Here is a 57,671-nt window from a genome sequence, read left to right as displayed (position 1 = left end):
CATCATGAAAGCTAAAATAGTTGTTTTAGGTGCAATGTTATTCCATAAGAAAATTTGTAATGGAAGTTTTGTTAAATTCACTATAAAAAAGAACCAAGATGCTGTTCCCATATAATTATTTTTCTTTAACCCTATTGTGAGTAAATAAATACTGAATACCGGCCCTGCTGCATTCCCAATCATTGAAGTAAATCCACTGGCTATACCTATTAAAATATTAAACCAAGCTCCTTTTGGCACTTTAAGTTTGTCACCTTTTCTTTCAGTATAAATAAGTATAATTACACAAATTAAAATAGAACTAGCTATAAAAGATTTGAATTGTTTATCATTTATATAATTCCCAACTACAGCACCAAGTAATATTCCAACTAATGCCCATGGAAGTAGTTTTTTTATTTTACCCCAATCCGCATGGCGTTTATAATAATATACCGCAAAAACATCTCCCATTAAGAGCATTGGCAGTATAATCCCAGTAGACTCCTTACCGCCAAAAACACCTGCTATAATCGGTATAATTAACATAGTGAGTCCACTGATGCCTGTTTTTGAAAAGCCTACTAAAAAAGCTGCGAGTACTACCCAAAACCACTGTAATGTGGTTAGATCAAATAAGTTCAATATCTCCATTTTAATCCCCCTACTGCATATTATTCTAATGTGATTTCTACGATTTCAGGTGTTGCAAAAAATCTTATAGGTAACATTCCATTGCCTATGCCACTAGTTAAAACTATATCTCTATTTTCCTCATGAACTATCTTCTTCAAATACCTTTGCCCATATTTAGATGACGTGTACGGAGCACATAATCCAAAAAAAGTTACTTGCCCTCCATGCGTATGCCCTGAAAGACCTAGGTCATACTCAATAACATTTTTATAATCACTGAAGAAATCTGGATTATGTGATATTGCGATAGTAAAGTTGTTACTATTTTTTTTAAGCACATTAACTTCTGGATTTCCTTCAATCAAGTCATCTAATCCGGTGATCTGTATACTATATCCCTCAATACTTATAAGTTCCTTTGTATTTTTAAGTATCTTAAATGAACTTGAATTAATTTTATTTAATAGGTTCTCCTTTCCTATAAAATAATCATGATTTCCTAGCACTGTAAAAATCCCAAGCTCTGCTCTCAATTTTTTTAATACTTCAAACTCTTTATCTAAATACTTGGTTACATCCTTTTTACTTTTTACTGAAATATCTAAATAATCTCCACCCATTATTATAATATCAGGTTCTAACTTATTGATTTTTTTTACTATATTTATTAATCTATTGTTTCTAAAATATTTTCCATAATGAATATCTGATATAAAAATAATTTTAAAATTGCTAAATTTTTTTGGTATCTTTTTATTTTTAATTTTGATTCTTCTTATTTTAAATACTTGAGCTTCAATTAACATCCATAATATAAAAAAAACAAATAGGTATATTAAATTATGAAATATATTAGTCATACACTTTCTCCTTTGCCATTAAATTATATCTTAAACTTTCCATTATCTTTATTTCCAAACTTCGACATATACAAAAGGGTGATGTTGAAATAGGTAAGGAAATTATAGAAGAAAGCAAAAAAGTTGATGTCCCTGTAAAACGTGAAGAGGTTGTAATTGAAAGGCGAAGCTAAACGCGAAATAGAAAATACTGAGCATATAGATGAAACACTTAAAAGAGAAGAAGCTCTAATTAATAAAACAGGCGATGCAAATGTAATTGATAATATAAGCAATCGCTAATTACAAATTAAAAAACACCTCAAAAATTGTATTACCCTTTTTGAGGTATTTTTTATTTTTTATTATAAATACCTTAGTTATTCGCTAAAAACCAGATTAGATATGCAATCCTACCTTGCCTATTTAATCTTTCATTTTATTAATTTCATCTAACATTAATATATTAAATTCATTTATTTCTTTTCTTTTTTCCATTCTTTCTTTTATTACTTTATTTCTATAATCTAACTGGGTTGATTCAACTTTTAATTCCATTGAACTACATATTTCATATATCTTTCTAAACTGTATTATTGTTTGCTTTAACTCTTCATCAAAATCTACTAAATCTTTGTTCTCATAAATCATCTTTAATGACTCTAATTGATATCTTATTATTGTAGAAAATTGTATAAGAAGTTCATCAGTTTTTACTTTGTAAAGATATAACAATAATTCTGTATAAATTCTATAGAGTGTATTATCATCAAAAATATCTAAATTTACTTTACCATAACCTAATTGTGTTTTCATATCTAGCTTAAATAATTTTCTGAATATATTATAATAACTTTTTGAAACTTTAAATTCGTAAATCGTATAGCTATTTTCTACTTTCTTAAATGATTTATTTATTTCTTCATAATTTACAAATAGTTTTATTTCTTTATCCATTCTAATTAATCTTATTTCTTCAATTACTTTAGAAACATCCCCATAACTTAAAAACATCTTACCTTCTGTAGCACCTCTTATATCACCTACGCACATCCAAATGTCTGACAATAAAGAATCAACTTCCTCCCTTAATACTTATAAAAATATCATTTCACCTTAGAATTACTTTGCTTTTCCTTTTGCCTATTTACCATAGCCATATTATACCACAGCATAGAAAAAACACCATAGGAATAAAAACCAGTGGTGTTTTTATAAATATATTAAATCGTGCTAACACTAATACATTATATAATTCATTAAAAACATATCTTAAAAACAGTATAGTTATTTTCAAAAGATAGCTCAACATCACTGCCATTTTTTCTAGCTATTTCTTTTATATTGTAAAGTCCATATCCCCTATTATTACCTTCTTTAGTAGAAAATCCTCTTTCAAATATATTTTCTATATTATCTGGTTTTATTGTTATTCCGCTGTTTTTGACCTCAACCATATTAGCATTTTCTTCTTCCAATATATTTAATATAACAACCTTATCTTTATTTTGTATTATAACAGCTTGAAATGCATTGTCCAAAAGGTTATTTAGTAAATCTGAAATTTCATAATCATTTAAGCTCTTCTCCAATGAATTATTTGTTACGTTAAATATAAATTTTATATTTGTTCTATCCGCTTCACACAATTTGTTATATATAATAGCTTTAATTATGATATTATCTATATACATAATATCCTCAATAATATTGTTTGAACATTTTAGTGAACTAATATACTTCTTAAGTTCTTTTTTAACTTGCGACTCACTTGTTATTTCCACTATTGCATTTATGGTATTTAAATAATTTTTAAAATCATGTTGTTTCCTCCTCGTCTCTTCCACTATATCTAAAAGTATGGGCTTATACATGTTTTGAACTTCTAAAACCTTTTTATCTTCACAAATTTTAACTATATAATAGTATAAAAATACATTTAATAATAACATCAACAAGATAATAGAAATGTATAATACCAGGTTATTTAATATTATGCTTTTGTTATATTCCCATATAAATTTAGAAAATAAAATATATAACACTAAGTTGATTGCAAAATAATATAACATAGTAGATTCTAATTTTAAGATTCTCCTTGTCTTCTCACTAAAATTATATCTTAATACTATAATGATTAAAATCAATTCAATTAATAAAAGAGTGATACTCCACATGTATTTATCTGAGTATGGAAATCCAACTAAAATTGCACCACCAATTATAATTATTTGCAAAAACATATTTATAGAAGCAAACATAACAAATTCGAAAATTGTTGTGACAAATGGTCTCTTATACATAAATTTCATAATCAAAATCAAACTCATATATTCAATAAATACATTCATATAAACATCTAAATCACTTATTATTATCATTATTATCGATTCCATTATTATAATAAATAAGTTCTTAAACCAATTGTTTTGATCCTTCAATGAAAACTTTGACCATAATAACATAAATATGATCAATTCAATAAAACTTGTTGAAGCTTCTTGTAGAATGGCAATCATTCCACACCCCCCCCCCTTAATAACAAATCTATTTTTATATTGTTACTGAAATCGTTCAATTATTGTATTTTTGAATTTATAACCTAATAGAGCATTTTTATTACAATTTTCAAAGTAAATTTCACTGAGTTTATTATTTATATTCTCTATTCGTTTTATATAATTAATATTAACAGCAAACGATTTATGGCACTGAACTATATTTTTACAATTTATAACACTAAGAATTTTACTTAGTGCCAAATTATTAACTTTGTAAACACCGTTTACTGTATGTATCATACATACCCGAAGCTTTACTTCAATAAAAATCGTTTGATCAATATATATTTTTATATTAACACCCTTCCTTAATTCAATTATTACATACCTTTTTTCTTTGGGTTTGTTATTAATATTTTCAATATGTAATCTAAATCGTTTTGTCATTTTCACTACATCTGCCATATCATACGGCTTTAGGATATAATCATAACAATGCACCTCTTTAAATGCTTTACTTATATATTCAACATGCGTTGTTAAAAAAACAATAAAACTAAACTCGTATTTTGATATTTGTCGTAACTCAATAGCAAAATCTACTCCCGAAGAATTATTCAAACAAATATCTACATAAAAAACATCAATATTACTCCTACTTGTAATTTCTAACGCATCATCTTTATTAATCGCTTCATATATATTTATATTCTTATCTATTTTATGTATCATCTTCTTTAAACTTTCACTTTGTAATTTATCATCCTCTACTATTAACACATTCATTGGTATCCCCTCTAATCATGACGCCAGCCTCGCGGGCAATGGCAAGTTAATACTCATACTGATCTTAACTTTACTCTAAATTTCTACATTTCTACATTTTATAATTTAAAACGCCATTATACTCATTATATCACAGAAACTTTACTAAATTAGAGATATTTTGTCACTTTTGAGATAATATATTTAGGATCATCTAATTTTTAATCCTCATTTTTAATTTAGAAAAATCAATATATTTCTTTCCCTTAATTTCAGGATGCCTTACCAGAAATATAATAAACCAGCTTGCTAATATTACTCCTTTTAGGATACTACTGATGCTAATACTCCACCATACCCCACTAAGACCAATAAACGTTGACAATAAAAGTGCTCCTGGAATTCTAAGTGCATTTAGTACTATGCCTACTACTGAAGGAGGAACAGTCTTACCAAGACCATTAAAGGCTCCTGCAGTTGTCATTTCTATACACATGAAAAGCTGTGAAACTCCAAGTATTCTTAAATATACTATACCATCTTTTATTACTGCTTTCTCTGAAATAAAAATAGAGAAAATAGGTCCCGGCAAAAATATTAAAAGGCAGGATGTTAATGTTCCAAAAACAGCAATAATACCTAATGATATAAAATATCCCGTGTAAATTCTGTCCCACTTTTTCGCACCAAAATTTTGACCTACAAATGCGCTTAGCGCAGTTTGAAAACCGCCAGCTGTCATCCATGTAATTGATTCAATTTGAGACCCAACGCTTTGAACTGCAATTGGCGTTGATCCCCACCTGGAAAGTATCCTAGCTAATATCATTGCTATAAATGTAAACACTCCACTTTGTACTGCAACTGGCAATCCAAAATTCACAATTTTCCTCATATGCTTCCAATCAGGTTTTTGCAAGAAATTTATGTTAGAAAAATAATCAGTTTTCTTTGTTATTACGAAAATAAATGTTATTGTCACAACAAACTGTGCAAATATTGTTGCAACAGCTGCTCCTTGAACCCCCATTTTGGGGAATGATCCAACTCCTAATATCAAAAGAGGATCAAGTATTATGTTAACAATAAGTCCGATTACGTTTATTCTAAAAGGTGTTCGACTGTCTCCATGTCCATTAAATATTGCTGTAAGCACAGGGGGCATGAAGAAAAATATCATTCCAGCTGAAACTATAACAAGATAACCCATAGCATTGCTCACGATATCCTGACCCTTAATGTTAAAAAAACCTATAAGCTGTTTTCTAAAAATTATAAGTGTAGCTCCATATATCACAGCAAAAAATAAATTCATTTGAAGCGAATGCCGTACATAGCTTTTGGTCTCATTCACATCTTTTCTTCCTACGGATTGTGCAACTCCAACCGCTGCCCCTATTTGAGGAATCGTAATAAATGCGAAAGCAAACCAAGTAAAAAATCCAGCTGCACCTACTGCAGTAACCGATCTAGATCCTAATGTACCAACCCATATCATATCTGTCATACTATACACTGATTGTATTAGTGATGTTCCCATTATTGGTATTGCTAAAATTAAAATCTTTTTAAAAATATTTCCTTTTGTTAAATCAATTTTCATTAAGTAATCCCCCAGCCATAATAAATTGTCTAATAAACATATTTTAATTGTAAATATAATTTTATAAATTTGCAACAAATATTATCTTTAAAATTAGTAATTGTAGATTGGCAATCAGTTTTCAAAATAAAATCCCCCCATCATAGTTTATTATTCTATGGTAGAGGGTATTTAATCGAGTTGTTTATGATGTTTTAAATATTAATTTTATTTTTCATACTTTTGAATAAAAGCGTAATTAGCCTTTTCGTATTTATTTAACACTGATTCACCACCGTCATAGCTAAAATCTGGTGAATACCAGCTCTTACCATAGAAATAATCAGAATATATCAAAGTTTTAAACACAAAACCATGTCTAGCAAAAATTTCATTTCTCGCAATTGCAAGCTGGGGTATGGATAGTGTGCTTACCTGTTCAACTGTTAAATAAGTTTTATCGCTATCTTCAAATATAAACTCATTGCTTACGGTAGCCTCTGCAGTTAGGGATTTCGTACTATCTGAAGCATTAGTTGAAGAATCAAACATTTCCCCACCTTTAATCTTTTCTTCTTTTACCATAAGAGGTGCGCTAGCACCGTCATCTTTAAACTTATAATAACCTTGGCTTACTCTCAAATTGAAAGATTTCACCCTCAATACTTGTATTGTTTTCGTTTATAAGCTGGGATGCACTTGTTTCAAAAGCGTCACACGTTATACAAAACTTCTGATTATCATCGAGCTTAGCTCCACAATTAGTACAAAAAATCATTTTTCTCCCCCTTTAGTCCTTCACAATTAAAATCATACTTTTAATTATATGCAAGCTAGGGAGAAAAGTGACCTCATAAATGTTGTTAAAATATTTCATCTAAATCTGTTATAATTTTATCTGCAAGCCCTAATGAAATAATTTCGTCAGACATTAGCCACCAATCTTTTCGATAATTCTTGGTGTATAGTTTATCTGTAATATTAGTATTTGCTACAATAAAATCTTTAACTCTTTTTTCTTGTCTTTGGGTAAACTCAAAATTATCTAAAACTTTATCTGTATTACCAGTAGCACCTGTACTACCTGCATGAATTAGGGCTGTTGTATCTTTAAACACATATCTATGTCCTTTTGAACCTGCGAGTAGCATTAGTCCACCAGAACTATATGTTTTACCTAGACCAATTGTATACACCGGAGTTTTGGAAAGTTGGATCACATTTATAAAATTTAGTACTGCTGTTAATTCTCCACCATCAGAGTTTATTAAAATTTTAATAGGAATTCTTTCCTGCGAAGATTTACCTTTGTCTTGCTTATTCCATTTTATAATCATAAGTGAAAAATCAACCAAACTATCATCGATATCAAAATTCCAAAATATTTCTCTGTTTTTAATTCTCTCATAATAATCCAAGGTCTCTGGGTCTGGTAAATTTAATTTTGTTAATTCCTTAACATCTTCATCAAAGAATATATCCCAGTTTTTTAGTAAAGTCATAATTCACCTTGCTTTCTTTATATTATTAATAAATTGTATATTATATTATATGTATGCAAATAATATTTTCCACATTCCTAGAAATGATTTTTTCTATAATCTAAATCTACTTAAGATTGTTAAAAAAGATTATTAATGCACAAAAATATAGCTTAGCACTTCCGCTAAGCTATTAAGTCATCTATAAATAATTTAAGCTTTCCTTTATAATAATCGATTAACAAGATCATTAATAATCGCATCTTCATTTTTCTTATTTTTTATAATATCACTAACTGATTTAAACCCCGAACGGCTTTTTAGAGCACTACCACCAGAAGTTACAACTAAATGTACCTTAGTTAATGTAGTGGTTTTAAAAAAAGTATTAATACTAGGTGCTACTGTACCTGCCCACATTGGGGAAACTACAATAAGTTCATCAGTATTAGTTAAATCACCATTGACCTTTATATCAACAACCTTATTTCTTGAGGCATAATATCCACCTTTTATAAAACCTAAGATTCCCTTCCAATTCATGTTATCTGTTATTTCTATAAGCTCACATGAAAGTTTAATTGCAATTTTTTCTGCTACTCTTTTACTATTACCACTTCTTGTAAAATATACTACTTTATACTTCATTACATCCTCTCCTTAAGATAAATTCTTTCATTCTCTTTTAGTCTTCATATTATTACATTTATTTATTTTCCACCAGCACAAACATTACAAGGGTCATTATGAGAAGACGTCAATGCTTCTCCTAACGTTCCACTTAAGATAGTCTTACTTCTTGCAAGTGTACTACAACCTTTATCATAGTGATATGATTTTCCTGAAGGAGTATAATATACAACTTTACTACTATTTGATGAAGTGGGCTCCGTAGGTTGCGATAAACCTCCATTGGTAGCACTAATGTCTTCACTAGTAGGTGCACTAGTGGATGCATTACTATTACTCAAAACCTCATCGCCTTCTTTTGCAAAATCATAACTACCAGCTTTGGTATTAAATGTTATATTTTCTCCATCTGATGTTGCAATGATTGTACCATTCTCATCTGTCCTATACACTGTAATATTTTTGTCTTCTAGTTTTTCCATTACGGATTTATTAGGATGTCCATAACTATTCCCTTTTCCCACTGAGATAACAGCATATTTCGGATTTACTTTTTTCAAAAAAGAATCCGTTGTTGAAGAGCTAGAACCATGATGTCCTATCTTAATCACATCAGCGCTTGCATCTATGCCTTTTGATAACATTTCATTCTCAGATACATCCTCTGCATCCCCGTCAAACATAAAACTATTATCCCCAAAAGTTAACCTAATTACAATTGAAGTGTTATTTAAATCCTCATATACACTAGAATTAGGTGCCAAAATTGTAGCGGTTGCATCCCCTACTTTAAAAGTTTCCAAAACTTTAGGTACCGTTACTTTCATTCCCTTAGCTTTAATAGCATTAACTACGTCTTCAAAGGTCTTAGTGTTTGCTGTAGCCTTTGGCATGTAAATCTTTCCAACCTCAAAACTATTTATCACATAGTCAAGCCCACCTATGTGATCTTCATGAGGATGAGTTCCTACAACATAATCAAGTTTTGTAATACCTTGATCAGTTATATAATTCTTAACAATCTCTGAATCATTATTATTTCCTGCATCTATTAACATAGAGCTTAATCCCTGCTGTACTAGAATACTATCTGCTTGTCCTACATTTATATAATGTATTTTCAGATTATCATTTATGATATCATTCTCATTTGCAACTAAGACTGTGTTTTCCGTAGTTTCAGTTTCTTCCTTAGTTATGCTCTCCTTTAATTCTACTTTATTAGATAAAACTGTTGTTGTATTTTTAGAAATACTTGAGCAACCAGTTAAACTTAAAATAAGCATTAAAGCCAAAACAGAGCTTAGATACTTTCTCATATCTTTCAATTCATCCCCTTTTACTATAATATGAATACTGTAAACAATAACTTTCTTAATGCAAATCATTTTATTCCTATTATATACATTATGTGATTCCAACATATTAATTTATTAAAAACGTTCTATAGACACTATTCAACATACCACTACATTTATCCTTCAATTCTTAGCAAAATAATAAAATTCTATGATATCTCTTCCCGAGTATATTATCTTATTTTTAATTTTACTCTTTTATACTTTCATTACACTATATAATATACTCCTTAGATATGAAAGCCCCTATAGCACTTCATAATATGCGATAGGGGCTTTCTCATGTCGTTAAACAAATACTATGTTTTAGTTCCTAGCTGTTAATAATAACTTCTTTTCCCTCTTTTCTACGCTTAGCAAATTCAGCAGTTGCTGTAAAAAGTGCGTCTGTAGATGAGTTAAGTGCCGTTTCACAAGAGTCTTGTAATACTCCTACTATAAATCCTACACCAACTACCTGCATTGCAATCTCATTTGAAATTCCAAATAAGCTAGCTGCTAGAGGAACTAGAAGTATTGAACCACCCGCTACGCCTGAAGTACCACATGCGCTTACTGCCGCTAGTATACTAAGGATAAATGCAGTAGGGATGTCCACTTCAATTCCAAGTGTGTGCACTGCTGCAAGTGTTAAAACTGTAATAGTAATAGCAGCGCCTGCCATATTTATCGTAGCCCCTAGTGGTATGGATACCGAATATGTATCTTTATCTAAAGCTAGCTCTTCACATAGGCTCATATTTACAGGAATATTTGCAGCAGAACTACGTGTAAAGAATGCAGTAATACCACTTTCCCTTAAACACTTAAGTACAAGTGGATATGGATTTTTGCGAATATTTATGAACACAATAATCGGATTGACAACAAGTGCCATAAAACTCATACATCCAATTAGAACTGCAAGTAATTGTCCATAACTTAGTAATGCCTCTACTCCATTTGTAGCAATAGCGTCAAAAACGAGACCCATAATGCCCAGTGGCGCAAAGTTTATTACCCATCTAACCATTTGAGTTACTGCTTCTGAAACATTATCAATCATCGTTTTTGTAGAATCAGGAGCATTTTTTAGTGCAACGCCCAGAAGTAACGCCCAAGACAATATACCAATATAATTAGCATTATAAAGTGCTTTTACTGGGTTATCAACAACATTAAGTAATAATGCCCTAAGCACCTCCACAACGCCTCCAGGTGGGGTCGCGTTCTTAACTCCCTCTGCAAGTGTTAAAGTTACAGGAAACATAAAGCTTGCAACAACTGCAACAAGTCCAGCCATAAATGTCCCTAAAAGATAAAGTCCGATAACTGATTTTAAATTGGTTTGATGACCACTCTTGTGTTGAGAGATGGCAGACATGACCAAGAAGAATACTAACATTGGCGCAATCGCTTTCAAAGCACCCACAAATAAAGAACCGAAAATGACGATTGGTTTTGCTTGTCCAGGAATTGTTACGGCCAATATAATACCAATAATTAGTCCTATAATTATTTGTTTTACAAGGCTCATCTGATTCCATTTTTTTATAAATTTTTTCATAAGTTCTTTTTCCTCCTAAAGTTTAGATAAAGACGATACAACCATAGTCATTTTACCACGGATTATAGAATATGTAAAAGTAAGAATGAATTAAACTTTTTTAATTTATTTTTTATAGTTTCTTTCCTATTCTTTACTTAATCCTCTTCATATTTTCTTGCTTCAAGTGAGTTTATTAAATTTTGAATTATCCATATTACTCCTATAACTATAGGTACTGCAATCTTCCCCCTCTAAATAAAATAACTCTTCAACACTAATTTTTAATACTTTTGCTATTTTTAAAACCAGCACTATAGATGGAGAATAATCTCCTCTTTCTATTAGGCTTATAGTTTGTCTTGAAGCATCTGCAAGTTTTCCTAGTTCTCCTTGACTAAGGTTATATCTCGCCCTTAACTCTTTTACCCTGTTTTTTAATTCCATGAAATATCCTCCTTCCTTATAATGTTACTATAGTACATTTTTGTGATTTTGTCAATTATAATTGTCATTATAATAATAATAGTTGTCATTATTAATATTATCATTGTCAAATAATATCAGGTGCTTTGCACTAACTTCTAATAAAAAAACTGTAGCTGAAATTCTCAGCTACAGTTTTTTTATTTTGGATCTATTGTTAAACCTAATAACTAAATTTACATTTTTTTAATAATAATTTTTGAAAACTCGCTAATATCACCTAGATGTTTTTCTATAATTTCTTGCACAATTTTCAAATTAATGGCCTGGTAGTTATGTACTGCTATGTTTCTAAACCCAACCATAGCTTTTAGCTTGTTCATTAATATATCGTTAATCATACCATTACTACATAAAACCTCGAAAGCATCTCTGCTATTCTGTGGTATACCTAGCTTTTTTTCGGAAACTATATGCATTGCTAAATCTATACTTGCTTCACAGATTCTTTGAATATTTAATATTATAGAATCTTGTTTTGTATAATCATTTAGATTTTCAGTATTGTTATCATATACTTCATTAATTCTTTTAAAACATCTCTCAATAATTTCAACCTTATTATAGATTACATCATTCCCCATACACATTTCCTCTCTTCTTTATGTTTTCTAAAATAACTGCTCTTTCTTCATTTAATAAAGCATATTCTTTAAATGTTCGCATCTCAAAATACATTCTCCTAGTTTCATCTTTGCATAAAATTGTTGTACCCGTCCCTACTACCTGAGCACTAAATACTGTAGATGACTTTTTTAAATCTACTAAATCAATTTCCCTATTAAGTAAGCTTGCAAGTTCTTGTGCAAACATAAATATTTCGTATTCACTAAAATTTTCATCACATAAAAATGCTATATCGATATCACTAGTGGAGCGAGAAGTTCCTTTAGCGTACGATCCAAATATATATATAAGAAATGGTTTTATTTTTTTCATTAAAAATTCTTTTATAATTTCAATATCTTTATCCTTTAGTGCCAAAACTTTCACATCCTTTATATATATATTGTAATTGTTATACTTCTTACAAAATAGTATATCAAATTTTTATTGAATATGATACATCACATTTTTCTTATAAAAACCAATAACCTATTTACTTTACACGGACAAGTTGTATAATTTAGTAAATAAGCTTAATTGTGTAAGTCATATAATAACAATACTACTAAACAGTTATCTTAATATTTCCCTCTAAAGAAGAACTCAGTGCAAAGTCATTTTATAGTGAGGATGGCTTACGTACACGGTTAACCTAATAATATGATAAGGAGATTTTTGTAAATATGTTAATTCAAAATAATAGTAAACTAGTTATAATAGGTGATTCAATTTCAGATTTTGAACGTGCTAGGCCAGTTGGTGAAGGATTGTTTGGAGCAATTGGTAAAAGTTATATATCATTAATTGATGCATTTTTAAAAACTACATATCCCCAGGCTAGAATTCGTGTGGTTAATATGGGCACCGGTGGAGATAATGTCAAAGCTATTAAAGACAGATGGAATACAGATGTTGTAGATTTAAAACCAGATTGGCTTGCCATCCAAATTGGAATAAATGACGTTTGGCGTCAATTTGACTCACCACTAATCACAGAATCCCATGTTTATATTGATGAATATGAAAAAACATTAAGTAATCTTGTTGAAAATACAATTTCCAAAGTTAAAGGTTTGATACTTATGACACCTTTTTTTATGGAACCTAATAAAAAAGATCCCATGCGCGCCAAGATGGATGAGTATGGCGACATAGTTAAAAAAATAGCTAAAAAATATAATGTAATCTGCGTAGATCTACAAGCCGCATTTGACTCCTATCTACAATATTACCACCCAGTATCTATTACTTGGGATAGAATTCATCCGGATACAGTTGGGCATATGCTTATCGCAAAGGCATTTTTAAATTCAGTAGAATTTGACTTTAATAAAATGTAACAAACTGAAAAGCTTAAGAACTATAAAACTAAGTATGCCCATTATAACGTAATTGTTATAATGGGCATACTTTTTACATAACTCCATAATATTACTATTTCATAATTATTCTACGCTTTAAATTTGATAGGTTGTTGCAGTCTCAATTACTAAGATCTAAATATTACGCTTTCCTTATTAAACATATGTCTTGCTAAAATAATAGCAAGTATTGTGTAAACTATAGACCATCCTATTGTTATTCCAATGTGTCCATAATTATAAACTCCACTTGTAAGTTCTTTAACCACCGAGCTTACGTTAATTAGTGGTATACTAAAATTAAGAAAAGGTATGTTTTTTGCCTCCGTAAACATAGTACCATAAGCTGCAAACATAGGGACAATTGAAAATGGCACCATATAAGTTTGAGCTTCCTTAAAGGAACGAGCATATATGCTAACCGCTAGTTCAATAGCGCCAAAAAACATTGTCGTTATTATTGTTATTACTCCAATTAAGGCTATTGCTTTATAACTTAGACCAATTGAAGAACTTCCACTTGCAAACATTCCACCAGGGATTTTCATTGAAATTATAAGACCAATCATTGAACACACCGATACCATAAATCCCATTATTGTTATTGCGAAAAGTTTTCCTGTTAATATATAATGTCTTCCAGCTTTTGTTGTCAGTAGAGGTTCAAGTGTGCCTCTCTCTTTTTCACCCGCCCCTAGATCTGTAGCCGCGGCTAAGGTTCCTGTTGCACTATAAAGAAGAACAAATATAGGAATTAACATGCCCAGCAGCATTTGGCTGCCTGCGCTTTCTTCCTTTTGAAAGCTTGATTTTTCAATTATTATGGGAGTTAATATATTTACATCGATATTTTTTTTCGTTAGTCTACTTGTGACTACTTGTTTACTTAAAACATCTATTGTGTCAGTTATCTTACTTAGGGCCATAGATGACTTTTGACTTGCATTGTCATAAAAAATCTTTATCCCTGAACTATCGCCATTTGAAATATCAGCATCAAAATCCTCCGGTATTTCTAAAAACAATAGCGCCTTTCCATCCTTTACCTTAGCCTGCCCATGTTCACTAGTTTCAATTTTAATAGTTTTATCTTTTTTTAAAATTGTTCCAAGACTACTATTACCCTTATCCACCATAACAATCTTTGTATTTTCATTAACATCACTCTCTACGTTGTTTATAGTTTTCCCCATGAGATAGCTAAGTGCAGGCATTAATAAAAGTGGAATAAGCAAACTCACTATTAACGTCTTTTTATCGCGCAGCATGTCCTTAAGTTCTTTAAATAATATTACACTAACTAATTTATTCATGGCTACCTCCAATAAGTTTAACAAAAATATCTTCCATATCTTCATTATCATATTTAGTTTTTAGTGAACTTATTGTTCCGTACTCCACTACTTTTCCCTTGTGTATTATTACAACCCTATCACAAAGTTTCTCAACCTCGCGCATACTGTGGCTTGAAAAAACTATAGCCTTATCCTCTGCCTTACACTTATTTATAAAATCTTGGATAAGCCTTGTGGCAGAAACATCAAGACCAGTGCTTGGCTCATCAAATAACATAACCGAAGGATTATGAACAATGCTTCTTGCAATTGCAACTTTTTGCTTCATACCTCTTGAAAATTTTCCTACCCTCTTATCAATAAATTCATCCATTTCAAGTTCTCGCGTTAGTTCTTCAATACTTTTCTTTGCCTCACTTGTGCTCATCCCATTTAACTGAGCAAAATACATTATATTCTCTCTTGCAGTAAGCCGGTCATATAGACCAACCTCGCCACCAAATAAAATCCCAATTTCTCCTCTAATACTCTCGGGCTCCTTTAATAAATCGTGACCTGCAATTTTCCCTCCACCGTCTGTTACCTTAAGCATAGTCGCAAGCATTCTCATTATAGTTGTTTTCCCAGCTCCATTTTCTCCGATTAAACCTAATATTTGACCCTTACTGACTTCAAAAGAAACTCTATCCACCGCTGTGAAACTCTTAAACTTTTTAGTAAGGTTTTTTACCTGTAGCAATTTAATTCCCCCCTAGCGTAAAATTATTAATATATATAATTTAAAATGAAATTAGTAAACCGTTAAGCAATTATTACCTTTATATTCATTATATACTATATTATTCATACTTACATAAAAACTAATAATTTAAAGTTTCATCTCTGTTATATTTGTTCCTTATAAATAATTAAACACTTATAAACTCTTTTTTTAAAGTTTTTGCTGGTGATAATATTATAATCATTCGTAACTGACCTAAAAAAACAATATCATAATATTCCCTTAAGTACCTTTTTAAATACTATAGGTTACATAAGTGCGTACTTGTATTAATAATACCTATGCCTTAAAATGGTATCGTACATTAGAAATGATCGGCAGAATTATGTTAGTTCTTTTTACATATTAAATTATAATAAATATAAAATAAAAGTGAGGTATTCAAATGAAAGTATTACTTATTAATGGAAGTCCAAATGCTCACGGCTGCACTTATACTGCCTTATGTGAGGTAGCAAAGGAACTAGAGAAAGAAAACATTGAAACAGAAATTTTCCATGTTGGAACTAAATCTATTCGTGGTTGCATGGCCTGTGGTGGTTGTTCTAGAGATGACTCTCACAAATGTGTATTTAATGACGACACTGTAAATATTGCTTTAGAAAAAGCTAAAGAAGTTGATGGATTTATTTTTGGTTCTCCTGTACACTATGCAAGTGCATCTGGTCAAATAACTTCTTTCTTAGATAGATTCTTTTTTGCTGGAGATGGTTTTCAATATAAACCAGGTGCTGCAATTGTAAGCTGCCGTCGTGGTGGTGCAACCGCCGCATTCGAGCAATTAAATAAATATTTTACTATATCAAAAATGCCTGTCGTATCCTCTCAATATTGGAACACGGTTCATGGGAATACTCCTGATGAAGTAAAACAAGATTTAGAAGGAATGCAAACTATGAGAACCTTAGGCAAGAACATGGCTTGGCTCTTAAAATGCATAAATGCAGGTAAAAAGTCTGGTGTTACATTACCTGAGGAAGAACCTAGAGTTGGTACAAATTTTATACGTTAATTTTAAAAGTACCTGTATCAAAATTGAAATTACTTCTATTTTGATACAGGTACTTTTTGTTACATTTTTATATTATTAGTCATTATTTATTCTTTAACATTTAATGTATACCCATATCTTTGGCAAAAGACTTTACCACTAGACTTAATCCGTCGTAATCCTTTCCTTTAGAATCAACATAAATAGCTACAACTTTTACTGCTGTCACTAGTTTAACTTTTCTATGTTCAAAAGTATGAATTAGTATTCTAAACCTAATACTTCTCCTTTTACTTCAAAAGTACATTTTTTCAAAGTAGTACCCGTTAGTTTAATACTTCGCTCATCTGGCTGACTTCCTCCCACAAAGACCTCAAATATACCTGGTTCTAGAATGCAATTTCCATCGTTATCTATAAGTGCCATTTGCCTTGACGATATTTCAAACTCTACTTGTTTTTCTTGTCCAGGTTTTAGAGTTACCTTTTTAATTCCCTTTAATTCATATTTTGGAACAATTACACTAGCATCAACATCTTTTAAATATAATTGCACTGTTTCTTCAGATTCATATTTTCCAATGTTTTTTACAGTTATTTTATATTCAGCGGTTTCACCACATTTAATTTCACGCTTACTTGGTATAAGACTTGTGTACTCAAACTTGTTATAACTAAGCCCATATCCAAAAGGATAAAGTGCTTCATTCTTCATATATCTATATGTTCTATTTTCCATAGAATAATCATTAAAATCAGGAAGTTCCTCTGTTGTTTTATAAAAGGTTACAGGTAATTTTCCAGAAGGACTATAATCACCAAATAACAATGAAGCTACTGCTTTTCCACCTTCGGCACCTGCATACCAAGCTTGAATAATTGCAGGTATATGTTGCTCTGCAAAGTTAACCGCAAGAGCACTTCCCGATTGAAGAACTAAAATAACAGGCTTTCCTGTTTTATATACTTCTTCTAATAATTGCTGTTGTAGTCCTGGCAGATTCAAATTATGCTTATCACCAGCTGCGTATATATTGGAATCATCACCTTCTTCTCCTTCAATAGTTGCGTCAAGCCCAAGACACATAATTACCAAATCAGACATCTCTGCCACTGAAATTGCTTCTGATATTCTGTCATTTTTCAATGCAAGGCCCTCCACCTTATCTTTGTATAAATGACAACCCTCTGAATAATAAACTCTAGTATTCGGATTTACAGCCTCTTGAATACCCTCTAGTACTGTTACATATTTTGATGCACTGCCAAAATAATTTCCAATCAATGCCTCTCTACTATTTGCATTTGGTCCAATTACCGCTATAGAATTAATTTTGTCTTTATTAAGTGGTAATATATTATTTTCATTCTTTAAAAGAACTAATGTTTTTTCTGATACTTTTAATGCAAATTCTCTATGCTCTTTCGAATCATTTTCTTCATAAGGAATGCTTGTGTAGGGAACGTTTACTGGATTATCAAACATACCAAGCTTCATTCTAGTAGTTATTAGTCTTATAACTGATTTATCAATTGTTTCTTCTGATACAAGCCCTTCTTTGTTTGCAAGTAAAACATTCAAATACATATTACCACAATTTAAATCACAACCATTATTCACAGCCAATGCAACCGATTCCACAGCATTGCTAGTAATTCTATGATGTTCGTGAAAGTCTTTTATAGCCCAGCAATCTGAAGTTACATGTCCTTTAAAATCCCATTCCTCGCGAAGAATATCATTTAACAGTGTTTTACTTCCACAACAAGGCTCATCGTTTGTTCTGTTATAAGCCCCCATTACTGATTCTACTTTAGCTTCCTTAACAGCCTCCTTAAATGCTGGTAAGTAAGTTTCACGAAGATCTTTTTTAGAAACTACTGCGTTAAAGCTATGACGATCTGCTTCTGGTCCACTATGAACCGCAAAATGTTTTGCGCAAGCAGCTGTCTTCATATATTTTTTATCATTTCCTTGCAATCCTTTTATAAAGGCTACCCCGAGTCTTCCTGTTAAATAAGGATCTTCTCCATAGGTTTCATGACCACGACCCCATCTCGGATCTCTAAATATATTAATATTCGGAGACCAGAAAGTTAACCCCTTATATATATCATGGTCACCTTTTCTCTGAGATTCATGGTATTTAGCTCTTCCCTCGGTTGAAATAACCTGGGCAACTTTATCTAGTAAGTTTTCATCAAATGTTGCAGCCATTCCAATAGCCTGTGGGAATATTGTAGCAACACCAGCTCTAGCAACACCATGTAATGCTTCATTCCACCAATTATAAGATGGTATATCAAGCCTTTTTATTGCAGCAGAATTATAAGTCATTTGGCTAACTTTTTCTAATATTGTCATTTTTGACACCAAATCCTTAGCACGTTCATCAAAACTTAAATTTTCATTTTTATACAATTGTGAATCTGTCATATAAATCATCATCCCCTTTTTTTAAATTTATCCTCTATATAAATTATATCCTTTCATACAAACTTTTTAAACTATTTTTAAAATGTTTTTTTATTAATGCGTTTTAGATGCTGATGTATTTATTTACTCACTTTCATCAATTAATATTATTGTAAAATATAACGAAGGTAAAACTTTTATTTATTGTATTGTTAATTTTAGAATACTACCTTATAAAAGCAAATACAAGAAGCATGTTCATTTCTACCTTTCAATAATCTACTATAATAGCTAAAAGCGTAATATTGCAATATTAGAACCATTGGTCTATATAAAATCTATATTCTACGATTATTATATTCAAATTTTACATGAACTTTGAAAAAAACAACACACTATATAAGATTTCTTATACAGTGTGTTATTTTTATTATTGCTAACTAAATATATCAGCTTCCTTACTTTTTGAACGATTAATTCTTGAAAAATCAACCTTCGAGAAAACATAAGTTGATAATAACAAAAATACAAGTCCAAAAATAATTACAATTGTCATGCTGATAACAGGCGTAATCACAAAGTTTCCTATTTTAAAAGCAAGCTGTTCTGCAACCATTTGAGCGGTTGTTAAAGAGGTCTTTTCCAGTATGATAGTTCTAAAAAACGCTGTTGTATATGTCATGGGATTGAAATAAGCAATATATTGCAATGTTTTTGGTAACATTGAAAGCGGAATATATGCGCCACAAAGGAATGTCATCGGCATTGTTATTGCAGTTACCACTATTTGAAATGTTTGTGAATTCTTTACTAAAGTTGCTAGAAAAAGTCCTAACCCCGAAAACACAAGTCCTACAACAATCATCACTCCTATTACAGCAAATGGTGTTATCCATGATGTGAATTTAAGACCTATAAAATAACCAATTATTAAAATAATAATGCCTTGCAATGTTGCTATTGTTGCTGCTGATAATAACTGACCAGCGGCAATCTGAATTCGTTTAACGGGACTTACTAACACTTCCTTCATAAATCCTGAAACAATATCTTCAATTGTACTGGTCGCAATAGTAAGGGAGGTTTGAAATACTGTAGTTATAACAACACCTGCAAGCATATAGTTTACTGGATTTTGAATACTATCATTTTTAAATATCGAACTAAACACATATAAAAAGAAAAATGGCATGATAATCGTGAAAACAAGCTGAACACGATTTCGAGCGAAAATCTTAATGTTCCTAGACCATAAAGCTAATATAATATCCATAAATCTATCACTTCCTTATATCTTTTCCGGTAATTGCTAAAAATACATCATTCAATGTACCTTTTTTAATTTCCAAATCTGTTATCGAATCTTTTTGCTCACTTAATATCTCCATCAATTTTGGTATACTATCAACTTCAATAGAATAATAACCAGTTTTTTTCTTGTAAATAAACCCTTCAGCATCTAGCAGTGACTCCAGCCCTTGCTCGTCGACAGTTGTGATATTCGCTTTATCTTTTGTATATTGTTGTTTTAAACGATATGGTGTGTCCATTGCAACAATCTTGCCTCCGTCCATAATTGCAACTTTGCTGCAAATCTCTGCCTCATCCATATAATGAGTAGTTAAAAAAATAGTGATATTCTTCTCCTTTTGTAGCTTTACAATATAATCCCACATGTGAGCCCTCGTCTGAGGGTCAAGACCTGTTGTTGGCTCATCTAAGAACAATACTTTTGGGTAATGTAGTAGCGATCTGGCTATTTCCACACGTCGTTTCATGCCGCCGGATAAACTGCTTACCATTGCTTTTTCCCAATCTAGTAGCTCCACTAAATTTAAGACAAATTGGATACGCTCTGCGACTTCACTTTTGGGTATAGCATAAAAATGACAATGCATAATCAAATTTTCAAGAACGGTCATTTTATTATCCAATGTCGGCTCCTGAAAAACAACACCAATAACACCTCTAACAGCATCCTTATCATGCGAAACGTCTTTTCCGTCAATAGTCAGGGTTCCTGATGTCTTATCAAATATGGTACATAGTGTATTGATGGTTGTGCTTTTACCTGCTCCATTTGGTCCTAAAAACGCAAAAATGCTTCCTTCTTCTACATCAAAAGAAACATTGTCTACTGCTGTAAATTTATCATATTTCTTTACAAAATTCTTAACTTCTATTATGTTTCTCATAGATTCAACTCGCCCCTTCCAACTGTTCTCAAAATTTTCACGTCCACGTTATCATATGCTCAAATCAAAGTTTGTTTCCCTAACGTGACCGAATCATCTATATAAAATTATACCTATAATTTTCTAAAATACAATATATTTTATAAGAAGTCTTAGATGATATACTATGTCATCTACAGTCTCATTAATACTTAAAGTCTGCTCTATTTAGTAATTATTAAACATAAATTAATAGCAACTGAATTTTTCAGTTAAATGTTAAGTATTATTTATTAGTTAAATAGTGTATAATTAAATTTGTAATAATAGTCAAATTTTTCAAAATGAATATATTCGAAAGAAGGTAACAAATTTGTTAGATATTAATTTTTTATTGGATTTAGCGATTATTTTAATGAGCACAAAAGTATTAGGACTTTTGACTAAAAAAATTCAGATGCCACAGGTTATCGGCGCTTTAATTGCTGGCTTAATACTTGGCCCCACACTATTAAACATCGTACATGAAACAGCTTTTATTGATAAAATGGCCGAGCTAGGTGTAATCGGTTTGATGTTTATTGCAGGCTTGGAAACAGATGTAAAAGAAATGAAGAAATGCGGGAAAGCATCTCTTATTATTGCACTTTCAGGTGTTTTAGTACCTTTAACCTTTGGTTTTCTTGTGTCTATTGCTTTTTCAAATAAGCCGCTTACTGACATGTCTGAACTAGAATTATTAAAAAATATTTTCATTGGTGTCATTCTTACAGCAACGTCAGTGAGTATTACAGTCGAGACTTTAAGAGAAATGGGAAAACTAAAAACGCCAACAGGTACAGCTATTTTAGGAGCAGCAGTCATTGATGATATTCTTGGTATAATCATTTTCACTATTATTTTAGGTTTTGCAGATAAATCTGTTGGTATAATAACTGTATTAATCAGAATCCTCATCTTCTTTGTATTTGCAATTATTATAGCGATTGTATTTAATTTTGTATTTAAGCGCCTCAGTAATAAACATGGACAAAAGAGAAGAGTACCTATTTACGGATTAGTTTTTTGCTTACTTTTATCCTATGTAGCTGAAAGATTCTTTGGTATAACGGATATAACAGGGGCCTATTTGGCAGGTATTATTATATCAAATGTTAAACAAGCGGATTACATCACAAGTAAGTTCGAAGTACTATCCTATATGCTTCTGTCACCTGTATTTTTTGCAAGCATAGGGATAAAAACACATATTATTGGCATTTCAAATTCACTTTTATTTTTCACTGCTGTTTTGCTAGTGGTAGCTATATTATCTAAGGTTATTGGGTGTGGACTCGGCGCCAAACTGTCCGGTTTTAATAAAAAGGATTCTTTTAAAATTGGCATTGGTATGATTTCAAGAGGTGAGGTAGCTCTTATATTAGCTGACAAAGGAGCTGACGCTGGTTTGATGAGTGAAACAATTTTTGTTCCAATCGTTATTGTAGTCATAGCAACAACCCTTTTAACACCTCTATTTTTAAAATTTGTTTATAACGAGGCACCAGATACTGTAATTCAACAAAAATTATCTTAAATAAGTTCTATATATTGGGAATAACTTAGATGCTTACTATATTAAAGACCTTTAAGGGTACAGCAACCATTTTTAAATAAATAGTTGCTGTACCCTATAATATTCCCTCAAATGCCTCCATATATCTTATTGATGATGCTATCCACTAATTGAACTTTTCAATTTTATGAACAATTTCTTAAAATTTCAAATTAACTTTTCTTTTATTTTTGCAAGAAATTCTATTAATGTGGAATACTAAAATTAATATTATTTTTTAATAAAAATACAAGGAGTATTTTATGATATAGAAAGGAGGTGTATAATTTCATGAAAAAATATATTCACAAAATTGGAATTTCAATTATTACTTTGTGTTTTATCTTATCGGTATGTTCCTTTTGTTATAAATCTAATACTCTTAATATCAGTAAATATACAACTATTCCCATGATAGCTTCCTTAACTCCTGATAAAACTGAAATAACAAAAGTACTCCAGGGTATTTATAAAGATAGATGCTCCATGTTTATTACTAAAGATATTACTAATCTCTCTTGTTACTATGATACCTCCCAAAAGCTTGGAAAGTGGAGCTTGGAGCATGAAGTTAAAAGATTTAGTTATTTTAATGAGTGGTCAAATCAAAGGGGTATGAATTTTATAAAAGTTGAATCTACTCCTAAAGTTCGAAAAATCACTAGTACTCAAAGAGGTCTTAGATTGTTAGTGGATGAATATTATAAATTCGAATATTCTTATAAAAATGATATAAAGCCTACTATAAATAGTTTTGGAGTTGGATTGACACACTCTATGGAAATAATTAAAAAAGATGATAACTGGATAATTTTTTCTGATTGGTATTTAGATTGCTTTGAAGATGCATTAAAATCTTACTCTGGAGAAATAAAAGGGTTCAAATTACCTGATGATAATAATTCTATTTATAAACTTGGAAATAAGCCTAAAATAGCATCTGAAATTAAGATTGTTGCCAAAGGTCATTATGACAAAACAAATGCAGTTAAATATGCTGATAAATATTGTGGAATACCATGGGCAAGTGGAAATTCGACAAAATATAATAAAAGATATACCAACTATACTGGCATTGGTGGAGATTGTACTAATTACGTATCACAATCGATGGGAGATAAAGAAGGTGGAGGTCTAAAATTTGATAGTGCTTGGAACTGTACTTACAAAAAATATGATGGTGCAGACGGAAGTTCAGCATGGGTTAATGCTGATGCCTTTAAAAATTATTTAACTTATAGTGGTAGAGGAAAAATAATGGCAAAAGGCACATTTAAGGAATTAATTTCTCCCTTACCAGGGTATCCATATGGTGCCATACAAAAACTAGATATAGGAGATCTTATATGTTATGCCAAAGGTAATGATATAGATCATTTTGCTATTGTCACAGGGTTTGATTCTCATGGCTATCCTCTTGTTGATACACATACTATTGATAGATATCATGTTCCATGGGATTTAGGATGGGGAGATAAAAACATTAAATTCTACTTAATACATGTGAAATAGATTCATAATAATTCCTCATACAAATTTATAGTATGAGGAATTATTATTATCTTGTTAGTTCATCCCAATTTTCAATAATTTCATTTAATTCTATTATTGTGCTACTTTTATCTTCACTAACTATTGCACCTTTAAGTCTAGCAATATTTAAATTTATATTATACAATTCATCTCTTTCAACGCTAAATTGAATTCTAGGAATAATCTTTTTCCAGGCATTATCAATATTAAGGACATCCTGCTCAAGCATATCCCATTTTTCAACTTTTGCATGTTCTATAGATAACTTTGTATAAGCAACTACATCTTCTGAGGAATTCAGAGGTTTTTTAAAATAATTACCTCCTAACATTAATAATATAAAGGCTGTCAATGTAACAATTGGTATAACAAATGATATAAATTTTTTCATAAGTTTAAGTTACTCCTTTATTTTTTTCTATTTTTTTTGCTTTATGTGATCTTTATAAAGATCTATATGTAAACCACTCTCTGCATTATAAATTGCTAAAAAAACATCAGAAGTATCATTAATACCTCTCTTCTTTAAATTATTAATTATCCACCTTTCATTTCTATTAATGCTAGATAAGTTATCTTGCACAATAAATCCGTCGTAGATTATTTCAACATCAATACTTGCAGTTGATGTTTCGATATTTAAATCCTTTGGCGTAACCGGCTCACATTCAGGCTTCTTTAATATGGACAATTGACCATCTTTCTCAAGTACTGCATAAGATACATCTGACAAATCAAAAACATCCTTATCTCTTAATTGCGCTAGGAGATCACCTATTGTATAACGATATTTTTTCATAGATTTTTCAAGTATTTTTCCATTTGAAATAACGATTGTGGGTTCACCATCTAGAAATTTTTCAGCAGCCTTTGATTTAAGCGTAATTAATTGCAGAATATAGCATAAGGCAGTCCAGGTAATTAATCCTACCCAATGAGACCATGCTGTACTGGTTAAATCAGTAGTTAGAGTAGATGCAGTGGAGCCTATAGTTATACCAACTACATAATCAAAAAAAGTTAGCTGACTAATCTGCTGCTTTCCGAGAATACGAGTAAATATTAATAAAGTAAAAAATCCGATTATCCCTCTTACTAGCACTATTAGACCTTCATTCACTATTACCACTCCTATCAATTCTATTTTAACCAAATTTATTATTTATATGTTACAACTTCTAAATATTTTTGAATTCATATCCAATTTCACTTTCTATTATTGACATTATCTTCACATTTTGTGTATAATTCATAACAGGAATTGTTAATTAGAATTTAGTGAAATTTTTATGATATATTTATATTATTTAACATAAATATATCATAATATAAAAAGAAATGATAAAATTATTAAAAGAGGTGTGTTATTAATGAAACAGAAACGTTCTCTTATTATTATATTTTATATATTATTAATTATTTTACCCTTTGCCTTATATCTTAGAAATAATTCTACCGGCGGCATTGATATTCAATATGCTTTGCCAGCTTTCTTTGGCTTAACAGCATATACTCTTTTTAATTTCGAACTTTTGTTAGTTTCAAAAAATAAATTTCTGGATAAACATTTCGGCTTGGACAAATTATATAGATTCCATATGTTTATTGCAGTAATAGCTTTAATTTTATCTTATTTACACAAAATTTTAAAAGAAGAATTATTCTCAGAATCTTTTAAAACACAATTAGGAGATATATCACTTGTAATTTTTATATCAGTTGCCATATTCAGTATACTTATGATGATAAATAAGCTGTTTTTCAAAATTCATCTAGCAGAAAAGTTAAGAATATTTTTAAATAATACTCTTAAAATTAAATATGAACATAAGGTATTTTTGCATAACATAATGGTAATTGCCTTAATAATGCTTATAGCTCATATATTGCTTGTGGATTCAGTTAAATCAAATTTAGCATTAGAACTTACTTTAATAATTTATTTTGTAGTGCCTTTTATTTCTTATTTGTATAACAAAATAGGAAAGATATATTTTAGTAAAAAACATAAATATGAGGTTTCTGAAGTTATTAAGGAAGCAAACAATATAATAACTTTGAAATTCAAACCTAAATCCGGAAAAATATTCGATTATGTGCCTGGTCAATTTCTTTATGTAAGAGTAAGTAATCATGAGGTTCCTGGAGATGAACATCCTTTTACTATATCATCTTCTCCCTTGGAAGAATCTTGCGTTGCTATTACAATTAAACAGCTAGGTGATTTTTCAAATAAAGTACACAAAATTAAAATTGGCGATAGAGCTTATATTGATGGCAGTTATGGCAGCTTTTCTTATCTTAAGAAAAATAACATTAATAAGCTTTGTTTCTTAGCTGGCGGTATAGGAATTACTCCTTTTCTAGGGATGCTTCGTTATATTAATGTAAAAGATAAAGACATATCAGTTAAGCTATTATGGGGCGTGAGAGATGAATCCGAGATTATTTGTAATGAAGAATTTAGAGACTTAAGCAATACTATAAATGATTTTGAATTAATACCAGTGCTATCCAATACTCCAAATTATAGTGGCGAGACAGGCTTCATAGATATAGAAAAAATAAAAAAGTACGTTAAGAACATAGATGATTACGACTTCTTTATATGTGGTCCTCCTATAATGCTAGATGCTCAAATTAAAAACCTTAAGGCTCTAGACGTACCAAATAAAAAAATTCATTACGAGAATTTTTCAATTTAATAAACATAGGAAAAGGATATATCAAATTAGATATACCCTTTTCCTATGTTATATCTTCAAATAGAATAAGCCCAATCAGGTTAGACTTTCTTCTAAATAATGAACGAGCTATTTCATTAGAATGATAGTCAAGCCCTCTCATATCCTCTATTATTTAAAACTTTAAAGCAGTTGTAGCAGTTACTCTATCTACTTTAGCCACATCTTTTTATCAATTACTTGATTGACCCCTGCATTACGCCACTAATTATATGTTTCTGTGCAAATGAATACACTATGAGTAGTGGTAAGATTGTAAGTAACAGTGCTGGTATTAGAAGCTCCCAATTATTCATGTAAGTTCCGTTGAATACCTTCATTTTTATGGGCATAGTATAAAGATTATTTTTGTTTAGGATAAGTGAAGGCAATAGATAATCATTCCATATCCACATTACATTTAGTATTCCAATAGTCGTTGATGTTGGAGTAAGTATTGGAAACACGATTTTAAAAAATGTCTTAATGCGATTACACCCGTCAATTAATGCAGCTTCTTCTAGTTCAACGGGAATAGACTTAATGAAGCCATGATAAATAAAAACTGAAAGTGCGCTGCCGAATCCCGCATAAAAAACAATCAACAAAGGGAACGGCACCGTTTCAATTAAGTTTAATTTGGCCCCATATATATACATTAGGGGAATCATGACAGACTGAAAAGGAATTATCATTGAAGCCACTAGCAGTGAAAAAAATACCTTGCTTAAAGTGCTATTGTTTCTTACCAGATAGTAGGAACACATAGATGAAAATAACAATATTAATATTGTACTTGCAACTGTTATCAGAAGGCTGTTTGAAAAAGTAACTAAGAAATCCATTTGTTTTATTGCTTCTTTAAAATGGTCTAAATTTAATGTTTTAGGAAAGGAAAATGGGCTTTGCAGTATTTCTCCATTATTTTTAAAGGAATTTACAATAATTAAGAAAAATGGAAATACAAAAATTGCAAAAGCAAGAATTAAAAATACATAAGTTATAATTTTACTTATTAATTTTCTATTTGCCATTACGCTTCTACCTCCCCTTTCTTACCAATATACACCTGTATACCAGAAATTATAGCGACTATTAAAAATAACATGATTGCTTCCGCTTGCCCCACACCATAGTTATTTTCAACAAATGCTTTCTTAACGATATTCATTGAGACCATCACTGTGCTATTGTATGGACCACCCGCTGTTAGGGAATAATTTATATCGTAGACCATAAACCCACTCTTTAAGGTCATAAATAGAGTAATTACAAAGGCTGGCCTCATTAATGGCAATGTAACTTTTATAAGCCTCTGCCAAGCATTTGCACCATCAATAGTTGAGGCTTCAATTACGTCTTTTGGAACATTTACCAAGCCTGCAATAAAAATAAGCATCATGTATCCGGACAGCTGCCAGACGGTAACTATAACTATAGACCAGAAAGCCATTTTCTCATCGCCAAGCCAACCTAACCTAAGAGATTCAATTCCTAACTTTGCTCCTAAGGTTGGTAAGGTCTGAACAAATATAAACTGCCATATATAACCAAGAACTAATCCCCCGATTAGATTCGGTGTGAAGAAGGACGTTCTAAAAAAACTCTGTGCCCTGATTCCTGTAGTAACAAGATATGCTAGGAGAAATCCAATAGCATTAACACATATAACTGTAACTATAACGTACTTGACCGTTAACCACATTGAGGTCCAAAATTGGGGATCACTAAATGCAACCTTATAATTAGCCATTCCATTGAACTCTGGTGTACTCAAAACTGTTGGCATATTCATAAAAGTCAGATAAATTCCATATGCAAATGGAATCAATATAGCAACAGAAAAAACAAACATGGTTGGAAAAGTAAAAAGCATCTGCTCACCAAATTTTTTCAAAGGTTTTTTTTCGGATACCATTAGTTTTACCTCCACTTCTAAATATAATTTAATTATAAAATTTATGGGTGAGTTTAAAACTCACCCATATCATTAACTCACAATTATTATTTAATTGTATATTTTATTTCGTCTTGGTTTTATAATAGTCTACGAAGCCTTTTGCCAATTCTGCGCGGGTTTCCTTCTTACTAATATACTTCTGAACATGTGCTGCAATTACATCACTATATTCAGCTGCGCTTACGTAGTTTGTACTGAAAGGCATTGTCTTGTCATTTGCTATAGCATCAGATATAGCTATACCTAAAGGATTGGTTACCTTGTTAGGGTTACTCTTAAAAGCAGAAATTATTTGGGACTTGTTTACTATAAAATCCTGTCCTGTTTTATCATCTACCAACCAGTTTAGGAATTTCTTTGCTGCTTCTTGCTGAGCCGAAGTAGCCTTTTTATTGATCAATATTACTTGTGTTGGACCGGCCACGAGTTTATTGTTCATTGAATTGTCTTCGTTGTTATCTACAGGAACAGGCATTAATCCAAATTTATCACCTGCAACTGCCTTAAGTGAATCATATGCCCAGTTTCCGTTGAACAGTATAGCACTTTCGCCCTTACCTACTGCCAAATGAGCATCATCATAGTATTGTCCAAGAGGACGGTCTCCATATTTATTATATTGCTTAGATGCTAACAAATCCATGGTATCATAATACCCATTCCATGCTGCATTTCCAGTAAAATCAAACTTTCCATCAACCATCTGAGCTTCTACTTTGCTTGGATCACTGTCTTGATTGATAAATTGCGTGCTGTAGTGATTAGCTACAGACCAAGCTTCTGTTTGATAAGCTATTGGGTATTTAACACCTGAAGCTTGAATTTTATCAAGGAGTGTCTTAAACTTGTCTCGTGTATTTATAGTGGAAGGATCAAAAGTACCACCTACTGCTTTATCAAGTACTTTCTGATTGTAAACAAGTCCAAATCCTTCTATTGCAAATGGAAAACCTACAACCTGACCTTGAGGATTTTTAAAACTATATACTGTATCTTTATTCCATTTCTCATTTGTTAAATCAGCACCAAAATCCTTGTATTTATCTAAAACCGAATTTGGCTCCATCATAGCAAGTGTAACTACTTTACCAGATGCTGTAAGTTTATCAAAGATATTTACTGTATCTCCAACAGCCACCGAATAAGGTTCAACAATAATATCAGGATTTGCGGCCATAAAATCCTTTGTAGCCTGTTCAAACTGGTTAGCTATCTCACCTTTTCCATTGGTCATAATAATTGTAACTTTCTCTTTTGCTGTACTTTTGGAATCATTTGGTGCTGGTGTTGATGAACTACAAGCTACTAAAGACAAAGAAAGTGAACATGCCAAAATACTAGTTAAAATTTTTTTCATATTTTCCCCCTCAAATTTTATTGTTTTGTACATTTAATTATTGTAAACCATTTCTTACAATTTCATTATACTACACATATATCATTTATGTCAACCGTATGACATTGTTTATTTTACCATTTTTATAAACTAATTGTTCTATCTTAATATAAGGATTTTTGATATATATATATATGTCCTTACTATTTAATTATTCTGCATACGCAACAAAACAGAACCATCATTCCTGACGATTCTGTATTATATTATTTTATCTTTTATGTACTATTAAAAACCTATTCAGATTTAACTTCACTTCATCTTTTAATACAGAATCCTGTACAGGTCTATAATTTTTAAAATTCAAGAGTCACCGGTCAACGGAATACAAGGTATCAAATTTAATTTCTGATACTTCTTTTAATGTTGACTCTAATGAATCCATCTTTGCTTTCATCCATTTTTGTTTCGGGTCTAACTCTAGCTCAATCTTTTTTAACCTGTCAATTATATCCTTAATCTCTTCTACATTTTTTTTATTTGATGCTATATCACTTTTTATACTAGTGATATCTTTGTTAGCTCTATCTATTGTAGCTATAATACTTTTTCTATACTTTTCCATAAGTAACACCCCCTATAAATGTATATTCAATTATCATGAACAATATTACAATTAAAAAATGTTGTAATTTAAAAACTACTCTCATAATAAATTACTATTTTTCCCAAGCCACAGTTACCCAAACAAAGAATAAGCATGGGAAGGTTGTAACGTAACCGATCCTAGCGCCAGAATGTTATCGAATTATGGCGCCAGTGGTAAATAATAATTACAATTTTATTTATGAAACATTTTTACTAACTTGTTTAATTTTTCAAAATGATTTATACTTATTATGGAAGAATTAATGAGTATGAATCAATTTGAAACTAAAGGTTGGTGGTTGAATTGAAAAAAAATAAACGGCTTGGTAAAAAATTTTTCATCGTAGGTATAGTGTTTTCTTTATTCTTTATTACCCTTGTAGGAAGATTAGTTTATGTAATGGCTATTAATGCTACTAATTACAAAACACTAGCATTACTGCAGCAAAATAAAAGTATAGCAATTGCTCCCTTGAGAGGAAAAATTGTGGACAGAAATGGTTTTGACTTAGCATTAAGTGTTAATGTTTATAGGGTAGATGCTGATTTAATTGTATTAAATAGGTATTTAGTTGATAATAAAATACCTGAAGAACAAGCCTGTGAAAAATTGTCAAATATTCTTAATGTTAAAAACAGTGATGTTAAAAAAATATTAAATACCAAAAACAGTAATGGCCAATTGCTCCAATTTATATCATTGAAAAGAAATGTTGAGCAGGGAATTATAGATTCTATTAATAATTTGAAATATAAAGGAATAATAATTTCAAGTGATGTTACAAGGATATATCCAAATAATGATTTTTTATCTCAAGTTATAGGTCACACTAAGTTAGATGGTTCTGGAGTTAACGGAGTAGAACTAAGTTACAATAACGAATTAGCAGGTATCCCTGGTGTGAAATTAGTTGAACTAGATAGAGCTAGTAATTTATTGCCTTATACAGAGGCTGTAACGGTTAACCCTGTAAATGGAAATAATTTGACATTAACTATAGATGGACGTATTCAAGCGTTAGCTGAAAAAGTGGCCAAGGAAACATTAACAGAAAATAGTGCAAAGTCTGTAAGTATAACAATTATGGACCCAAATAATGGTGAGGTTTTAGCAATGGCAAATTCACCAGGTTATAATTTAAATGATCCTTATGTTGAAGGGAATACAAATAGTCAAACTGCAGAAACGTGGAAGAATAAAGCGGTAAGCGATATATTTGAGCCTGGATCAATCTTTAAGGTTATAATGGCGGCAGCGGCTCTTCAATATAATTCTGTAACTGATAATGACAGCTTTTTAAATAATGGTAGTATTAAGATAGGCAATCAAACACTGTATAACGATAATAAAGAAGAGTATGGTCCTGAAACAATTTCAGATATATTAAAAAACTCTGACAATGTTGGATTTATAAAGCTGGGCCAGATGATTGGAAAAGAGAATCTTTATAAGTTTGTAAGTGATGCTGGAATTGGTAAAAAAACTAATATAGACTTACCTGGGGAGGGTTCTGGATTAATAAAGGATTTAAAAAGTATTACACCACTTGCTCTTGCTACGATGTCATACGGACAAGGTGTTGCAGTTACACAAATACAATATATGGCCGCGTTTAATGCAGTTGCTAATGGAGGTACATGGATGACACCTCACGTTATGAAACAAATGTTTCATAACGTAGATGGTAAAAAGGTTGTGGACAAGCAATTTGTTAATCTTAACAAAAGAAGTATAATGAGCAGTGATAAAGCAGCAAAATTAAGAACTTATTTGGAAACAGTTGTTAAAGAAGGAACTGGAACTGCCACATATATAGATGGTTATCATATAGCTGGGAAGACTGGAACCGCTAATGAGGTTGATAGTGTCAGTGGAGGTTATAGCAAGGGTAAATATATATCATCTTTTGTAGGCATGGCACCTGCGAGTAATCCAAAAGTAAGCTTAATAGTTACTATAAAAGAACCGAGCTCTTCAAAATATTATGCAGCACAAACAGTTGTACCAGCAGCACGCAAGCTATTTTCAGAATTATTTACAATACTTAATATAGCTCCAGATAACAAATAAGAGGTAGATCACTACCTCTTATTTGAAAATTATTTAATTATTTGTTTTTAGTATTAGTATTGTTTGTATTATTTCAGTTTGCTACTAATAAGCTTTATTCTTCATAACAGATAATAGGAGTTCCTTCTTCTATATTATCAAAAATTATTTTAGCTAAATATATTGGAGCATTTATACATCCATGGCTTCCTCTCGTCTTATATATTTCTCCTCCAAACGAATATCTCCAACTTGCATCGTGTATTCCTATATTTCCAAAAAAAGGCATCCAATAAGTTACTGGAGCTTCATACCCAGGTCCAGTTAATGTTGCTCCCTTTTGTTTATAATTGAGCATATAAGTTCCAATGACAGTAGAATGTCCTCTATTGGGATTTCCCGTTACTACATAACCTTGTGTAATAAGCTTTCCTTTTTTATAAAACCATAAATACTGTCTTGTTATATTAACTTCTACATAAGTATTGCCTATTTCATTTTCTGCCCTATATAAAGCCTTCTGAGTATATATAGGTTCTTTTTCAAATACATTACCAAGTTTTATATTTTCTAATAATGCTTCTGTTTCAGCATCACCATTAATTTGCCATCCATAAAGTCCACCACTAACTTCTACTATTTTACCCATAGAGGTTTTAAAACTTCTTGCTATTCCAACGGTATCATATTTTCTACTCAATTCTCTAACATATTTCCTAACTGCTATTTCACTTATAATCGGTTCTAAATTTTTATCAATACTAAGCCACTCTTTTATTACATTTCCATCTAATATTTGCTTTTCACTTCCAAATTTATAAGTAATTTTTGCTTTCACATACTGATTTAGTGAATTTTTAGTTTCAAGAGTTTTATCAGAACTTAAAGTGAATATTGGATTTTCATAACAAAGGTTTTCATTTAAATCTAATTTTCTAACTCCTTTTAATATGCCTTCTTCTATATCTTCATATAATTCATCTTTAATTATCTTATTTCCACAAATTTCTTCAATAACTTTATATGACCCAAATGCATACTTAAAGTTTACATTTTGAGGTTCTATAATCTTTGTATTTAAACAATTTAATCCATTTATCTTATTTTGTAACTTCTTTTTATTGTATACAAATAAATTTGGAACATTATATTCTCGCTCCTTAAATATTGAATTTAACCATTTAAATGAACTTTTTCTAAGATAAACTTTATCAATGCTATTTTTTTCGTTGTACTCCATCCCTATATCTTTTCCTAATATTTCTTCTATTTCGCCATTTCTTTCTGCGAGCATCAGCTTATAACCTTTAACATAACTTCTAATTATATACTCTGTATCCTCATGTGATTTTAAGGATACATCTATTCCATTTATTACTGTATTAAAAAAGAAATGTTTAGAAAAATATAAGGAAACAAGTAAATATATTAGTAAGATTGAAGCTATTAAAATAATAACATTTCCTGTACCCTTACTATTAAAAAACTTTTTTATATCAACATTCTTCATACGGATTTATCCCTTTCGTCAAAAATTTAAATATATTAACTAATTTATAATATGTTTAAATTTTTGATTTTAAAACTAGATATTTCCAATAAATTAAAATATCCAATAATAAGGTTGTGACGCCATAGCAATAAAACCATATTTAGGGCTAAATAACATTGTAATGTTACAAAGCTATATTCCTACAGAATATAGAAATATAGCTTAATAATTATACATAACTTTATAATTTTACTTTCTATTTTTAATTTCATTATATTCTGTATAATAAGATAATAATCTTTCATAAGAAGCTAACACTTCCTGCGGAATATCTACATGAGCTATAAATCCTTTTCCTTTTGGACCATATCCATTTTCATCATCTCTTAATCTTGGAATTTCCCCCATAATTAAATCAATAAATCTAGCCTTATCCCATAATCCTTTTATTTTATCATTTGCATATTCATAATCGATGCCAGCTACTTTTACTGTAGGTATAAATGGAAAGTAGCTTATAATCAATGTTTTTTCTTGCTCCCAGAATTTTAAAAAAGAGGCATAACTTCTTAATTGCATTGTAGGATCTTGAATTAATATTACAGATTTCGGAATTCGATTTGAGATAAATCGTTTATATCACGTTTTGATAAAAATGTAATAATATTATTAATATCATTTACTATTTCAAGCTCAATTAGATAACTCATTTATAATTCTTTATATAAATGAGAAGCGTCACTACTATCACCAATATGAGTATTATTATTTACTGGCAAAACAACACAACATATTATATAAAATAATATACCCATACCAAAACATAATGTTAAAAGTACCCATGCTAATCTGACGAGTGTAGAATCTATATCAAAATACTCGGCAATTCCACCGCAAACTCCATCTATTTGTTTATCAGTAGTAGACTTATATAATTTTTTTTGCATAATTCTTCCTCCATTTTAAATTTATATTTTAACTCTTACATTATAATCAATCTTTATATTTTAAACAGAGCCTTATATATATATCTTATATTTATTCTTATCTTTTCGTTTAGCTTCATTATAATTTGCTTTTTATCACTTTATAATTATTATAGTATAAATTTGCATAACTATCTATTCTTTTAAGAGACATCTGACAAACTTAAAATACTGTAGTAAAATGAATATGAAAAAAAACTAAATATATCCGCCAATAAAATCAGAATTAGTGAAAGCATAAGAGAATACTTTTGGTTTGTCTTATATTTTTTAAAGTGTTTTATTTACTGTAAATTTTTCTTTTTAATTCTACTATTAGAAATGAATACATATAATATAAGAATATACATTATTAGGAGGATTAGCGATGATTGTAGATATAAGTAAGGAAGAAATGAGTATTATTACTAATGCGATGTCAAATAAAATCATTACCAATACTGAATTTTTGAAGTTTGCTTCATCACAAGAATATGTTGATTCATTAAATAGTGAAATAAGTGGACTACAAAGATTATATGATAAATATACTGTGATGGCAAATTTGATTTATGAATAGTTATACTCCATTTCATTTATATTTTATAATGTAGTGTATTACTACTCGTAATAATAATTCCTGTTTTGCATACCCTTACTACTTCATATTTCACCGTTTACTCACAAACACCAACTCCCTAAAACGTCATCCTTTATTTAGAATCAAAATTCAGTATTTTTTAAAGAAATATCTAATTTACTTTACTTGTATTTTTATAATTTTTTTGGATATGTTATGTTCTTTTTGTAAAATTAAAGGAATATATATCTTTATTGTATAATATAGTTAATAGGCTATTTCATATTGGTAATATATTTCAATTACTTTTTATAATAATAAAATAAAAACTTTATGGAGTTACAGGTATTACTTAGAGTATATGATTTTTTTAAAGGGGATGTATTTATGAGGAAACAATTTTCCGTAAACTTAGGTAATTTGCTATTATCTTTATCAGAAGTAACAAATTCAGCAAATCCTTTGGTTACACAGCATCAACATAGAACAGCATTTATTGCACTTGAGTTAGCGAAATTTTCCAATTTAAAACCGGAAATCACTGAAAACATTTTTACAGCTGCATTATTACACGATATTGGTGCAATAACAGTTGAAGAAAAAATAGCTATTCATAATTTTCAAAATATAGATGAAAATATTCATACCATAAGGGGAGAATTATTATTAGAACAAATACCATGGTTAAGAAAGATTTCCAAAATAGTAAGAAATCATCATAGAAACTGGAATGATTGGGAAGAAGGCATAGAAAATCCAGTAGTTTTTTCATCCCAAATCATCTTGTTATCTGATTATGTGGAGAGGCTAATAGATATAAATAAATATATTTTGCATCAAAGTAATGATATAGTAGAAGTAATAAAAAAAATAGAAGGAACAATTATCAATAAAAAGATAGTAGATTATTTCGTTGATTTATCTAAAAGAGAGGAATTTTGGTTAGATCTAACTTCTCCACGTCTATATTCATTACTATTAAACAATGGTCAATTTAACAATATACAAATAGAATTGAATGATGTATCATTAATATCTAATTTATATCGAGATTTAATAGATTTTAAGTCTCCATTTACTGCTACTCATACATCAGGCGTATCTGAATGTGCTGTAAATTTATCTGAATTATTTGGGCTAGCAGAATTTGACGTAAAGTCAATGAGGATAGCAGGAAATTTTCATGATGTAGGAAAATTGGTTATACCAAACAGTATCCTTGAGAAACCTGGCAAATTAACTGTGGATGAATTTGCAATTATGAGATGCCATACATATCACACCTTCAATACGTTAGATTCAATTGGTGGATTGCGTCGAATAGCTGAGTGGGCTGCCTATCACCATGAAAAATTAGATGGAAGTGGTTACCCCTTTCATCTTACTAAAGAAGAAATTGGGACCGGCTCTAGAATAATGACTGTTGCCGATATATTTACTGCAATATCCGAAGATAGGCCTTATAGAAAAGCAATGGATAAAGATGAAATTTATAAAATAATAAAAAAACAAACAGACGAAAAATTATTGGACAAGCGGATTGTTGAATTACTATTTGACAACTATGAAGCTATAAATACACAAGTAAAATCAAAACAATCAAAAGCATTAAATTTTTACCAAAAACGATTTCTGTCAATAGTTGATGAGATCAATCGTAAAAAAATCAAATAATTTTTTTATGTAAATAAAGATTGTATATTAATTATTTAGCACAAATCGCCATTCGAGGGGAGGGTATTATATAAAAAAAATAGAGGATTACACCCCCGATGAATTGGTTGCATTAACATCAACAATAGGAATTTTAATTAGTCATAAATTAAATATTATCCAAAGACTTGTTGTAGCCAGTCTCCTTTCTGGTATAGCTCAGGTCCTTGCTATAACTGCAACTCAAGAAAATCTCATAGCAAACCCAGATAATTTAGATATTGATTTAGACAGTACCAACAATGATTTACAATCGCAAATAAATGTACTTAAGAAACATATTAAGAAATTAGAGGACGATAAAAATATTTAATTAAGGGTTAATAATATTTAGTTACTAAAAGCTACAATAAAAACATAATTTTCTTGTAGCTTTTAGTTTTTTTAAACTCTTATATTTTTAGAATTTAAATATAGAAATTGTTAATTGATAGTGTCATTTTTATGGTGTTTTATGAAGACATAACCCCTTAACCGCTTCTTGAATTTCTATTAAATTTTTGCCAATGCTACTTTGCACAGCTACAACAATAGCTCCCTCTACTAAAGCTGAATCAAGAATTTTAACTTTTGTCTGCATTTGTTCAGAAAGAGTTTCAATAGCCATCTGTGCATTCATATATGCACTGCCAAGGTCAAATAATATAACTACACCATCTTCTGAATATACTTTATTAATTGCTAAAATGATTTTTTCTATATCCGTTCCAATTTCATTCTCTTTAGTCCCTCCCGCAGCTACAATATTAATATTGTCAACCATTTGAAGTGCTAACTCTTTTACTCCTTCAGCCACCTTGCTACTATGTGAGATTATTACGATTCCTACCATACTACACCAGTCCTTCCTTCATGCTTTTTACTTCTTCGTATATAGTATTTAATATTAAATAGCTAGAAGTTGCACCTGCATCTTGGTGACCAATACTTCTTTCCCCGAGATAACTAGCCCTACCCTTTGTAGCAATTATGGTTTTTGTATATTCTACGCCTTTTAAAGCTGCATCTTTCGAAGCCTTGAGCATATCCATTGAGGTTAAACCAGATTTTAGAGTTTCTTTTAATGCATCAATAGCTGGTGCAATGGCATCAATCATTGTTTTTTCTCCTATTTCAGCTTTACCGCGCATCATGACTCCACCTAAAGCAGCTTCCAATATTTTAATAAAATCTCCAATATCTATATTTTCTTTCCCATTAACTTCTCCTGCAGCTTTCATAAATGCTGTTCCATATAGTGGTCCTGATGCTCCCCCTACATTTGAAACTAAAGCCATTCCAGTTTTTTTAAGAATCTCTCCAATATCACATCCATTATTATCCTTTAGTTTATCTTTAACCGCAATGAACCCTTTATTCATGTTAATTCCATGATCTCCATCGCCTATAGCCGCATCTAATTCACATAAATAACCCTTATTTTCTTCAATTACACTTGCTATCTTATTTAATATTGAAATTACTTGTAATCCCGAAATGCTCATTTTCATCCTCCTCTATAACACTTTTAGTGCAGGTGTATCAGCCGGTGCATCTAAAAGAACCTTTAACTCATCATCAAGTTTTAATAATGTAATTGAAAATCCTGCCATTTCAAGAGCGGTCATATATTCACCAACAAAAGTTCTATAAACTTTAACTCCCTTTTCTTCTAAAATCTTATGAACCTTTCTATTAGCAATATATAGCTCCATTAAAGGTGTAGATGCAAGTCCATTAACCATAACTGCTACTTCATCACCTGCCTCTAATGGCATATCAGCTAATATTTTTATTAGAAGTTGATCAACTATCCCATCAACAGGTTTGAGAGTTTCTCTATGGGTTCCCGGCTCTCCATGTATACCTATACCAATTTCAACTTCATCTTGGCCTAAGCTAAAATTAGGTTTACCTGCTGCAGGAACTGTGCAGGGCGCCAACGCCATTCCCATACTTCGTACATTTGCTATTACCTTTTGTGCAACTGCCTTAACTTCCTTAAGACTTGCTCCTGTTTCTGCTTTTGCTCCAGCTATTTTATGTACAAGTACTGTTCCGGCTATTCCTCTTCTTCCAGCCGTAAAAAGACTATTTTCAACTGCTACATCATCATTAACCACAACAGTTTCAACTATTATTCCATCCATTTCAGCCATTTCACTAGCCATTTCAAAATTCATTATATCTCCCGTATAGTTTTTAACCACTAAAAGAACTCCGCATCCAGCACTTACTGCTTTTATAGCTTCATATATTGGATCCGGAGTTGGAGATGTAAATACTGCTCCAGCCACTGCTGCATTTAACATTCCCATCCCTACATATCCTCCATGTGCTGGTTCATGTCCACTTCCGCCACCACTAACTAATGCAACCTTTCCAGATATAGGTGAATTTTTTCTAACAAGTACATCTGCATTTTCAAGTTTTCTAACATACTGTGGATGTGCCATTACTATACCCTCAAGCATTTCCTCTACAACAAATTCTGGATTGTTAATTAATTTTTTCATTTACAATCGCCTCCGTTTAATAAAAAAACTTAGTATACCTTATATATTCGACATAATAATTAACATTCCTTCAAGATAATAAATTACAAGTTGTAGTAATTTATTTCAATTAATTTAAATGCTTAAAGTTACAATGCAAATCAAGGAAGAATTGAAGAAACCTTTCTTTTAATAAATATAAGGGTAGATTTAAAAGTTTAGTAAGGGGTATATTATTGTATAAAATAGTTAAACATAATAATAACTATAAAAAACAAACTACGAGAATAGCTATAATGCATGAGAAAATATCAAATGATATTATCGCAATAACCATATTTTATAATGATAGTATTATATTTTATGTAAACAAAAGTAAATAATACAAGCAATTGTCAGATAATTGACAAATCATTAACCGAATGGTATCATACATAAGCGTATCAATAAATTACTAATTAAATTTTAGGGGGAGTCTTAATGAAAAAAACGTTAAAGAAAAAATTATTTTCAATATTGTTAGTTTCGATTTTTACTGCATCTTTAGTTGGCTGTAGTAGTGACAATAACGCAAAAAAGGACCAAACAGATACTACTTATACTGGAACACTTGAAGGTGCCTTGAAAGATTATACATATAAAACAGGAACTTCTGGTACATATGGTCCATTTTCTTATTTTGATACTGACGGAAAAACCTTAATAGGTTTTGACATGGATTTTCTTCATGAATTGCAAAATCTTTTAGGCTTTAAAATACAAGATGGCAAGGCACAAGCAATGGACTATAGTCCGCTTACCACATCCATTGCTGGAGGTAAACTTGATATTGTTATGGCAGCACTTTGTGCAACAGACGAAAGAAAAAATGCAATGAATTTTACTGATACATACTATAATGCAGGCCTGTCTGTAATTATTAATAAAAAAACTAGTCCAAAGAAAATAACAGGAATTGACAGCCTTAAGAGTGGAAAATATAAAATTGCAGTACAAAAGGGAGATGCTAGTCATCTGTACCTGACTGCCGCTAACTTACCTGCAGGAAGTATTCAAGTACACGATTCTATTACAACAGTCCTTCAATCACTTGAACAAGGCAAGGTAGATGCAATGGTTTATGATGCACCTGGTACTTCCTACTATATTAAAAATAAAACAGACTCAAACCTTGAATTGGTTGGAGATCTGTTTGCAAAGGATCAAGCACCTTATGCAATTGCAATTTCTTTTGATGCTTCTAAAGAAAATCCTAAGTTATTAAGTATTATGAACCAAGCAGTAAAAAAATTAAAAGATGATGGCACAATTGCTAAATTAGAAAAAAAATGGCTTGATTAATGTATCTACATAAAATTTAGAAAATCGGCTTTTTCAAGAAATTCATGCAAATGCCTAAGTTTCATTGCAAATCATGGATTAATTGAAGAAGCCTTTGTTTTAATAAAAATCGAGATAGCTTTAATAGTTAAGAAAGGGGTATATTATGGATTTAAGTTTTCTAAATGTATTGTTCCCTATGCTTCTTAGGGGATTTAAAATAACGCTGATGATTTCAGTATTCGGCATTGTGATTGGATTTGTGCTAGGTTGTATTTCTGGCTATGCACTTCAGTGTAAAAATAAATTTGCAAAGTTTATCGCTAATATATATATATGGATTATTCGTTCTACACCTATAATTGTGCAAGCTTTATATATATACTTTGTTATACCAGAAATTACAGGTATAGATTTGGATCCCAATACCTCAGGAATTATAGTTATATTTTTGAATTCTGGAGCATTTATTGCTGAAATAGTACGTGGTGCTCTAGAAGGGATTGATCCTGGTCAGGAAGAAGCAGGGTTGTCACTTGGTCTTACACACTATCAGACTCTAATGCACATAATTGTTCCTCCTGCTTTTCGCTCAATGTTACCAGCTTTATTCAATCAGTTTATTATTTCTGTTAAGGACACGGCAATACTTTCAATAATTGTTGTAAATGAAATAACAAAACAAATCCAAAATTATGCAGCATTAAGTTTTAACACTATACAGGCTTATACTGCCGGCGCTATCTTCTATATGATGATAATTTCAGTTCTTATTATCATACAAAAACAAGTTGAAAGGAGGATTAAATGATGAATGTTTTACTAAAAGTAGATAAGTTATCTAAAAACTTTGGTGATTTAGAAGTTCTTAAAGATATTAACCTAGAAGTTACCGAGGGTGAGGTTATTTGCATTATCGGTCCTTCTGGTTCAGGTAAAAGCACCTTGCTTCGTTGTATTAACCAGTTGGAGTTACAGTCTGGTGGAAATATATATTACAAGGATAAAAATATTGGTAATAATGGTCATGATCTGAGAAAATATCGTGAAGAAGTTGGTATGACGTTTCAAAATTTCAACTTGTTCCCTATGAAAAGTGTTCTAAAAAATGTTATGCTTGCACCAGTTTTAACCAAGAGACATTCGAAAGGTAAAGCTGAAGAAAAAGCACTTGAATTACTTGAAAAGGTAGGGCTAGCAGAGAAAGCACATTCAATGCCTTCTACGCTGTCTGGTGGTCAGCAACAGCGTGTTGCAATAGCTAGAGCGCTTGCAATGGAGCCAAAGGTTTTACTTTTTGATGAACCTACATCTGCATTGGATCCGGAGCTTGTTGGAGAGGTTCTTGAAGTAATGAAGAACCTGGCCAATGATGGTATGACTATGATAGTGGTAACTCATGAAATGACCTTTGCAAAAGAAGTTTCAGATAGAGTTGTTTTTATGGATGATGGATACATTGTTGAAGAAGACATTCCAGAAGAAATTTTTACAAATCCTAAAAATGAACGAACGAAAACTTTCCTTTCAAGAATAATTGGAGATGAAAATGCATGAAAAGATATTGTGTAACAATCAATCGACAATTTGGAAGTCTAGGTAGATCAATTGCAAAAGAAATATCTGAAATACTTGGAATACAGTATTATGACAGGTATATCGTTGAGGCTACGTCAAAAAAGTTGAATATTCCTATATCCACTATCAGCATGATTGAAGAAACACGTTCTAAATCAAGTTTTTCCAATGTGATGTCTCCTTTAGGTAACATTTCAACAGCTAATCAAAATAAGATATTTGATATCCAGAGGAGGATAATACTAGATTTAGCTGATAAAGAATCATGCATTATTGTTGGTAGATGTTCGGATTTCATTCTTAAAGATTATAAAGACTGCTTAAATATATTCACATTTGCTCCAAAAGAGGCACGTTTTAAAAACTGTGTGAACATATTGAATATGAAACCAGCTGAAGCAGAACGCATGATTACAAAAGTTGACAAAGCAAGAGATTCCTATTATAGATGTTATGCTGGTTATTCTAACGAATCTACTAAGCAGAGACATATAATGATTGATAGTAGTTTGCTTGGCGTTCACGGCACAGCACAGGTTCTGGCTGAGATGATAAAAAAACGATTTAATCTTAGTACTTAAAGTAGAAAATAATCAAATTATACAAATATAATGGTAAATTTAGTAGCCATTTTAGAGAAGTAACTTAAGCTACTTCTCTAAAATGGCTTTCTATATATTTATTCAGAAGGATATAAAAAATTAAATTGTCTCATATAATTTCTACTTATAGTTATTGATTCTTTTATTGAGTCAAGCGAATCTTCAAAAGCCTTATCTTCTACTTCTATACAAGCAAATCCTTTATACCCGATGTCCGTTAAAGCTGATACATATTTACCCCAATCTACATCTCCGAGTCCTACAAGTTTTGGTGAGATGTATTGTAGTGGCGTAGCCATAATACCCACGTCATCAAGTTTATCTTTGTATATTTTTATGTCCTTGAAATGCACATGGAATATTCTATCTTTGAATTCATATATAGGTTTTATATAGTCTATTTGTTGCCATATAAAGTGAGATGGGTCATAATTCAATCCAAAATTACGACTTGGTATTAACTTAAACATCTTTCTCCATATATCAGGAGTTGTAGCAAGATTCAATCCACCAGGCCATTCATCCTTTGTAAAAATCATAGGACAGTTTTCAATAGCTATTCGAACATTATTTTCTTCTGCAAACTTAATTATAGGAGTCCAAACTTCCTTGAATTTAATAAGATTTTCTTCTACAGTCTTATTTTTATCCCTACCTATAAATGTTGTAACAGTTTTAACTCCAAGTATATTTGCTGCTTTAATTATCTTTTTAATATGTTCTACATAAAATGTACTCTTTTCAGCATCAGGGTCTAAAGGGTTAGGATAATACCCAAGTGCAGAAATCTCAACTCCTTTTAATTTCGTATAGTCATTAATATACGCCGCTCTTTTTTTATCCATACCATCAACATCAATATGTGTTACACCAGCATATCTTCTTTATGCCTTTCCTACTGGCCAACACATCATTTCAACACAAGAAAATCCATTCTCAGAGGCATAATTAATTACTTCCTCAAAACCTAAATCTCCCAATATGGCGCTAACAAATCCTAGTTTCATCATAACTACCTCCTTCTTTTTAATAGTTTACAGTAATTTTTTGTCCGGTTTCCTCTGATTTATATGCCGCCTGTAACAACCGAGTTAACGAAATCGCTTCATCCATTCCTAAGGTTATTGCCTTTTTTTGTGTAATTCCCTCAACCCATTGAATTAGTGGACTAGGAAGTGAATCAGGCAAATTTTTCTGGGTAACCCACTTCCCATCTGTATCACCATTTGCATAACTAACACCATCTCTTACAATGAGGGAACCGGTAGTCCCACTAACTTCAAGAGTTAGTGGTGTATAAACAGAAACAAAACTTGTTTCTGCTACACCAATAGCACCATTTTGGAATTCAAATACCGATACTGCATTGTCTTCAACTTGTCTATTAGTTATTTTTGTAAAAGTCGCATTAACATTTTTTGCTTTACCTAAGAGCCATTCTAATAAATATACAGTGTGAGTTCCTAAGTCAATCATTGCTCCCCCACCACAATTCTCTTTATTATAAAAACTCTCAGGCAACCAATTTGCGGTGCTTCCATTATGTGCATTTCGTACCCTTGCATATGTTATATCACCTAATGCTCCACTTTCAACCATTTGCTTTGCAAAAATCATTTCTCCCTTACATTTATGAACAAATGCAATTGAAAATTTAACATTGTTTCTTTCAACTACCTCTTTTATTTTTATACAATCATCAACTGTAAGTGCAAGAACCTTTTCTGTGAAAATATGTTTCTTAGCATTAGCAGCCTTAATAATTAACTCTGTATGCATAACTGTTGGAGAATTGATAACAACACCTTCAATAGAATCATCTTTCAAGAGCGTATCATAATCTTCAATAAATTCGCAGTTTAATTCATTTGCCCATTTAAGTCCTGCTTCTTTATTTTCATCCCACACTGCTATTATTTCACATTGTGGTAATTCCATAATTTGTTTTGCATAGTCTTTAGCATGCACATGCCAAGAACTTATCATTGCAATCTTCATATATTATTCACCCCACTTTTCAGATTAAAACTTTTCTATATTTCAACATGAACCGCAGATGAAGTTTCACTAGAAACAAATGCTGCTTCCATTACCTTTATAACACGCATTGCTTGCTGTGGTGTTATTTTAAGTGGAGCTTTTCCTTCAATAGCATCTAGTAGACCATCATATACAACTGTTAAATTATCTACAACATCCATAGGTTCTGATAAAATTATTTCTTCTATGGAATTTGCGTTTCTAGGTGCCATAGTTTTAGTAGGTCCAGCTTTGGTATAAACAATTTCATCCACCCAAACACTTTCTTTATCTATACACCTTACTATTTTTCCATCACAATCCCAATTATCTATTTGAAGTGTTCCTTTTTTTCCAAGAACATACCATCTTGGATGTGTTATATAGTTATTCGTAGATACCTCAATATGAGCCGTTAATCCACTTTCAAATGTCAATGTAAGACGGAAGTTATCTTCCACATCACTGTACTCAATATTATACATTTTACAAAATACATTAGTAACCTTCTGATCAATCATATACAGCATTTGATCAATTAAATGCACTCCCCAATCTACCATCATGCCTCCACCAAGTTTTTTAATAGTTCTCCACCCAGTCGGCATTCCTCTTGATCCCTCAACCCTTGATTCTATAGCGTACACATCACCGAGCAAACCTTCTTCAACACTTCTTTTCATCAAAATGAAGTCCTTATTTGTTCGTCTATTTTGATCAATAGTAAATATTTTTTTATATTTAATAGATGCATCTATTACTTCCTCAAGTTCTATTGAAGTTAGAGTTACAGGTTTTTCACTAATAACATGTTTTCCTGCTTTCATTGCCTCAATTAATAGTTCTTTATGCACCTCATTAGTTGTAGCAACAAGAATTATATCAATTTCAGGATCAGAGAATAACTCGTCTTTTGATTTATATGCCTTAAGACCTTGCTTTTCTGCAAACTCACATCTTTCTGGATTAATATCAAATACGCCTTTTATATTAAGTCGTTCGTATTCTTTAAGAGATTTAAAATGATACTCAGCCATACCTCCAAAACCAATAATTCCTAAATTAACCATTATTAATACACCTACCTATTCATTATATTTTCGAACGATTTTTGCATATTATTCATGCTTGTACCTATAAATTCTTCCTGTTCATATACAAAATCCGTTTCTTTTGCTAAATCAATAAGATATTTGAAATCAATTATTCCACTACCTGCGTCTACATTTCTTCTTGTTTCATTATTCTCTAATTGCTTTAGGTGTATTACCGGACAACGAGATATATTTTTTTTCATATAATCATTAACGTCAAGTCCCGCATACGCAATCCAAAACACGTCCGGCTGCTGTTTTACATACCTTAAATCTACATTATTGAAAAGAACTTCTAGTGGATACTGTCCATTATCCATCTTAAATTCGTGAGCATGGTTATGATAAGCAAACATTAGTCCAGCTTTTGCACTTTGCTCTCCTATCTTATTGAACAATTCTGCATGCTCAAGCGCACTTTCGATTGTATTTATTTCAGCATGTGGGCAAACGATATATTTTGCACCTAAAGTATTAAGATAATCAAGTTCAGCGTTTAGATTGTCTTTAAGGCTGTCTATTCCAACATGTGCTGACAGAGCAGTTAGATTAAGCTCTTTAAGTTTTTTATTCATATCTTTTGCCAAAATATCTTTGTACCCTGCAAATTCGACACCTGTATAACCTATTTTAGCTATTTCATCAAGTGCTCCAAAAAAATCTTTGCTTGTATAATCTTGAACAGACCATAACTGTGCTGATAATTTATTTAACATATTTTTATCCTCCTAATTATTAAAATATATAACTTTACCTGTATTTGCTGATTCATATATCGCTTCAAGAATTTTAGAAACAATATATGCTTCATATGGTTTAACAACAACCTCAGTATCATTAATGATAGAGTCAATCCAACGTTTAGCTTCAACTATTGGTGGTGTTTCAGCAACGCCATCATAAAAAGCAACTCCACCAGCACTCAAATCAGGTTTAATTTCAATAAGTTTACCGAATTCATCTTTATTTATGCTAAGACCGTTTTTAATTTGTGCTCCCGCTTTTGATCCGCAAAGAACAGTGGTTCCCTCTGAGATAGGCTCTATGGTATTAAGTGCCCAACTTGATTCAAGTATAATTGTAGCTCCATTTTCCATTACAATAAAACCAAAAGCAGAATCCTCTACAGTATTTTCTTTTACGTCCCATGGTCCCCAAGGATTTCCACAATCAGGATCTAGTATTTTCTTATATTTTGTACCAACAACCATTTTGGGTTTGTAATTATTCATCATCCAGAGTGTAAGGTCAAGTGAATGAGTACCGATATCTATAAGAGGTCCTCCACCTTGTTCTTCTTCATTTAAAAATACTCCCCAGGTAGGTGTACCACGACGCCTTATCGCAGTTGCTTTAGCAAAATATATTTCGCCTAAATCTCCACGATCTATAGCTTTTTTTAAATACGTACTTTCTGCTTTATGTCTATGTTGATATCCTATTGTTAGTTTTTTACCTGTTTCCTTCGCCACATTAACCATTTCTAATGCATCAGCTGCTGTTTTAGCCATTGGTTTTTCACACATAACATGTTTACCTGCTTTTAAAGAAGAGATTGATAATTTTGCATGTGATTTATTTGGAGTAAGAACATGAATAACATCAATAGTTTTATCTTGTAATAGTTCATTGTAATCAGTATAAACCTTTGCATTAGGGCAACCGTATTCTTTTGCTGCCTTTTCTGCTTTTTCTAATACTAAATCACAAAATGCTACCATTTCCACATTTGATAACGCTTTCAATGATGGCATATGTTTTCCATTTGCAATACCACCGCAACCTATAATTCCTATTCTTATTATTTTCTTTTCGTTTGTCATAATATTGTCCTCCTAAAACTCATCTAATTATTATTTTCTTATAATAATAAATTACCACAATTACATATTATATGATATAATAAATTTGCAATAAAAGTATTAAATATTTGTCATAATAAAAGAGGTAATTTATATGGAAACATTTTATGAAGAAAAAACTAGTTTAAATGAGGGCATACTATATCCTTTTGAATGCCACATTCAAAAGGGTTTAGGTAGAGGCACCCTCGCAAATGCCCATTATCATTATTATATAGAATTACTGTATTGTGTGTCAGGTAAAGCACAAGTGTTCATTGCAGGTAAAAGTTATGACTTTTATGTAGGTGATATGGTTTTAATTAATTCAAGAGAAGTACATTCCGTTTATAAAACATCAGAGGATACAGTTGAATATATAGTGGTAAAATTCGATCCAAATGTTTTATATTCAACATCTATAACTGTTTTTGAAACTAAATATGTATTTCCTTTTACTTTAAATAAATCCACCCATCAAAAAGTTTTTACTAAAGACGAAATAAAAGATACTGATATTCCAAGACTTCTTAATGGAATTTTTATAGAGTATAATAAAAAAAAATATGGCTTTGAAATGGCAATTAGAAATAATATCGGCGGGGTATTTTTACTAATACTTCGTATTTGGTATGATAAGGGTCTTGACTTAAACATAAATACTAATATAAATGAAAACACTTTAAAAAAATTACAATTTATTTTTGATTTTGTTGATAAAAACTACATGTTTGGCATATCAGCAGAGTCTGTAGCATCTACTTGTAATATGAGTTATAGCTATTTCTCAAGATTATTTAAGGCTTCAGTTGGAAAATCTTTTAGTAAATATATAAACTATGTAAGAATAACAGAGGCAGAAAAATTGTTACTTTCAAGCAATTTAAATATCACTGAGATTGCTATGGAAATTGGATTCACATCTTCTAGCTATTTTATCCAACAATTTAAACATTATAAAAATATATCACCTAAACAATTCAAAATAAAATTTAATTTATATGATAAATAATAATATAAATTCCATTAATTAGTTGTTAAAAGATGTTATTTTAAAAAATAATTCCTTTAAAACAAATAGCTTCCCCTTAGTAATAAAGAGGAAGCTATTTGTTACCCTGTCACTACACCCACTTTAGGTAATTTATTAAGTATATTTGAAGCACCATGACAAGTATTAAAACTCTCCGTTGCTTCAGTTCCAGCCGCTACACCATTGTGGATGCCACCAGCCCAAACTGAGCTTACATCATATACTATTCCATTTACAGCTACATAGGCAGCATTGCCACCTTTACCATTATATTTTGATAATTCCTCTAATGTGAATGTCTGCTGTCTTTCACCAATATCTTCAAAATTATCTGTATTCATATTTCTGTATCTGTTATACATTATGTTTTCTTCGTTATTATAGTCTTGACTTGCTTCTACTTCTCGCAATTCTTTATAGAAATCTGCAATTTCCATAAAACCTTCAACTCTTGCCTCATTTTCAAATTGTTTATATAGCTTAGTACTTTCAAAAGCCTCTACTTTTGCAGAATCCATCAAATTGTCGGCTGTGCTTTTATTCATCTTAAGAAACTTATCAAAAACCACCCTCGCATGAGCTTTTTCATTGTTTGCCGTAGCTTGGAATATAGAGGCTACATACTCATATCCTTCTTTTTCTGATTTTTCTGCATAAAATGTGTATTTATTTCTAGCTCTAGACTCACCTGCAAAGGTTCTTAGAAGATTTCTTTCTGTTTTACTACCATCTAATTGCATCCCTATTCCTCCATTAAGTAATTTATCTTCTTGATTATTTTATTCATTATATTTTTTAATGTTACTCAACAATCTGAGGATAAAGAATAATGGATAGCACTTAACAAAGGTTTACATTTAATACATATCTTACTTAGTTGCTTCTTTATTATTTCTTGTTTCTCCAGGAGTTTTACCCGTTATTTTTTTGTAAGCTTTATAAAAATAAGAAATATTGACAAAACCAACTGAACTTGCTATATCCTCTATAGATATTTGTGAATGTTTAAGGAGTAATGTTGCTTTTTCTATCCTCTTACTAATAAGGTAATCAGAAAAAGTAAGCCCTGTCTCCTTTTTAAAAAGCCTGCTAAAGTAGCTTGTATTCATATTTATATATTGAGACATTCCCTCACAAGTGATGTGTCGTTGCAAATTCACCTCTATATAATTTAATACAATTATTATATCAGGTCTAAAATTATTATCAAATTTACAACTTATTTCCTGAGTGTAAACTAGTATGGCATTTTTTACTGATTGTATACATCCTTCCATAGTATCAAATTCACTTACACAATTTATAACTATTCCACTTTTATTTGCTTCAGATTTTATATCAATAATTAAATCATTAAAAAGTTTTTTAACAGTGCTGGGTAAATAATTTAGTTTTATTGATTCTAGTGATATACTATCAATGAAACACATCATCTTTTCATAATTATTTGTAAATAATATATTAATCCAGTCATTATTATATTTATTATATAAAGCGTCACCTTCACTCCATTTTTTATACTTTCCACTTATTATGCTCGAATCACCAGTATAAAAATATTCGTCTCTTAATATTTTACAATCATTTAAGGCTTTACTTATCTGGAATAAATTATTATACTCACCACTTATGCAAATAGATACTTCAATGTTCAAATAATCACTTATACATTTTTGATATTGGTGCAGCTTATAATTTAAAAAATTATCCACTGAACTACTGTTTGCTATATCCCTCCAAAATAATATGAGTTTTGTATCGTTACTATAATCAAAATAACTATAATTATGATAGTCTCTAAATATATCATCAAAAATATTTTGCATTGAAAAATATAGCAACTTTTCATTTTGGATCTTTGAATTTATTATATTATGATTAAAATTATCTATATATAGACTAAATAGAACATACACATTATCTGGTAATTTTATCTTCATAGTTTGTGCCTTTTTATAGATGTGTAAAACATCATTACTTTCTTCACAAGTATGATTTATTATTTCCATTAATAAATTTTGTTTTAATGTTTCCTTATTATCATTTATTAGTTCATCAGTTCTTAATATCTCTGTATTTAAATTATTTTCATGTTCAATACTTTCTTTTAGTCTTAATAAAACTTCAATAAGACTTTCTTTTGTAAGCATATATTTAACAATATAATCATAAGCTTTTATGTTTAGTGCTTGTTTTGCATTACTAAAGTCTTCATGACAAGTTAATATTATATACTTTATATCAGGGACTATATCTTTAGCTTTGTTTATTAAGTCAAACCCATCCATTTCTGGCATAGTTATATCCGTAATTATAACTTCTGGTTTATACTCTTCTATAATATCTAGCGCTTTATCACCATTTTCTGCTACACCAATAACAGTATATCCATATTGCTTCCAGTCTATTATATCCTTAAGCCCAATTAGCATTTCTATATCATCATCTATAATAATAACTTTAATCATATGGCCTCCCTATATTTATAAGGGCAAATAAATATTCACGGCGGTTCCCTTATCAACCTCACTGTTAACATCCAATCCATAGTTTTCTCCAAAATAAAGTTTAATCCTCTCATCTACATTATTTAGCCCTATGCCTGAGAACTTAATTCCCTTTGTTTTCACTTTATGTATTCCTAAAGTGTTATTAAAACCTTTACCATTATCCATTATTCTAATAACACATTTGCTATTACTCTTTGATACCTGTATCGTTATATTAATTTTATTTTTTTGACCAACAGCACCATGTATTATTGAATTTTCTACAATAGGTTGAAATAAAAGTCTGGGGATTTTATAATCTTCTAGTTCATCGCATATACTATAATTAAAACTAATATCTATAGCATGCCTCATATTTAAAATTGATAAATAATTAGTTACATTGTCAATTTCCTGCTTAATTGAAATTAGTTCGCCCTCTTTATTCACCGTCATCCTTAAAAGTTTAACTAATGAAAGTACCATATCCGCAGCTTTTTCATTGTTATTATTTATTGCAGCCCATCTTATAGAATTTAGCGTATTAAATAAAAAATGTGGGCTTATCTGTGCCTGAAGCATATCCAATTCACAAGATCTTTTCCTTTTTTCTTTCTCCATATTTTCATCTACGAGATTTTTTATATCAACTTTCATATTAGAAAAACTTCTTTGTAATATGCCTATTTCATCTTTTCTATTAATTTTAATTTTATTATCATAAGGCTCCAAATCAATATTTTTCATTTCTACCACCAACTGATTTAGAGGTGTAGATATATTTTTACTAATAATCCAAGCTGCAATTGTAAATATTAAAATACATCCAAAGTAAATGAAGAGTAGCTTATTCCTTTGCTTAATTACAGGACCGCTAACCATACTATAGGACTTAATATCAACTAAAAAGTAGTTCATATTTGATAACTTGTAATATGTTATTAATTCCTTTTTACTATTAATTTCCTCATTAATAAAATACCCTTTTTTACTTTGTGGTATTTCACATTTAAAGATGTCCTTAAAATTTTTACCTATATACTTATCATCGTAACCTGAAATTATAATACCCTCACTTATAATAAGTCTTCTAGCATCTTCTTCATTTGCAAGTATTATATGTCTAATATCTTTTTCAGGTATACTTTCCAGAAAAACTCCATATTTATTACCCCCTCCTGTAATGAGGTCCTTTTTTAGTGTTACTACATAAGGAAACTGTGCCTTCTCTGAATCCATGTAATTTTTCTCTATATTTATCCACTCTATTTTATAATTCGAAGTGATATTATTCTTATAATACTCATTTAAATACATATTTTCTTCCCAAAGACTTTGTTCCCAATTAGAATATTCTATCCCGTTTGAAGTTAGTATGGTAAAATATATTTTAGTTCCAAAATTAATATCTATTATATTCTTAAAAAACTTATCAAATTTATCTTTAGATTGTAAATTATATCTCTTATCATTTTTAGATAATAAAAAATTTGATACATCTAACTCATCATTTGTATGAATAGCCGTAGCTACCATGTTATTGAAGACATTGTCTACATCCTTTGATATTATATTCAAAGAATTTATTGTATCTTTATATGTATTATTTATCATTATATTTCTAATCGAATCATAAGAAATATAATAAGTAAACATAAGTGGCAACACTATTATAATACTAAAGCATAATATTAGTTTACTAAATAAATTTAATGATTTTATTTTTCTAGTAAATGTATTTATCATATTAAAAAACACCATCCATATTTATAAAATTAATGCCTATTCATTCTATTATAGCCCAAAATAACATTAAGCAATAGTTTATAATATTTTTTCTAATATTTTATATGGAAAGACTTTAAAGTTACCACGTAAATGGTAACTTTAAAGTCTTTCTTGTGTTTATTTAGTTTTCATTTGATCATATCTATTATTAATATTTTCCACTAATTTATCAAGACTTTGAGAACCTATTAAATACTTTCCACATTCTTCATTCACCATATCTGAAACTTGTACATTTTCTTTGATAAGAATATCAGCATTTTCTATAAAGTTTCCTTTGAATTTAGGATTATTTAAAACTTTTTTTAGAGATTCAACATCATAATATTTTTTGTCATCCCCAATGATTTCATCGGATACTTTACCCTTATCTTGATCAACTGCACAAGTAAATCCCGTCATTGGACCTATTTTCGAACGGTTCTCTGCATAAAAACTTAAAAATTTATATGCTTCATCTTTATGCTTACTTTTTGCGCTTATACCAAAAGAATGACGAGTTAAAGTAGTCTGTCCCTCAACGCCATCTTCAAATTTAGGTAATGGAGCAAAAGCTGTTACAAAATCATGAGGGTATTTTTCAACATTTTTTATTTCTGAAGTCATCCATTCTCCTGTTGGGAGCATAGCAACTTCTCCATTAAAGAAAAGGCTTCTATAAGCCAAATTCATTGACTTTGCTTGTGCATAAGGAACTTGTGTTTTATCATTATTTTCTAAATCGAATCTGTATTTCATCCAATCCTTAAACATAGGCTTATCAACTAAAAGTTTACCACTTTTGTCATATAACAAATTAATATCATTCATAGAGTAAATACCCATTTTGTTATAATCTACCCAGGTATGCATGTAAGAACCAAACACCTTGCTTGACCCCTCACCGCTTGTAAGCTTTTTAGCATATTCCCTATAATCGTCCCAAGTCCAATCTAAAGGCGGAACAGGAAGTCCTGCTTTATCTAATAAATCTTTATTAAGAAGCACAAACCAGGCTGTTTCGAAGGTGGATATTGTATACATTTTACCTTTTATTGTTAATGGATATTTATATTTATCCTCATATTTAATTCCTTCTTTTTTGAAGTGATCATCTAATGGCTCCATAAGACCAGCATTACTCCAATTTACTATTTCCTCCTCTCCCGCAGATCCCAAAATATCAACATCATTGTTACCTGCCATTAGAATTGTATTCATCTTTTGGACATAATCATTGTTATTGTTATCTGTAGGATATATATAGTTTATTTTTATATTTTTATTTTTCTCCTCAAAAGCCTTTTTAATATTGTCCTGCTGCTCAGTATATCCTGATTTTTCCCATGTATAAAAATTTAGAGTCACTGTTTCAGTGTCCGTTTTCGAGGTATTTTTTTCCTTAGCACTACTACATCCTGATAAAACTCCCGTACATATAACCGTAACTGCTAATAATGATATTATTCGCTTACTAAACTTTGTCATATAGTTTCCCCCTTAAAATATGTTTATATAAAATACTAGATTAATGCAAATTATTCTGATACATATTTAATTTGAACATAAATCTAGTAAAGTAATCAGTGATAAGTACACTTATTCTTTTATCCTTTAACTGCTCCTCCAGTTATTCCTTCTATAACATTCTTCTGACCTATTATAAATATTATAATTAGTGGAAGAATGGCAGATACAGATGCTGCCATCATTAAAGCATAGTCCGCTGTATAGTCTGTCACAAACGATTTCATTCCAAGCTGTATAGTAAATAATTTTTGAGAACTTAAAAATATCAATGGATGCTGATAATCATTCCAAGTCCATACAAATTTAAGTATAACTAATGTTGATATTGCAGGTTTACTTATTGGCAATATGATTTTATAAAATATAGTAAAATAACTTGCACCATCTATTTTCGCTGCCTCTATTAACGAATCAGGGATAGTTGTCATATACTGCCTTAAAAAGAATATTCCAAATATACTAAAACTACAAATCAATATAATTCCTGCATGAGTGTTATACAAATTCAGTTTATTTAAAATCATAAATGTAGGAACTATAGTTACTTGTTCTGGTATCATCATTGTAGCAAGTAAAACTAAGAAGATTCTGTTTTTAAATTTAAAATCAATTTTTGCAAAAGCAAAACCTGCTGTTGCAGAAACAACAACTTGAAAAAAAGTAGTTAGGAACGTTACTTTAATAGAATTTAAATAATACAATCCAAAATTGTACTCACTACCCCAAACGGTTGAATAATTAGAAATTGCATTCCATCTTTTAGGTATCCATTGAATTGGAAATTTAAAAACATCTGCCTCAACCTTAAACGAAGCAGAAATCATCCACACAAAAGGCACAACCATTGTTATGGCCAAAATAAAAATTAAAATTGTTATAATGATTCTAGTTTTATTTTTTTTAATTTGAAACATTTATTACACCTCATTCCGTTTATTCATATGTAACTAACTTATCTTGCCCTTTCCACTGAACAATAGTTATTATAAATATTATTATAAATACTATCCATGCTATTGCACTTGCATATCCCATTCTGTTATATTTAAATGCCGCTTTATAAATGTAATACGCAAGCACTGTAGTTGACGTACCCGGTCCACCCTCTGTAAGTACACTAACAAGGTCAAACACCTTGAATGAGTGTATAATTCCTGTTATTGCTAGAAAAAATGTGGTTGGTGAAACTAATGGTATAGATATGCTCCAAAGTTTTTTCCAGAAATTCGCACCATCTATTTCAGCAGATTCATATATACTTTCAGATATTGAGTTTAATCCTCCAATAAATATAATTACATAATATCCTATTCCTTGCCAAATAGTTATAAATATAAGTGTAGGTAGCGACCATTTCATATCAGCAAGCCATTGAGGAGGACTGGTGATTCCTATACTAACTAAAAATTGATTGAACGGTCCATATGCAGGTTGAAGCAAAACCATCCAAACAACTGCAATTGCCACAACACTTGAAATATATGGCATAAAAATCATTACTTTTATCCAAGTGCCAAAATACGTGTACTTTTGTATAAGCACTGCTATTATAAGTCCTGCTATTAAAGATATTGGAACCACTGTAACCGTAAATAAGATGTTATTTTTTAATGAATCTGTAAACCATACATCTGTAAATAACTCTTTGAAATTAGATAATCCAACAAATTTAATTCCGCTTAAACCTGATATAAAATTCCACTCTGTAAAGCTTAATATAAAAGAAACTATAAACGGTATTAATATAAAACCAAAGAATCCTATTAATGCTGGTAGTATAAACAAATATCCTACTAAGTAAACTGGTACCTATGTCAAGGACAATATAAAAAAGAGTGTTAGGAAGCTAAAAGATGATTTCTGTATTTCACAGGAGTCATTTTTTTTAAGTTCCATTGATACCTATAATTATTATAATATGTGAT

General features: G+C 30.5%; 58 protein-coding genes and 2 pseudogenes (1 of these 60 running past the window's edge). 16 read left to right on the top strand and 44 right to left on the bottom strand.

The window, feature by feature from the left end:
• Both ACREVX_RS07405 and ACREVX_RS07400 read right to left on the bottom strand, forming a co-directional pair.
• Positions 1 to 633, bottom strand: the 5' portion of a protein-coding gene (locus ACREVX_RS07405; protein WP_431543532.1) for a sulfite exporter TauE/SafE family protein. Its footprint begins 126 nt before the window's first position; 633 of the gene's 759 nt are visible here — the first part of the coding sequence; its start codon is at positions 631 to 633; its stop codon lies off the left edge, out of view.
• A 20-nt stretch (positions 634 to 653) separates the two neighbouring features.
• Positions 654 to 1,475 (bottom strand): metallophosphoesterase, encoded by an 822-nt coding sequence (locus ACREVX_RS07400; protein ID WP_431543531.1) that lies wholly within the window; start codon positions 1,473 to 1,475, stop codon positions 654 to 656.
• A 20-nt stretch (positions 1,476 to 1,495) separates the two neighbouring features.
• On the opposite strand from ACREVX_RS07400, the pseudogene ACREVX_RS07395 reads away from it, so the two are divergent.
• Positions 1,496 to 1,757 (top strand): annotated as a pseudogene (locus tag ACREVX_RS07395) (DUF2382 domain-containing protein); the annotation flags it as partial.
• 123 nt (positions 1,758 to 1,880) lie between these two features.
• Here ACREVX_RS07395 and ACREVX_RS07390 read toward each other — a convergent pair.
• The 13 genes from ACREVX_RS07390 to mntA form a co-directional block, all read right to left on the bottom strand.
• Positions 1,881 to 2,507: a hypothetical protein gene (locus ACREVX_RS07390; protein ID WP_431543530.1), complete on the bottom strand. Its 627-nt coding sequence runs from the start codon at positions 2,505 to 2,507 to the stop codon at positions 1,881 to 1,883.
• 206 nt (positions 2,508 to 2,713) lie between these two features.
• Positions 2,714 to 3,973, bottom strand: coding sequence for a sensor histidine kinase (locus ACREVX_RS07385; protein ID WP_431543529.1), 1,260 nt, complete (start codon positions 3,971 to 3,973; stop codon positions 2,714 to 2,716).
• A gap of 42 nt (positions 3,974 to 4,015) precedes the next feature.
• On the bottom strand, positions 4,016 to 4,741 hold the full coding sequence (locus ACREVX_RS07380; RefSeq protein ID WP_431543528.1) for a LytR/AlgR family response regulator transcription factor: 726 nt from the start codon (positions 4,739 to 4,741) through the stop codon (positions 4,016 to 4,018).
• Between the two features lie 193 nt (positions 4,742 to 4,934).
• On the bottom strand, positions 4,935 to 6,323 hold the full coding sequence (locus ACREVX_RS07375) for an MATE family efflux transporter (RefSeq protein WP_431543527.1): 1,389 nt from the start codon (positions 6,321 to 6,323) through the stop codon (positions 4,935 to 4,937).
• Between the two features lie 207 nt (positions 6,324 to 6,530).
• Complete coding sequence (locus ACREVX_RS07370) at positions 6,531 to 6,944, bottom strand: YARHG domain-containing protein (RefSeq protein ID WP_431543526.1); 414 nt, start codon at positions 6,942 to 6,944, stop codon at positions 6,531 to 6,533.
• A complete protein-coding gene (locus ACREVX_RS07365; RefSeq protein WP_431543525.1) occupies positions 6,919 to 7,080 on the bottom strand; it encodes a zinc-ribbon domain-containing protein in 162 nt (53 codons plus the stop codon). The genes ACREVX_RS07370 and ACREVX_RS07365 overlap by 26 nt, the downstream gene beginning before the upstream one ends.
• A gap of 85 nt (positions 7,081 to 7,165) precedes the next feature.
• Complete coding sequence (locus ACREVX_RS07360; protein ID WP_431543524.1) at positions 7,166 to 7,804, bottom strand: ATP-dependent Clp protease proteolytic subunit; 639 nt, start codon at positions 7,802 to 7,804, stop codon at positions 7,166 to 7,168.
• 204 nt (positions 7,805 to 8,008) lie between these two features.
• Positions 8,009 to 8,431 (bottom strand): flavodoxin family protein, encoded by a 423-nt coding sequence (locus ACREVX_RS07355; RefSeq protein WP_431543523.1) that lies wholly within the window; start codon positions 8,429 to 8,431, stop codon positions 8,009 to 8,011.
• Positions 8,432 to 8,493: 62 nt separating this feature from the next.
• On the bottom strand, positions 8,494 to 9,801 hold the full coding sequence (locus ACREVX_RS07350; RefSeq protein WP_431543522.1) for a ComEC/Rec2 family competence protein: 1,308 nt from the start codon (positions 9,799 to 9,801) through the stop codon (positions 8,494 to 8,496).
• A 283-nt stretch (positions 9,802 to 10,084) separates the two neighbouring features.
• Positions 10,085 to 11,317: a serine/threonine transporter SstT gene (sstT, locus tag ACREVX_RS07345; RefSeq protein ID WP_431543521.1), complete on the bottom strand. Its 1,233-nt coding sequence runs from the start codon at positions 11,315 to 11,317 to the stop codon at positions 10,085 to 10,087.
• A gap of 162 nt (positions 11,318 to 11,479) precedes the next feature.
• Positions 11,480 to 11,743 carry a helix-turn-helix transcriptional regulator gene (locus ACREVX_RS07340; RefSeq protein WP_431543520.1) on the bottom strand — a complete coding sequence of 88 codons (264 nt, stop codon included), beginning with the start codon at positions 11,741 to 11,743 and terminating at the stop codon, positions 11,480 to 11,482.
• Between the two features lie 215 nt (positions 11,744 to 11,958).
• Positions 11,959 to 12,366: a type VII toxin-antitoxin system HepT family RNase toxin gene (gene hepT / locus ACREVX_RS07335; RefSeq protein ID WP_431543519.1), complete on the bottom strand. Its 408-nt coding sequence runs from the start codon at positions 12,364 to 12,366 to the stop codon at positions 11,959 to 11,961.
• Positions 12,356 to 12,766, bottom strand: a complete 411-nt coding sequence (gene mntA, locus ACREVX_RS07330; protein ID WP_431543518.1) for a type VII toxin-antitoxin system MntA family adenylyltransferase antitoxin — start codon at positions 12,764 to 12,766, stop codon at positions 12,356 to 12,358. The genes hepT and mntA overlap by 11 nt, the downstream gene beginning before the upstream one ends.
• Positions 12,767 to 13,071: 305 nt before the next feature.
• Between mntA and ACREVX_RS07325 the strand changes: the two genes are divergently transcribed.
• Positions 13,072 to 13,728, top strand: coding sequence for an SGNH/GDSL hydrolase family protein (locus tag ACREVX_RS07325; RefSeq protein ID WP_431543517.1), 657 nt, complete (start codon positions 13,072 to 13,074; stop codon positions 13,726 to 13,728).
• A gap of 149 nt (positions 13,729 to 13,877) precedes the next feature.
• Here the strand turns inward: ACREVX_RS07325 and ACREVX_RS07320 are convergent, their stop codons facing one another.
• Together ACREVX_RS07320 and ACREVX_RS07315 are read right to left on the bottom strand one after the other, a co-directional pair.
• Positions 13,878 to 15,062, bottom strand: coding sequence for an ABC transporter permease (locus tag ACREVX_RS07320; RefSeq protein ID WP_431543516.1), 1,185 nt, complete (start codon positions 15,060 to 15,062; stop codon positions 13,878 to 13,880).
• Complete coding sequence (locus ACREVX_RS07315) at positions 15,055 to 15,783, bottom strand: ABC transporter ATP-binding protein (RefSeq protein ID WP_431543515.1); 729 nt, start codon at positions 15,781 to 15,783, stop codon at positions 15,055 to 15,057. The genes ACREVX_RS07320 and ACREVX_RS07315 overlap by 8 nt, the downstream gene beginning before the upstream one ends.
• 427 nt (positions 15,784 to 16,210) lie before the next feature.
• Between ACREVX_RS07315 and ACREVX_RS07310 the strand changes: the two genes are divergently transcribed.
• Positions 16,211 to 16,837 carry a flavodoxin family protein gene (locus ACREVX_RS07310; protein ID WP_431543514.1) on the top strand — a complete coding sequence of 209 codons (627 nt, stop codon included), beginning with the start codon at positions 16,211 to 16,213 and terminating at the stop codon, positions 16,835 to 16,837.
• Positions 16,838 to 17,077: 240 nt separating this feature from the next.
• Here ACREVX_RS07310 and ACREVX_RS07305 read toward each other — a convergent pair whose 3' ends face one another.
• The 3 genes from ACREVX_RS07305 to ACREVX_RS07295 all read right to left on the bottom strand — a co-directional run bounded on the left by ACREVX_RS07305 (position 17,078) and on the right by ACREVX_RS07295 (position 21,426).
• The gene (locus ACREVX_RS07305) at positions 17,078 to 19,252 is read right to left on the bottom strand and encodes a glycoside hydrolase family 3 C-terminal domain-containing protein (protein WP_431543513.1); all 2,175 of its coding nucleotides are present in this window, start codon (positions 19,250 to 19,252) and stop codon (positions 17,078 to 17,080) included.
• Between the two features lie 415 nt (positions 19,253 to 19,667).
• Positions 19,668 to 20,504, bottom strand: a complete 837-nt coding sequence (locus ACREVX_RS07300; protein WP_431543512.1) for an ABC transporter permease — start codon at positions 20,502 to 20,504, stop codon at positions 19,668 to 19,670.
• A gap of 7 nt (positions 20,505 to 20,511) precedes the next feature.
• On the bottom strand, positions 20,512 to 21,426 hold the full coding sequence (locus ACREVX_RS07295) for an ABC transporter ATP-binding protein (protein WP_431543511.1): 915 nt from the start codon (positions 21,424 to 21,426) through the stop codon (positions 20,512 to 20,514).
• 352 nt (positions 21,427 to 21,778) lie between these two features.
• Between ACREVX_RS07295 and ACREVX_RS07290 the strand changes: the two genes are divergently transcribed.
• The gene (locus ACREVX_RS07290) at positions 21,779 to 22,981 is read left to right on the top strand and encodes a cation:proton antiporter (protein WP_431543510.1); all 1,203 of its coding nucleotides are present in this window, start codon (positions 21,779 to 21,781) and stop codon (positions 22,979 to 22,981) included.
• A 309-nt stretch (positions 22,982 to 23,290) separates the two neighbouring features.
• Positions 23,291 to 24,511 carry an amidase domain-containing protein gene (locus ACREVX_RS07285; protein ID WP_431543509.1) on the top strand — a complete coding sequence of 407 codons (1,221 nt, stop codon included), beginning with the start codon at positions 23,291 to 23,293 and terminating at the stop codon, positions 24,509 to 24,511.
• Positions 24,512 to 24,557: 46 nt separating this feature from the next.
• On the opposite strand, the gene ACREVX_RS07280 is transcribed toward ACREVX_RS07285, so the two are convergent.
• Positions 24,558 to 24,923 (bottom strand): DUF4363 family protein, encoded by a 366-nt coding sequence (locus ACREVX_RS07280; protein WP_431543508.1) that lies wholly within the window; start codon positions 24,921 to 24,923, stop codon positions 24,558 to 24,560.
• Positions 24,924 to 24,950: 27 nt separating this feature from the next.
• Positions 24,951 to 25,652: a DUF421 domain-containing protein gene (locus ACREVX_RS07275; protein ID WP_431543507.1), complete on the bottom strand. Its 702-nt coding sequence runs from the start codon at positions 25,650 to 25,652 to the stop codon at positions 24,951 to 24,953.
• Positions 25,653 to 25,902: 250 nt separating this feature from the next.
• Between ACREVX_RS07275 and ACREVX_RS07270 the strand changes: the two genes are divergently transcribed.
• Positions 25,903 to 27,237, top strand: coding sequence for a ferredoxin reductase family protein (locus ACREVX_RS07270; RefSeq protein WP_431543506.1), 1,335 nt, complete (start codon positions 25,903 to 25,905; stop codon positions 27,235 to 27,237).
• A 215-nt stretch (positions 27,238 to 27,452) separates the two neighbouring features.
• Here ACREVX_RS07270 and ACREVX_RS07265 read toward each other — a convergent pair whose 3' ends face one another.
• The 4 genes from ACREVX_RS07265 to ACREVX_RS07250 all read right to left on the bottom strand — a co-directional run bounded on the left by ACREVX_RS07265 (position 27,453) and on the right by ACREVX_RS07250 (position 31,176).
• On the bottom strand, positions 27,453 to 28,289 hold the full coding sequence (locus ACREVX_RS07265) for a carbohydrate ABC transporter permease (RefSeq protein WP_431543505.1): 837 nt from the start codon (positions 28,287 to 28,289) through the stop codon (positions 27,453 to 27,455).
• Positions 28,289 to 29,173, bottom strand: a complete 885-nt coding sequence (locus tag ACREVX_RS07260) for a carbohydrate ABC transporter permease (RefSeq protein ID WP_431543504.1) — start codon at positions 29,171 to 29,173, stop codon at positions 28,289 to 28,291. The genes ACREVX_RS07265 and ACREVX_RS07260 overlap by 1 nt, the downstream gene beginning before the upstream one ends.
• Before the next feature lie 103 nt (positions 29,174 to 29,276).
• A complete protein-coding gene (locus ACREVX_RS07255) occupies positions 29,277 to 30,572 on the bottom strand; it encodes an ABC transporter substrate-binding protein (RefSeq protein ID WP_431543503.1) in 1,296 nt (431 codons plus the stop codon).
• 349 nt (positions 30,573 to 30,921) lie between these two features.
• A complete protein-coding gene (locus ACREVX_RS07250; RefSeq protein WP_431543502.1) occupies positions 30,922 to 31,176 on the bottom strand; it encodes a hypothetical protein in 255 nt (84 codons plus the stop codon).
• A gap of 327 nt (positions 31,177 to 31,503) precedes the next feature.
• Here ACREVX_RS07250 and ACREVX_RS07245 point away from each other — a divergent pair, with 327 nt between their 5' ends.
• Positions 31,504 to 33,270 carry a peptidoglycan D,D-transpeptidase FtsI family protein gene (locus tag ACREVX_RS07245; RefSeq protein WP_431543501.1) on the top strand — a complete coding sequence of 589 codons (1,767 nt, stop codon included), beginning with the start codon at positions 31,504 to 31,506 and terminating at the stop codon, positions 33,268 to 33,270.
• A 94-nt stretch (positions 33,271 to 33,364) separates the two neighbouring features.
• Here ACREVX_RS07245 and ACREVX_RS07240 read toward each other — a convergent pair whose 3' ends face one another.
• From ACREVX_RS07240 to ACREVX_RS07230, 3 genes are all read right to left on the bottom strand, one after another.
• Complete coding sequence (locus tag ACREVX_RS07240) at positions 33,365 to 34,759, bottom strand: L,D-transpeptidase family protein (protein WP_431543500.1); 1,395 nt, start codon at positions 34,757 to 34,759, stop codon at positions 33,365 to 33,367.
• 231 nt (positions 34,760 to 34,990) lie between these two features.
• Complete coding sequence (locus tag ACREVX_RS07235; RefSeq protein ID WP_431543499.1) at positions 34,991 to 35,320, bottom strand: hypothetical protein; 330 nt, start codon at positions 35,318 to 35,320, stop codon at positions 34,991 to 34,993.
• A gap of 131 nt (positions 35,321 to 35,451) precedes the next feature.
• Positions 35,452 to 35,688: a PspC domain-containing protein gene (locus tag ACREVX_RS07230; RefSeq protein ID WP_431543498.1), complete on the bottom strand. Its 237-nt coding sequence runs from the start codon at positions 35,686 to 35,688 to the stop codon at positions 35,452 to 35,454.
• Between the two features lie 406 nt (positions 35,689 to 36,094).
• Between ACREVX_RS07230 and ACREVX_RS07225 the strand changes: the two genes are divergently transcribed.
• The 3 genes from ACREVX_RS07225 to ACREVX_RS07215 all read left to right on the top strand — a co-directional run bounded on the left by ACREVX_RS07225 (position 36,095) and on the right by ACREVX_RS07215 (position 38,312).
• On the top strand, positions 36,095 to 36,286 hold the full coding sequence (locus ACREVX_RS07225) for a hypothetical protein (RefSeq protein WP_431543497.1): 192 nt from the start codon (positions 36,095 to 36,097) through the stop codon (positions 36,284 to 36,286).
• 333 nt (positions 36,287 to 36,619) lie between these two features.
• Complete coding sequence (locus ACREVX_RS07220; RefSeq protein ID WP_431543496.1) at positions 36,620 to 37,960, top strand: HD-GYP domain-containing protein; 1,341 nt, start codon at positions 36,620 to 36,622, stop codon at positions 37,958 to 37,960.
• A gap of 103 nt (positions 37,961 to 38,063) precedes the next feature.
• A complete protein-coding gene (locus ACREVX_RS07215; RefSeq protein ID WP_431543495.1) occupies positions 38,064 to 38,312 on the top strand; it encodes a hypothetical protein in 249 nt (82 codons plus the stop codon).
• A gap of 129 nt (positions 38,313 to 38,441) precedes the next feature.
• Here the strand turns inward: ACREVX_RS07215 and dhaM are convergent, their stop codons facing one another.
• From dhaM to dhaK, 3 genes are read right to left on the bottom strand one after another with little or no spacing between them, the layout of a single operon-like run.
• The gene (gene dhaM / locus ACREVX_RS07210; RefSeq protein WP_431543494.1) at positions 38,442 to 38,831 is read right to left on the bottom strand and encodes a dihydroxyacetone kinase phosphoryl donor subunit DhaM; all 390 of its coding nucleotides are present in this window, start codon (positions 38,829 to 38,831) and stop codon (positions 38,442 to 38,444) included.
• 1 nt (position 38,832) lies between these two features.
• Positions 38,833 to 39,483: a dihydroxyacetone kinase subunit DhaL gene (gene dhaL / locus ACREVX_RS07205; RefSeq protein WP_431543493.1), complete on the bottom strand. Its 651-nt coding sequence runs from the start codon at positions 39,481 to 39,483 to the stop codon at positions 38,833 to 38,835.
• Positions 39,484 to 39,495: 12 nt separating this feature from the next.
• Positions 39,496 to 40,494: a dihydroxyacetone kinase subunit DhaK gene (gene dhaK, locus ACREVX_RS07200; protein ID WP_431543492.1), complete on the bottom strand. Its 999-nt coding sequence runs from the start codon at positions 40,492 to 40,494 to the stop codon at positions 39,496 to 39,498.
• 215 nt (positions 40,495 to 40,709) lie between these two features.
• Here dhaK and ACREVX_RS07195 point away from each other — a divergent pair, with 215 nt between their 5' ends.
• The 5 genes from ACREVX_RS07195 (at position 40,710) to ACREVX_RS07175 (ending at position 43,952) form a co-directional block, all read left to right on the top strand.
• A complete protein-coding gene (locus ACREVX_RS07195; RefSeq protein WP_431543491.1) occupies positions 40,710 to 40,856 on the top strand; it encodes a hypothetical protein in 147 nt (48 codons plus the stop codon).
• A gap of 97 nt (positions 40,857 to 40,953) precedes the next feature.
• The gene (locus tag ACREVX_RS07190; RefSeq protein WP_431543490.1) at positions 40,954 to 41,814 is read left to right on the top strand and encodes an ABC transporter substrate-binding protein; all 861 of its coding nucleotides are present in this window, start codon (positions 40,954 to 40,956) and stop codon (positions 41,812 to 41,814) included.
• A 145-nt stretch (positions 41,815 to 41,959) separates the two neighbouring features.
• Complete coding sequence (locus ACREVX_RS07185) at positions 41,960 to 42,604, top strand: amino acid ABC transporter permease (protein WP_431543489.1); 645 nt, start codon at positions 41,960 to 41,962, stop codon at positions 42,602 to 42,604.
• Entirely contained in the window at positions 42,604 to 43,350 is a 747-nt protein-coding gene (locus tag ACREVX_RS07180) for an amino acid ABC transporter ATP-binding protein (protein ID WP_431543619.1), read from the top strand. The genes ACREVX_RS07185 and ACREVX_RS07180 overlap by 1 nt, the downstream gene beginning before the upstream one ends.
• Positions 43,347 to 43,952, top strand: coding sequence for a cytidylate kinase-like family protein (locus tag ACREVX_RS07175; protein WP_431543488.1), 606 nt, complete (start codon positions 43,347 to 43,349; stop codon positions 43,950 to 43,952). The genes ACREVX_RS07180 and ACREVX_RS07175 overlap by 4 nt, the downstream gene beginning before the upstream one ends.
• A 98-nt stretch (positions 43,953 to 44,050) precedes the next feature.
• Here ACREVX_RS07175 and ACREVX_RS07170 read toward each other — a convergent pair.
• From ACREVX_RS07170 to ACREVX_RS07150, 5 genes and pseudogenes are all read right to left on the bottom strand, one after another.
• A pseudogene (locus tag ACREVX_RS07170) lies at positions 44,051 to 44,980 on the bottom strand (sugar phosphate isomerase/epimerase family protein).
• Between the two features lie 19 nt (positions 44,981 to 44,999).
• Positions 45,000 to 45,971, bottom strand: coding sequence for a Gfo/Idh/MocA family protein (locus ACREVX_RS07165; RefSeq protein ID WP_431543487.1), 972 nt, complete (start codon positions 45,969 to 45,971; stop codon positions 45,000 to 45,002).
• Positions 45,972 to 46,006: 35 nt separating this feature from the next.
• On the bottom strand, positions 46,007 to 47,062 hold the full coding sequence (locus ACREVX_RS07160) for a Gfo/Idh/MocA family protein (protein ID WP_431543486.1): 1,056 nt from the start codon (positions 47,060 to 47,062) through the stop codon (positions 46,007 to 46,009).
• An 11-nt stretch (positions 47,063 to 47,073) separates the two neighbouring features.
• Entirely contained in the window at positions 47,074 to 47,802 is a 729-nt protein-coding gene (locus ACREVX_RS07155; protein ID WP_431543485.1) for a sugar phosphate isomerase/epimerase family protein, read from the bottom strand.
• Between the two features lie 12 nt (positions 47,803 to 47,814).
• Positions 47,815 to 48,909: a Gfo/Idh/MocA family protein gene (locus ACREVX_RS07150; protein ID WP_431543484.1), complete on the bottom strand. Its 1,095-nt coding sequence runs from the start codon at positions 48,907 to 48,909 to the stop codon at positions 47,815 to 47,817.
• 133 nt (positions 48,910 to 49,042) lie between these two features.
• On the opposite strand from ACREVX_RS07150, the gene ACREVX_RS07145 reads away from it, so the two are divergent.
• Positions 49,043 to 49,939, top strand: a complete 897-nt coding sequence (locus ACREVX_RS07145; RefSeq protein WP_431543483.1) for an AraC family transcriptional regulator — start codon at positions 49,043 to 49,045, stop codon at positions 49,937 to 49,939.
• 101 nt (positions 49,940 to 50,040) lie between these two features.
• On the opposite strand, the gene ACREVX_RS07140 is transcribed toward ACREVX_RS07145, so the two are convergent.
• The 7 genes from ACREVX_RS07140 to ACREVX_RS07110 all read right to left on the bottom strand — a co-directional run.
• A complete protein-coding gene (locus ACREVX_RS07140) occupies positions 50,041 to 50,700 on the bottom strand; it encodes a ferritin family protein (protein WP_431543482.1) in 660 nt (219 codons plus the stop codon).
• Between the two features lie 129 nt (positions 50,701 to 50,829).
• Positions 50,830 to 52,428, bottom strand: a complete 1,599-nt coding sequence (locus ACREVX_RS07135; protein ID WP_431543481.1) for a response regulator transcription factor — start codon at positions 52,426 to 52,428, stop codon at positions 50,830 to 50,832.
• 15 nt (positions 52,429 to 52,443) lie between these two features.
• Positions 52,444 to 54,195, bottom strand: a complete 1,752-nt coding sequence (locus tag ACREVX_RS07130) for a sensor histidine kinase (RefSeq protein WP_431543480.1) — start codon at positions 54,193 to 54,195, stop codon at positions 52,444 to 52,446.
• Positions 54,196 to 54,354: 159 nt separating this feature from the next.
• The gene (locus ACREVX_RS07125; protein WP_431543479.1) at positions 54,355 to 55,704 is read right to left on the bottom strand and encodes an ABC transporter substrate-binding protein; all 1,350 of its coding nucleotides are present in this window, start codon (positions 55,702 to 55,704) and stop codon (positions 54,355 to 54,357) included.
• Positions 55,705 to 55,823: 119 nt separating this feature from the next.
• Positions 55,824 to 56,660, bottom strand: a complete 837-nt coding sequence (locus tag ACREVX_RS07120; RefSeq protein WP_431543478.1) for a carbohydrate ABC transporter permease — start codon at positions 56,658 to 56,660, stop codon at positions 55,824 to 55,826.
• A 19-nt stretch (positions 56,661 to 56,679) separates the two neighbouring features.
• The gene (locus ACREVX_RS07115; RefSeq protein WP_431543477.1) at positions 56,680 to 57,531 is read right to left on the bottom strand and encodes a carbohydrate ABC transporter permease; all 852 of its coding nucleotides are present in this window, start codon (positions 57,529 to 57,531) and stop codon (positions 56,680 to 56,682) included.
• Between the two features lie 53 nt (positions 57,532 to 57,584).
• The coding region (locus ACREVX_RS07110; protein WP_431543618.1) for an IS3 family transposase at positions 57,585 to 57,671 on the bottom strand (87 nt) is incomplete at its 5' end.

It is taken from the genome of Clostridium sp. (genome assembly GCF_050717545.1).
Lineage (GTDB): Bacteria > Bacillota > Clostridia > Clostridiales > Clostridiaceae > Clostridium_AD.
The sequence above is the reverse complement of the archived record's forward strand: the minus strand, read 5'-3'. Positions and strand labels throughout refer to the sequence as shown.

Bases quoted from the DNA above. Each gene is read 5' to 3' on its own strand.
- ACREVX_RS07160 (WP_431543486.1), bottom strand. From the start codon at position 47,062: ATGGTTAATTTAGGAATTATTGGTTTTGGAGGTATGGCTGAGTATCAT.
- ACREVX_RS07240 (WP_431543500.1), bottom strand. From the start codon at position 34,759: ATGAAGAATGTTGATATAAAAAAGTTTTTTAATAGTAAGGGTACAGGA.
- ACREVX_RS07340 (WP_431543520.1), bottom strand. From the start codon at position 11,743: ATGGAATTAAAAAACAGGGTAAAAGAGTTAAGGGCGAGATATAACCTT.
- ACREVX_RS07385 (WP_431543529.1), bottom strand. From the start codon at position 3,973: ATGATTGCCATTCTACAAGAAGCTTCAACAAGTTTTATTGAATTGATC.
- ACREVX_RS07375 (WP_431543527.1), bottom strand. From the start codon at position 6,323: ATGAAAATTGATTTAACAAAAGGAAATATTTTTAAAAAGATTTTAATT.
- ACREVX_RS07285 (WP_431543509.1), top strand. From the start codon at position 23,291: ATGAAAAAATATATTCACAAAATTGGAATTTCAATTATTACTTTGTGT.
- ACREVX_RS07255 (WP_431543503.1), bottom strand. From the start codon at position 30,572: ATGAAAAAAATTTTAACTAGTATTTTGGCATGTTCACTTTCTTTGTCT.
- ACREVX_RS07185 (WP_431543489.1), top strand. From the start codon at position 41,960: ATGGATTTAAGTTTTCTAAATGTATTGTTCCCTATGCTTCTTAGGGGA.
- ACREVX_RS07295 (WP_431543511.1), bottom strand. From the start codon at position 21,426: ATGAGAAACATAATAGAAGTTAAGAATTTTGTAAAGAAATATGATAAA.
- ACREVX_RS07320 (WP_431543516.1), bottom strand. From the start codon at position 15,062: ATGAATAAATTAGTTAGTGTAATATTATTTAAAGAACTTAAGGACATG.
- ACREVX_RS07165 (WP_431543487.1), bottom strand. From the start codon at position 45,971: ATGAAGATTGCAATGATAAGTTCTTGGCATGTGCATGCTAAAGACTAT.
- ACREVX_RS07355 (WP_431543523.1), bottom strand. From the start codon at position 8,431: ATGAAGTATAAAGTAGTATATTTTACAAGAAGTGGTAATAGTAAAAGA.
- ACREVX_RS07305 (WP_431543513.1), bottom strand. From the start codon at position 19,252: ATGACAGATTCACAATTGTATAAAAATGAAAATTTAAGTTTTGATGAA.
- ACREVX_RS07310 (WP_431543514.1), top strand. From the start codon at position 16,211: ATGAAAGTATTACTTATTAATGGAAGTCCAAATGCTCACGGCTGCACT.
- ACREVX_RS07270 (WP_431543506.1), top strand. From the start codon at position 25,903: ATGAAACAGAAACGTTCTCTTATTATTATATTTTATATATTATTAATT.
- ACREVX_RS07380 (WP_431543528.1), bottom strand. From the start codon at position 4,741: ATGAATGTGTTAATAGTAGAGGATGATAAATTACAAAGTGAAAGTTTA.
- ACREVX_RS07325 (WP_431543517.1), top strand. From the start codon at position 13,072: ATGTTAATTCAAAATAATAGTAAACTAGTTATAATAGGTGATTCAATT.
- ACREVX_RS07140 (WP_431543482.1), bottom strand. From the start codon at position 50,700: ATGCAATTAGATGGTAGTAAAACAGAAAGAAATCTTCTAAGAACCTTT.
- dhaM (WP_431543494.1), bottom strand. From the start codon at position 38,831: ATGGTAGGAATCGTAATAATCTCACATAGTAGCAAGGTGGCTGAAGGA.
- ACREVX_RS07125 (WP_431543479.1), bottom strand. From the start codon at position 55,704: ATGACAAAGTTTAGTAAGCGAATAATATCATTATTAGCAGTTACGGTT.
- ACREVX_RS07225 (WP_431543497.1), top strand. From the start codon at position 36,095: ATGATTGTAGATATAAGTAAGGAAGAAATGAGTATTATTACTAATGCG.
- ACREVX_RS07180 (WP_431543619.1), top strand. From the start codon at position 42,604: ATGAATGTTTTACTAAAAGTAGATAAGTTATCTAAAAACTTTGGTGAT.
- ACREVX_RS07150 (WP_431543484.1), bottom strand. From the start codon at position 48,909: ATGACAAACGAAAAGAAAATAATAAGAATAGGAATTATAGGTTGCGGT.
- ACREVX_RS07265 (WP_431543505.1), bottom strand. From the start codon at position 28,289: ATGGCAAATAGAAAATTAATAAGTAAAATTATAACTTATGTATTTTTA.
- ACREVX_RS07120 (WP_431543478.1), bottom strand. From the start codon at position 56,660: ATGTTTCAAATTAAAAAAAATAAAACTAGAATCATTATAACAATTTTA.
- ACREVX_RS07260 (WP_431543504.1), bottom strand. From the start codon at position 29,173: ATGGTATCCGAAAAAAAACCTTTGAAAAAATTTGGTGAGCAGATGCTT.
- ACREVX_RS07350 (WP_431543522.1), bottom strand. From the start codon at position 9,801: ATGATTTGCATTAAGAAAGTTATTGTTTACAGTATTCATATTATAGTA.
- ACREVX_RS07280 (WP_431543508.1), bottom strand. From the start codon at position 24,923: ATGAAAAAATTTATATCATTTGTTATACCAATTGTTACATTGACAGCC.
- hepT (WP_431543519.1), bottom strand. From the start codon at position 12,366: ATGGGGAATGATGTAATCTATAATAAGGTTGAAATTATTGAGAGATGT.
- ACREVX_RS07155 (WP_431543485.1), bottom strand. From the start codon at position 47,802: ATGTTAAATAAATTATCAGCACAGTTATGGTCTGTTCAAGATTATACA.
- ACREVX_RS07135 (WP_431543481.1), bottom strand. From the start codon at position 52,428: ATGATTAAAGTTATTATTATAGATGATGATATAGAAATGCTAATTGGG.
- ACREVX_RS07250 (WP_431543502.1), bottom strand. From the start codon at position 31,176: ATGGAAAAGTATAGAAAAAGTATTATAGCTACAATAGATAGAGCTAAC.
- ACREVX_RS07400 (WP_431543531.1), bottom strand. From the start codon at position 1,475: ATGACTAATATATTTCATAATTTAATATACCTATTTGTTTTTTTTATA.
- ACREVX_RS07130 (WP_431543480.1), bottom strand. From the start codon at position 54,195: ATGATAAATACATTTACTAGAAAAATAAAATCATTAAATTTATTTAGT.
- ACREVX_RS07230 (WP_431543498.1), bottom strand. From the start codon at position 35,688: ATGCAAAAAAAATTATATAAGTCTACTACTGATAAACAAATAGATGGA.
- ACREVX_RS07190 (WP_431543490.1), top strand. From the start codon at position 40,954: ATGAAAAAAACGTTAAAGAAAAAATTATTTTCAATATTGTTAGTTTCG.
- ACREVX_RS07365 (WP_431543525.1), bottom strand. From the start codon at position 7,080: ATGATTTTTTGTACTAATTGTGGAGCTAAGCTCGATGATAATCAGAAG.
- ACREVX_RS07175 (WP_431543488.1), top strand. From the start codon at position 43,347: ATGAAAAGATATTGTGTAACAATCAATCGACAATTTGGAAGTCTAGGT.
- ACREVX_RS07235 (WP_431543499.1), bottom strand. From the start codon at position 35,320: ATGCAATTAAGAAGTTATGCCTCTTTTTTAAAATTCTGGGAGCAAGAA.
- sstT (WP_431543521.1), bottom strand. From the start codon at position 11,317: ATGAAAAAATTTATAAAAAAATGGAATCAGATGAGCCTTGTAAAACAA.
- dhaK (WP_431543492.1), bottom strand. From the start codon at position 40,494: ATGAAAAAATTAATTAACAATCCAGAATTTGTTGTAGAGGAAATGCTT.
- ACREVX_RS07300 (WP_431543512.1), bottom strand. From the start codon at position 20,504: ATGGATATTATATTAGCTTTATGGTCTAGGAACATTAAGATTTTCGCT.
- ACREVX_RS07220 (WP_431543496.1), top strand. From the start codon at position 36,620: ATGGAGTTACAGGTATTACTTAGAGTATATGATTTTTTTAAAGGGGAT.
- ACREVX_RS07145 (WP_431543483.1), top strand. From the start codon at position 49,043: ATGGAAACATTTTATGAAGAAAAAACTAGTTTAAATGAGGGCATACTA.
- dhaL (WP_431543493.1), bottom strand. From the start codon at position 39,483: ATGAGCATTTCGGGATTACAAGTAATTTCAATATTAAATAAGATAGCA.
- ACREVX_RS07390 (WP_431543530.1), bottom strand. From the start codon at position 2,507: ATGTGCGTAGGTGATATAAGAGGTGCTACAGAAGGTAAGATGTTTTTA.
- ACREVX_RS07360 (WP_431543524.1), bottom strand. From the start codon at position 7,804: ATGACTTTACTAAAAAACTGGGATATATTCTTTGATGAAGATGTTAAG.